This window comes from Bacillus sp. BB51/4 (assembly GCF_008368845.1).
Lineage (GTDB): Bacteria > Bacillota > Bacilli > Bacillales > Bacillaceae_G > Bacillus_A > Bacillus_A wiedmannii.
The window spans coordinates 1-57671 of the sequence record NZ_QOSC01000012.1 but is presented as its reverse complement, the minus strand read 5'-3'; the positions used below and the strand labels follow the sequence as shown (position 1 = coordinate 57671).

The 57671-nt window shown below is 34.0% G+C and carries 58 protein-coding genes, 5 pseudogenes and 3 other annotated features (1 of these 66 running past the window's edge); of the genes and pseudogenes, 16 read left to right on the top strand and 47 right to left on the bottom strand.

Annotation, left to right across the window (positions count from 1 at the left end):
* From DN392_RS14905 to coaW, 3 genes are all read left to right on the top strand, one after another.
* A protein-coding gene (locus DN392_RS14905) for an LL-diaminopimelate aminotransferase (RefSeq protein WP_142950450.1) crosses the window boundary here: on the top strand, positions 1-692 show its 3' portion. Its footprint begins 508 nt before the window's first position; only the last 692 of its 1200 coding nucleotides appear in the window; its start codon lies off the left edge, out of view; the stop codon is at positions 690-692.
* Positions 693-747: 55 nt separating this feature from the next.
* Positions 748-1146, top strand: a complete 399-nt coding sequence (locus DN392_RS14900; RefSeq protein WP_048566211.1) for a 3-hydroxyacyl-ACP dehydratase FabZ family protein — start codon at positions 748-750, stop codon at positions 1144-1146.
* Positions 1147-1238: 92 nt separating this feature from the next.
* Positions 1239-2060, top strand: a complete 822-nt coding sequence (gene coaW / locus DN392_RS14895) for a type II pantothenate kinase (RefSeq protein ID WP_048566210.1) — start codon at positions 1239-1241, stop codon at positions 2058-2060.
* Between the two features lie 24 nt (positions 2061-2084).
* Here coaW and DN392_RS14890 read toward each other — a convergent pair whose 3' ends face one another.
* The 8 genes and pseudogenes from DN392_RS14890 to DN392_RS14850 all read right to left on the bottom strand — a co-directional run bounded on the left by DN392_RS14890 (position 2085) and on the right by DN392_RS14850 (position 7948).
* Positions 2085-2585 carry a 2'-5' RNA ligase family protein gene (locus tag DN392_RS14890; protein ID WP_088321437.1) on the bottom strand — a complete coding sequence of 167 codons (501 nt, stop codon included), beginning with the start codon at positions 2583-2585 and terminating at the stop codon, positions 2085-2087.
* Positions 2586-2702: 117 nt separating this feature from the next.
* Positions 2703-3182, bottom strand: a pseudogene (locus DN392_RS14885) (CcdC family protein).
* 45 nt (positions 3183-3227) lie between these two features.
* On the bottom strand, positions 3228-3890 hold the full coding sequence (locus tag DN392_RS14880; protein WP_048566207.1) for a DUF4052 family protein: 663 nt from the start codon (positions 3888-3890) through the stop codon (positions 3228-3230).
* Positions 3887-4759, bottom strand: coding sequence for an ABC transporter ATP-binding protein (locus DN392_RS14875; RefSeq protein WP_048566206.1), 873 nt, complete (start codon positions 4757-4759; stop codon positions 3887-3889). Before DN392_RS14875 ends, DN392_RS14880 begins: the two co-directional genes overlap by 4 nt.
* Entirely contained in the window at positions 4746-5135 is a 390-nt protein-coding gene (locus DN392_RS14870) for a GntR family transcriptional regulator (protein WP_048566205.1), read from the bottom strand. The genes DN392_RS14875 and DN392_RS14870 overlap by 14 nt, the downstream gene beginning before the upstream one ends.
* A 123-nt stretch (positions 5136-5258) precedes the next feature.
* Complete coding sequence (locus DN392_RS14865; protein WP_088321439.1) at positions 5259-5744, bottom strand: DinB family protein; 486 nt, start codon at positions 5742-5744, stop codon at positions 5259-5261.
* A 14-nt stretch (positions 5745-5758) separates the two neighbouring features.
* Entirely contained in the window at positions 5759-6301 is a 543-nt protein-coding gene (locus tag DN392_RS14860; RefSeq protein WP_064057103.1) for a DUF4825 domain-containing protein, read from the bottom strand.
* A gap of 291 nt (positions 6302-6592) precedes the next feature.
* The gene (locus tag DN392_RS14850) at positions 6593-7948 is read right to left on the bottom strand and encodes an RNA-guided endonuclease TnpB family protein (RefSeq protein WP_088321440.1); all 1356 of its coding nucleotides are present in this window, start codon (positions 7946-7948) and stop codon (positions 6593-6595) included.
* Between the two features lie 847 nt (positions 7949-8795).
* On the opposite strand from DN392_RS14850, the gene DN392_RS14845 reads away from it, so the two are divergent.
* The 6 genes from DN392_RS14845 to DN392_RS14820 are packed head-to-tail and all read left to right on the top strand — an operon-like array spanning position 8796 to position 9784.
* Complete coding sequence (locus tag DN392_RS14845; protein WP_000156179.1) at positions 8796-8936, top strand: YrzI family small protein; 141 nt, start codon at positions 8796-8798, stop codon at positions 8934-8936.
* Between the two features lie 27 nt (positions 8937-8963).
* Positions 8964-9107: a YrzI family small protein gene (locus DN392_RS14840; RefSeq protein WP_087964454.1), complete on the top strand. Its 144-nt coding sequence runs from the start codon at positions 8964-8966 to the stop codon at positions 9105-9107.
* 28 nt (positions 9108-9135) lie between these two features.
* Positions 9136-9282 carry a YrzI family small protein gene (locus tag DN392_RS14835; RefSeq protein ID WP_088321441.1) on the top strand — a complete coding sequence of 49 codons (147 nt, stop codon included), beginning with the start codon at positions 9136-9138 and terminating at the stop codon, positions 9280-9282.
* 26 nt (positions 9283-9308) lie between these two features.
* Positions 9309-9452, top strand: coding sequence for a YrzI family small protein (locus tag DN392_RS14830; RefSeq protein ID WP_088321442.1), 144 nt, complete (start codon positions 9309-9311; stop codon positions 9450-9452).
* A gap of 25 nt (positions 9453-9477) precedes the next feature.
* Positions 9478-9618 carry a YrzI family small protein gene (locus tag DN392_RS14825; protein WP_075307518.1) on the top strand — a complete coding sequence of 47 codons (141 nt, stop codon included), beginning with the start codon at positions 9478-9480 and terminating at the stop codon, positions 9616-9618.
* Positions 9619-9643: 25 nt separating this feature from the next.
* Positions 9644-9784 carry a YrzI family small protein gene (locus tag DN392_RS14820; RefSeq protein WP_088321443.1) on the top strand — a complete coding sequence of 47 codons (141 nt, stop codon included), beginning with the start codon at positions 9644-9646 and terminating at the stop codon, positions 9782-9784.
* Positions 9785-10025: 241 nt separating this feature from the next.
* Here the strand turns inward: DN392_RS14820 and DN392_RS14815 are convergent, their stop codons facing one another.
* Positions 10026-11111, bottom strand: coding sequence for an AI-2E family transporter (locus DN392_RS14815; protein ID WP_000837880.1), 1086 nt, complete (start codon positions 11109-11111; stop codon positions 10026-10028).
* Positions 11112-11260: 149 nt separating this feature from the next.
* Between DN392_RS14815 and DN392_RS14810 the strand changes: the two genes are divergently transcribed.
* Positions 11261-12082, top strand: coding sequence for an HNH endonuclease (locus DN392_RS14810; RefSeq protein ID WP_000189705.1), 822 nt, complete (start codon positions 11261-11263; stop codon positions 12080-12082).
* 228 nt (positions 12083-12310) lie between these two features.
* Here the strand turns inward: DN392_RS14810 and DN392_RS30815 are convergent, their stop codons facing one another.
* From DN392_RS30815 to DN392_RS14705, 22 genes and pseudogenes are all read right to left on the bottom strand, one after another.
* Positions 12311-12403, bottom strand: a complete 93-nt coding sequence (locus DN392_RS30815; protein WP_001289320.1) for a putative holin-like toxin — start codon at positions 12401-12403, stop codon at positions 12311-12313.
* Positions 12404-12626: 223 nt separating this feature from the next.
* The gene (gene ssuD, locus DN392_RS14805; protein ID WP_064057101.1) at positions 12627-13739 is read right to left on the bottom strand and encodes an FMNH2-dependent alkanesulfonate monooxygenase; all 1113 of its coding nucleotides are present in this window, start codon (positions 13737-13739) and stop codon (positions 12627-12629) included.
* 163 nt (positions 13740-13902) lie between these two features.
* Positions 13903-14751 carry an ABC transporter permease gene (locus DN392_RS14800; protein WP_149238071.1) on the bottom strand — a complete coding sequence of 283 codons (849 nt, stop codon included), beginning with the start codon at positions 14749-14751 and terminating at the stop codon, positions 13903-13905.
* Between the two features lie 16 nt (positions 14752-14767).
* Positions 14768-15754, bottom strand: coding sequence for an aliphatic sulfonate ABC transporter substrate-binding protein (locus DN392_RS14795; RefSeq protein ID WP_064057100.1), 987 nt, complete (start codon positions 15752-15754; stop codon positions 14768-14770).
* A gap of 17 nt (positions 15755-15771) precedes the next feature.
* Positions 15772-16527, bottom strand: coding sequence for an ABC transporter ATP-binding protein (locus tag DN392_RS14790; RefSeq protein WP_149238070.1), 756 nt, complete (start codon positions 16525-16527; stop codon positions 15772-15774).
* A 181-nt stretch (positions 16528-16708) separates the two neighbouring features.
* The gene (locus DN392_RS14785; protein ID WP_088321446.1) at positions 16709-17221 is read right to left on the bottom strand and encodes a ribonuclease FAU-1 family protein; all 513 of its coding nucleotides are present in this window, start codon (positions 17219-17221) and stop codon (positions 16709-16711) included.
* Between the two features lie 166 nt (positions 17222-17387).
* Positions 17388-18443, bottom strand: a complete 1056-nt coding sequence (locus tag DN392_RS14780) for a hypothetical protein (RefSeq protein ID WP_088321447.1) — start codon at positions 18441-18443, stop codon at positions 17388-17390.
* Positions 18444-18455: 12 nt separating this feature from the next.
* Complete coding sequence (locus tag DN392_RS14775; RefSeq protein ID WP_048566191.1) at positions 18456-18929, bottom strand: tetratricopeptide repeat protein; 474 nt, start codon at positions 18927-18929, stop codon at positions 18456-18458.
* Between the two features lie 137 nt (positions 18930-19066).
* On the bottom strand, positions 19067-19756 hold the full coding sequence (locus tag DN392_RS14770) for a phosphopantothenoylcysteine decarboxylase domain-containing protein (protein ID WP_048566190.1): 690 nt from the start codon (positions 19754-19756) through the stop codon (positions 19067-19069).
* A gap of 12 nt (positions 19757-19768) precedes the next feature.
* Positions 19769-20569 (bottom strand): BA2930 family N-acetyltransferase, encoded by an 801-nt coding sequence (aacC, locus tag DN392_RS14765; RefSeq protein ID WP_131233603.1) that lies wholly within the window; start codon positions 20567-20569, stop codon positions 19769-19771.
* A 327-nt stretch (positions 20570-20896) separates the two neighbouring features.
* Positions 20897-22144 (bottom strand): glutathionylspermidine synthase family protein, encoded by a 1248-nt coding sequence (locus DN392_RS14760; protein WP_149238069.1) that lies wholly within the window; start codon positions 22142-22144, stop codon positions 20897-20899.
* A gap of 20 nt (positions 22145-22164) precedes the next feature.
* Positions 22165-22776 carry a hypothetical protein gene (locus DN392_RS14755; protein ID WP_088321449.1) on the bottom strand — a complete coding sequence of 204 codons (612 nt, stop codon included), beginning with the start codon at positions 22774-22776 and terminating at the stop codon, positions 22165-22167.
* 189 nt (positions 22777-22965) lie between these two features.
* A complete protein-coding gene (locus tag DN392_RS14750; RefSeq protein ID WP_088321450.1) occupies positions 22966-24156 on the bottom strand; it encodes a DUF418 domain-containing protein in 1191 nt (396 codons plus the stop codon).
* Positions 24157-24465: 309 nt separating this feature from the next.
* Positions 24466-24876, bottom strand: coding sequence for a GNAT family N-acetyltransferase (locus DN392_RS14745; protein ID WP_033658840.1), 411 nt, complete (start codon positions 24874-24876; stop codon positions 24466-24468).
* A gap of 56 nt (positions 24877-24932) precedes the next feature.
* Positions 24933-25871 (bottom strand): DMT family transporter, encoded by a 939-nt coding sequence (locus tag DN392_RS14740; RefSeq protein WP_000643668.1) that lies wholly within the window; start codon positions 25869-25871, stop codon positions 24933-24935.
* 69 nt (positions 25872-25940) lie between these two features.
* Positions 25941-26462 carry a DinB family protein gene (locus DN392_RS14735; protein ID WP_088321451.1) on the bottom strand — a complete coding sequence of 174 codons (522 nt, stop codon included), beginning with the start codon at positions 26460-26462 and terminating at the stop codon, positions 25941-25943.
* Between the two features lie 15 nt (positions 26463-26477).
* On the bottom strand, positions 26478-26978 hold the full coding sequence (locus DN392_RS14730) for a GNAT family N-acetyltransferase (protein WP_000620352.1): 501 nt from the start codon (positions 26976-26978) through the stop codon (positions 26478-26480).
* A 34-nt stretch (positions 26979-27012) separates the two neighbouring features.
* Positions 27013-27558 (bottom strand): GNAT family N-acetyltransferase, encoded by a 546-nt coding sequence (locus tag DN392_RS14725; protein ID WP_048566186.1) that lies wholly within the window; start codon positions 27556-27558, stop codon positions 27013-27015.
* Between the two features lie 15 nt (positions 27559-27573).
* Positions 27574-28282, bottom strand: a pseudogene (locus DN392_RS14720) (nucleotidyltransferase domain-containing protein).
* 16 nt (positions 28283-28298) lie between these two features.
* The gene (locus tag DN392_RS14715; RefSeq protein WP_000923422.1) at positions 28299-28982 is read right to left on the bottom strand and encodes a DNA alkylation repair protein; all 684 of its coding nucleotides are present in this window, start codon (positions 28980-28982) and stop codon (positions 28299-28301) included.
* 222 nt (positions 28983-29204) lie between these two features.
* Positions 29205-29407, bottom strand: a pseudogene (locus tag DN392_RS14710) (cysteine synthase); the annotation flags it as partial.
* A gap of 11 nt (positions 29408-29418) precedes the next feature.
* Positions 29419-29808: a VOC family protein gene (locus tag DN392_RS14705; RefSeq protein WP_000800681.1), complete on the bottom strand. Its 390-nt coding sequence runs from the start codon at positions 29806-29808 to the stop codon at positions 29419-29421.
* 580 nt (positions 29809-30388) lie between these two features.
* Between DN392_RS14705 and DN392_RS14700 the strand changes: the two genes are divergently transcribed.
* From DN392_RS14700 to DN392_RS14690, 3 genes and pseudogenes are all read left to right on the top strand, one after another.
* Positions 30389-31216 (top strand): peptidoglycan-N-acetylglucosamine deacetylase, encoded by an 828-nt coding sequence (locus tag DN392_RS14700; protein ID WP_088321452.1) that lies wholly within the window; start codon positions 30389-30391, stop codon positions 31214-31216.
* An 87-nt stretch (positions 31217-31303) separates the two neighbouring features.
* A pseudogene (locus tag DN392_RS14695) lies at positions 31304-31705 on the top strand (DUF3841 domain-containing protein); the annotation flags it as partial.
* A gap of 130 nt (positions 31706-31835) precedes the next feature.
* Positions 31836-32507: a TerC family protein gene (locus DN392_RS14690; RefSeq protein WP_000346969.1), complete on the top strand. Its 672-nt coding sequence runs from the start codon at positions 31836-31838 to the stop codon at positions 32505-32507.
* A 58-nt stretch (positions 32508-32565) separates the two neighbouring features.
* Here the strand turns inward: DN392_RS14690 and ltaS are convergent, their stop codons facing one another.
* Entirely contained in the window at positions 32566-34539 is a 1974-nt protein-coding gene (gene ltaS, locus DN392_RS14685) for a lipoteichoic acid synthase (RefSeq protein WP_000811614.1), read from the bottom strand.
* Positions 34540-35068: 529 nt separating this feature from the next.
* Positions 35069-36694: an ABC-F family ATP-binding cassette domain-containing protein gene (locus DN392_RS14680; protein ID WP_000633870.1), complete on the bottom strand. Its 1626-nt coding sequence runs from the start codon at positions 36692-36694 to the stop codon at positions 35069-35071.
* A 218-nt stretch (positions 36695-36912) separates the two neighbouring features.
* Here DN392_RS14680 and DN392_RS30630 point away from each other — a divergent pair, with 218 nt between their 5' ends.
* Complete coding sequence (locus tag DN392_RS30630) at positions 36913-37029, top strand: YgdI/YgdR family lipoprotein (RefSeq protein ID WP_223261020.1); 117 nt, start codon at positions 36913-36915, stop codon at positions 37027-37029.
* 21 nt (positions 37030-37050) lie between these two features.
* On the opposite strand, the gene DN392_RS14675 is transcribed toward DN392_RS30630, so the two are convergent.
* From DN392_RS14675 to DN392_RS14630, 10 genes are all read right to left on the bottom strand, one after another.
* The gene (locus DN392_RS14675) at positions 37051-37899 is read right to left on the bottom strand and encodes a P-loop NTPase family protein (protein ID WP_088321453.1); all 849 of its coding nucleotides are present in this window, start codon (positions 37897-37899) and stop codon (positions 37051-37053) included.
* A gap of 358 nt (positions 37900-38257) precedes the next feature.
* Positions 38258-41374 carry an MMPL family transporter gene (locus DN392_RS14670; RefSeq protein WP_142292464.1) on the bottom strand — a complete coding sequence of 1039 codons (3117 nt, stop codon included), beginning with the start codon at positions 41372-41374 and terminating at the stop codon, positions 38258-38260.
* Positions 41375-41619: 245 nt separating this feature from the next.
* Positions 41620-42186 (bottom strand): TetR/AcrR family transcriptional regulator, encoded by a 567-nt coding sequence (locus tag DN392_RS14665; RefSeq protein WP_001107302.1) that lies wholly within the window; start codon positions 42184-42186, stop codon positions 41620-41622.
* A 228-nt stretch (positions 42187-42414) separates the two neighbouring features.
* Entirely contained in the window at positions 42415-43575 is a 1161-nt protein-coding gene (locus DN392_RS14660; protein WP_001100977.1) for a GNAT family N-acetyltransferase, read from the bottom strand.
* A 135-nt stretch (positions 43576-43710) separates the two neighbouring features.
* Positions 43711-45000, bottom strand: coding sequence for a 3-phosphoshikimate 1-carboxyvinyltransferase (aroA, locus tag DN392_RS14655; RefSeq protein WP_000664597.1), 1290 nt, complete (start codon positions 44998-45000; stop codon positions 43711-43713).
* Positions 45001-45016: 16 nt separating this feature from the next.
* The gene (tyrA, locus tag DN392_RS14650) at positions 45017-46117 is read right to left on the bottom strand and encodes a prephenate dehydrogenase (RefSeq protein ID WP_001228146.1); all 1101 of its coding nucleotides are present in this window, start codon (positions 46115-46117) and stop codon (positions 45017-45019) included.
* Positions 46110-47210, bottom strand: a complete 1101-nt coding sequence (gene hisC, locus DN392_RS14645; RefSeq protein ID WP_061673331.1) for a histidinol-phosphate transaminase — start codon at positions 47208-47210, stop codon at positions 46110-46112. The genes tyrA and hisC overlap by 8 nt, the downstream gene beginning before the upstream one ends.
* Before the next feature lie 18 nt (positions 47211-47228).
* On the bottom strand, positions 47229-48401 hold the full coding sequence (gene aroC / locus DN392_RS14640) for a chorismate synthase (protein WP_061673330.1): 1173 nt from the start codon (positions 48399-48401) through the stop codon (positions 47229-47231).
* 53 nt (positions 48402-48454) lie between these two features.
* Positions 48455-48674, bottom strand: a binding site (T-box leader).
* A 9-nt stretch (positions 48675-48683) separates the two neighbouring features.
* A complete protein-coding gene (locus tag DN392_RS14635; protein ID WP_001273578.1) occupies positions 48684-49760 on the bottom strand; it encodes a bifunctional 3-deoxy-7-phosphoheptulonate synthase/chorismate mutase in 1077 nt (358 codons plus the stop codon).
* Between the two features lie 194 nt (positions 49761-49954).
* Positions 49955-50190 (bottom strand) — a binding site (T-box leader).
* 54 nt (positions 50191-50244) lie between these two features.
* Positions 50245-50481 (bottom strand) — a binding site (T-box leader).
* Positions 50482-50588: 107 nt separating this feature from the next.
* Positions 50589-54068, bottom strand: coding sequence for a DUF4020 domain-containing protein (locus DN392_RS14630; RefSeq protein ID WP_064449467.1), 3480 nt, complete (start codon positions 54066-54068; stop codon positions 50589-50591).
* Positions 54069-54248: 180 nt separating this feature from the next.
* Here DN392_RS14630 and DN392_RS14625 point away from each other — a divergent pair, with 180 nt between their 5' ends.
* Positions 54249-54686: a YndM family protein gene (locus tag DN392_RS14625; RefSeq protein WP_001013096.1), complete on the top strand. Its 438-nt coding sequence runs from the start codon at positions 54249-54251 to the stop codon at positions 54684-54686.
* A gap of 150 nt (positions 54687-54836) precedes the next feature.
* On the opposite strand, the gene DN392_RS14615 is transcribed toward DN392_RS14625, so the two are convergent.
* The 3 genes from DN392_RS14615 to DN392_RS14605 are packed head-to-tail and all read right to left on the bottom strand — an operon-like array spanning position 54837 to position 56267.
* Positions 54837-55367, bottom strand: coding sequence for a cysteine hydrolase family protein (locus tag DN392_RS14615; protein WP_064057085.1), 531 nt, complete (start codon positions 55365-55367; stop codon positions 54837-54839).
* Between the two features lie 42 nt (positions 55368-55409).
* Positions 55410-55949 (bottom strand): GNAT family N-acetyltransferase, encoded by a 540-nt coding sequence (locus DN392_RS14610; RefSeq protein ID WP_064057084.1) that lies wholly within the window; start codon positions 55947-55949, stop codon positions 55410-55412.
* A 12-nt stretch (positions 55950-55961) separates the two neighbouring features.
* A complete protein-coding gene (locus DN392_RS14605) occupies positions 55962-56267 on the bottom strand; it encodes a YfzA family protein (RefSeq protein WP_063675468.1) in 306 nt (101 codons plus the stop codon).
* A 99-nt stretch (positions 56268-56366) separates the two neighbouring features.
* Here DN392_RS14605 and DN392_RS14600 point away from each other — a divergent pair.
* Positions 56367-56891: pseudogene (locus tag DN392_RS14600) on the top strand (kinase).
* A 228-nt stretch (positions 56892-57119) separates the two neighbouring features.
* On the opposite strand, the gene DN392_RS14595 reads toward DN392_RS14600, so the two are convergent.
* Positions 57120-57671: 3D domain-containing protein (locus DN392_RS14595; RefSeq protein WP_255447973.1), on the bottom strand; the 552-nt coding region annotated here is incomplete at its 5' end.

Below are 57671 nucleotides of genomic sequence, written 5' to 3'. Positions count from 1 at the left end.
TGATTTTAAACTTCCCAGGAAATCCCGTTCCAGCAATGGCTCATGAAGATTTCTTTAAAGAGGTAATCGCATTCGCGAAAAAGCATAACATTATTGTTGTCCATGATTTTGCTTATGCTGAATTTTATTTTGATGGCAATAAACCAATTAGCTTCCTCTCTGTACCTGGTGCTAAAGAAGTTGGAGTAGAAATCAACTCTTTATCAAAAAGTTATAGTTTAGCAGGTAGCCGTATTGGTTATATGATTGGTAATAAAGAAATTGTTCGTGCGCTTACGCAATTTAAATCCAATACAGATTATGGTGTGTTTTTACCAATTCAAAAAGCGGCATCAGCGGCACTAAGAAATGGCGCTGCGTTTTGTGAGAAAAATCGCGATATTTATCAAGAACGTAGAGATACTTTAGTTGATGGATTCCGAACATTTGGTTGGAATGTTGATAAACCAGCTGGTAGTATGTTCGTCTGGGCCGAAATTCCGAAAGGCTGGACTTCTATAGATTTCGCTTATGCATTAATGGATCGTGCAAATGTCGTTGTTACACCAGGTCACGCATTTGGACCTCATGGTGAAGGATTTGTACGTATTGCACTTGTTCAAGATAAAGAAGTGTTACAACAAGTTGTTGAAAACATTCGAAATAGCGGTATTTTTTCTCTTGAAAAAATAAATGAATTAGTCAAAAATTAATGGTAACTCCCCTGCTTAACTGTAGCAGGGGTATTATTTATTGGAGGTACTTTCATTGCATATTAAAGACACTCTTCCTCATCGTTATCCTTTTTTAATGATTGATAAAGTAACAAATGTAAAACATGGTGAATCCGTTACGGGATATAAACTCATTTCAAATAATGAGTGGTTTATAAATGATAATCAAAAACATATGCCTCATATGTTAATTGTAGAAGCACTTGCTCAGCTTAGTGCATTTGTAAATACAAATGACTCTGAAGGTCTAGGCTTCCTCTCTTCGTTGGATGGGGTTGAATTCCACGGAAACGCATATCCCGGTGATAAACTTGATTTACATTATAAGCTTGCTCGCAATCGTCGAGGTTTTATTCTCGGTAAAGGTACTGCAACTATTAACGATCAGCCGATTGTAACTATAGAAAAGCTATTAATATATCAAGCAGAATAGAGACGATGTAATTCGTCAGGATATCTCTCTCCTACAAATTCGTCTCACCAACATGAACAGAGTAAACAAATTACTTGGTTAGGAGCAGGAAAATGGAAAGTACTATCGGTATCGATGCTGGAGGAACATTAACGAAAATTGCTTATTTGAACGAACAAAAGCAATTAGCTTTTGAAAAATTTTATTCAAATGAACAAGATAAAATAATAGATTGGCTTAAGAAAAACACTTGTATAAAACAAATATGTATAACAGGTGGTAAAGCAAAACGATTACAACAACTACTTTCAGACTCATATAAAATAGTAGAACTAAACGAATTTGAAGCTACTCTTGTAGGTGTCCGATACATATTAAAAGAAGAGCAATATGATATAAACAACTTTATTTTAACAAATATAGGTACAGGTACTTCCATTCATTACGTTTATAATGACAAATATATTCGAGCTGGTGGAACGGGTGTTGGCGGTGGTACTATTATGGGGCTTTCAAAATTGTTAACAAATATAGATCATTTTGAAGATGTGATTCCTTTAACAAAATTAGGTTCTAGAAAAGAACTAGATATTACGGTCGGTGATATTTATGGTGGCATTCTCTCTCCTATTGATAATAGCTTAACTGCAAGCAATTTTGGTAAAGCTGCTATTTCAGAATCAAAATATAATAGCTCAGACATACTTGCTACTGTACAAGGACTTGTCGGTGAAGTCGTTACTGCATTAAGCCTTCAATTCGCCGAAACAAAAAACATTGACCATATTATTTATATTGGTTCGACTCTATGTAATAACGTACACCTCCAAAATATTATTAGTAGCTACACAGTATATCAAAATAAAACACCAATCTTTTTACAAGATGGTGGTAATAGCGGTGCGATTGGTGCTTTACTTCATATTACGGATTAAAAAAGCTGACTTTTGTCAGCTTTTTTACAACGGTACTTCAAATTCAATAATTGATTCCCCGCCCTCTCCAATTCGCTCTACACTAATTTTATCAATTACACATTGTAACTTTTCAGGTAAACTATGAATATCCTTGGCTACTTCAGCAGCTAACTCAGCACTTTCTTTTCTCCCGACTGTTACATGCGGTATGTATGGAATATCTTCTTTTAAAAATTTTATTAAAGGTCCTGTATAAAGCATATCATGTAGTTCTTCTATTTGTTTTTTCCCCTCTTCAACTCGTAAAAACAAATATTCCCCTTCATCTGTAATTTGATTCGCAAATTTAATTTCTATCTCTTGTATCCCTTTTGATAATTTTAAAATATGTAACTTCAGCTCATCATTTGAAATCGAGCTTTCAAATGGGAATATAACTGTAATATGCGGTGGGATTAAACCGAATAAAGGATCATGTTTTTTCCTAATGTCCTCTATTTCATTAATAGACATTTCGTTTAGAAAAAGTAAAATTGTACGCATTTTTATACCCCCTACTTTCTCTTTTTATATTCATCATATTGTATGGTAGCTTGCACTTCAACAAATGATTTCAATTACATATAAAAAGAAAAAACTTCTCAAAAGAAAAGTTTTTTCTTATATAACATGATTATTATTTTCCCGCCAAACTTCCCTAAATTTTATATAACAAGCAATTCTCCACGGAATGATATACGATACTGCAACAACATAAAATAATAAACCAATCATTTGTTTATCTAAATCTACAATATATTGCCTTGAACCATACCTTAAAATAACCAGTAGAATGAAAGTAATTAAAAAAGCTACACTTTTTTTCGTATAAATATTCCCATCATCTCTTCTTTCATAATTTGTTAAAACTATAAGTGGTGCGGCGAGAAGAATTCCAATCGATACTGCTATAACTACTTGTAATATAGCTGGATGTACGGGATCAAAAAACCATAAAACACCCGGTGTTAAAAATAATAATGGCCACAAAATACGTATCCCTGTTCCCTTTATAGGTTTATACATAGATCAATAACGACGCCAGAATATTAGTAGTGCAATGCATAAGAAAACTGTAATGAGTGAAGATGTGTCTCCCATTTTCTATCCTTCTCTCTATAGTAATCTAATACTATTTTAAATCGTTTATTCGAATGATACTTTTCGAATAAATATACTACTAGTTATGATATAAAGCACAGTTAATCCAATTGAAATAACAGTAAAATATGGAATATCTACTGAGGATACATCACTCGTAAATAATAAACTGGTTACTCCCGCCTCTCCATAAAGCACACTATTTGTTGATAAGAACAGTGTTCCACCAATCATAAGACCAATCCACTTAAATCGTTGCTTAAAAACTACTACCACTTGAAAGAAACATGCTGTTGTAACATAAAATAAAAATTGCAAAATAAATTGTTGTATCGATTGCTCCCCAAAATTAACATTTACTACGTTATATTTTAAATCTTGCAGAAGCATAACTTGAAGAAATGAAAATAATGCAGATTGAAGTACAATGTAACAAATTGCTCCGATAAAATATTGTATTCTCGTAACACCGAATGAAATAGCTAAACGAAATAGCTCATCTTGTATGATGAAAACACTCCCTACTATAAATAACATAATTGCTATTGAAGGGTTATTTATAATTTCAGGTAAATAACCAATGTTTGCTCCATATAAATGAGCAGCATTTAAAGCCCCTTTTATTAATAAAGCTACCATCCAGAATATTAAAATTGCTTTATAATGAAAATTTATATGTAACTTCAACTGCTTCATTAACATTGTCATTTCACTTCACCACCAGTTATGTGAATAAATAGTTTTTGTAATGTAATTCTATCAATTACTAAACCTTCTTTTTCAAGAGAGGAATAATCTTCATTAGAAAGCTCTTCCCATATAACAGTAATGCCTTTATTTCCATAGACTTCTCGATTTATTACTTTCTTATTGATTGCAAACTTATCTACTTTATCTTTTTTTCCTGAAATAATATGAGCTTGTTGTAATAAATCTGCCACTGATGATTGAACAACTAGTTTTCCTTCTTTTATAATGATTACTTCTTCAATCACATGGGTTACTTCTTCTACTAAATGTGTTGATAATATAATTGTTCGTGGATATTCACCGTAATCCTCTAGTAGTAAACTATAAAATAATTCTCGATGTGCTGCGTCTAAACCAGTAGTCGGTTCATCAAAAATGGTAATTGGTGCCCTACTTGCTAACCCTTGAATAATTCCAACGACTGTTTGCATGCCGTGTGATAGTTTATGGTATTTTACTGTCATATTAAGTTGGAATTTATCGGCAAGTTCTTCTGCGTACTTTCCATCCCAGTTTTTATAAAACATGCTGCACATCTTAAAGATTTCTTTTACTTTATAACTTAAATGTGCTTCTTCTTTCACTCTAACAAAACAAATATTTTGCATCGCTTTACTATTTTCAAAAACATGTTCCCCAAATATTGATATACTACCACTACTTGAAATAATTTGGCCTGCAAGTAAATTTAATAATGTCGTTTTTCCCGCTCCGTTTCTACCGAGCAAACCATATATTTTATGTTCTTCTAATGCAATCGTTATTTCATTTACCGCTACTGTCTTTTTATATTTTTTCGTTACATCTTTCGTTTCAAGAGCAATCATGCCTATTTCCCTCCTTCGTAATTTTTTGAATCATATCCATCAATTCGTCTTTAGATATTTCTAACACCTTTGCTTCTTCCCATACTTTAGGTAAATATTCGGTCATAAAAGTATTTTGTCTTTTTTTAAGTACGACTTCTTTTGCTCCCTTTGCAACAAACATCCCGATCCCTCTCTTTTTATATAAAATCCCTTCATCCACTAATACATTTACCCCTTTAGCTGCAGTAGCTGGATTTATTTGTAACATCTTCGCAAATTGATTTGTTGATGGTACTTGTTCTTCTTCAAGTAATATGTCTTTTAAAATATCAGATTCAATCGTTTCTGCAATTTGCAAGTATATTAATTTATTTTGCTCCAGAGTAGGTTTCACAATTTCACCACCTTAGGTTCATAGGTTAATTACTTATGTAATTAACCATACCACACGAAAATATTTATTTCCATATATTTCTTTCACAAAAAAAGAGTCATCCATTTAAGAATGACTCTCTTTCTAAAATTTTAAAGTTTCAACTCTAATTCTCAAATTTTTTTCATTTATACCATTTTGACAAAAATTAAATTGTTGTCCCTTTATAAATTTTGTACGATCTACTACTTTCCCTAAATGATAACTTGTATGCTCTACTAAATGTAATAAACTATGAAGGTCCATATACTTTTTTTCCCATGCTTGTATATATGCTTTTCCCCATTCATCAAATACTTCTTCAACGTACTGTAGCAAAACTTCAGAACTTTGTTGTTTTACTGGAAAATACTCCTCGATTCCCTTTTCAAAAACTATATTTGGATCTTTATAACGACTAGTATTTCTCTGTATATGTTCACAAATATGTAGTACGATTCCACCAATTGAGTTAACAGAAGCTCCTTCTTTCCACAATTCATCTTCACTAACGAACCTAATTGCTTGTACTAACTTATGTAAATAATGATCCTTCATTCTATGATAAGTAATTTTGTATACTAACTCCACCTTTTCTCCTCCCATCATTTCAACTGCTGCACTGGATATTTAGTAAATAAAGATTTTCGAAACTCTTTATCATGTATAAGCATTATAATTTTTTCGTTATTATCATTAAGGAACTTTACTACTTTCTTTTTATTCCACATATCATTTTCTTTTGGAAAATCATCAAATTTTTCATACAGTATTGATAGTATTTCTTCTCTTTTTATCATAAATTTTTTATTTTCTACTTGAAAATCGTAACCTATTGCATTTGGTACTAAAACTGCTAGATACGTAATGTTAAAGAGAAAATTCTTCTCCATCGTATCCTTATTATCAAACCAATACGTCGCTACCATTTCTTCTGTAAGGGTTCCATTCCCTTTTGCACCATAGATCACCTTTATGCTTTCATTCTCTAAATTTATACTTTGAAATGTTTCGCCACCGGGTAAATGACTAACAACTGCAACCACATCTGAGTTATTACCAACGTATGTCCCAGCATATTTCTTAAAGTCACCAGGTTTCACATCAGATATTTCTTTTATTCTTTCTCCGCTAGAACAAGCAGTAATAAGTCAACTACCCCCACTGAGATGAAACGCTTCAGTCGCGGCTTGAGTTCGAACGCTAGGTCTTTTCGTCTATCGCTAGACAGTTGACGCTCTAGCATTCATGCCACCTTACGGTAACACCCCAAGTATGTTTTTGGTTGGTACTGGCAACGAACGATTTTGTTTTCCCACTTGCACCACCCTTTCGAAAAAGAGCAGTTCTTCCTTGTGGAAGAAGCCACCACTCAGATGAGCCTGGCGTGTGCTACAAGCCCCGACAAGTCGAGTACACATGGATGGTTGACGCACCCACTAAGCTATGCGCGAAGCAACAGCCTTACGTTTTTGCACTTCTAATAGAATCGGTGTTTTCACTTTGAGGTTGTCATCCAATTGTACAACTTTTGATTTTTGCAATGTATTCAATGCACCATTAATATCTGCATGGATACATGTTCCTGCTTTACTTTGGTACAGACCACGAGTCATTCGTTTGCCACTAAAGCGATAACGGGTCCTATCATCCTTAGACCAAACTGGAACCGGATCTTTATCCAGAAAACTAGCTTTTGAAGTATAGCTTTCTTCTTGTTTAAAAAATCGTATACCTTCTTTTATACATTTATTCTCAATTGCTACAATCAGTTTATGAAACGGGATTTGAACAAACTTTTGATTATTCTTTTTCCCCATATCAGATTTTTGTTTCCAACCAACGTTATAGCCTACGACAATCGTATCTATGCCAAATGCTTTCACTTTTTTGAACAGCAGACCTACCGTTTGTGAAATGTAACCATTTATTTGTCGTTCTCGTTTATGCCAAAGTGCAGCCATTTTATTCGTTACAACTCGTTTTGAAATTCCGTTTTCAATATTCTTCTGCTGGAGATTACATATCATTTTGTTGAAATATTGGTTTATGGATTTTAATTTTTTCCCATCAATTAAGAATGTATCACCTGTATTGGTTACGCAACTTACTAATCTATCTACACCTAAATCGCAACTCAAAGCGTTACTCGTAGTCGTGGGTTGTTTCTTCATTTGTGAAACGTGCATTTCATATGTGTAATGCACCTCAAAGAACCGACCTTTTTGCTTCGGTACAATCTCAATGTAGGCGATTTTTTTATTTCTTAAGTTTTTTGGCATACGTATTTTAATGGAACCAAATTTTTTTCTGAATGCAACATTCATCGGAATGATCCAATACCCGTTATCATCCACTTTTGGCACTTGATAGATTTCAACGATACGTTTGTCAGTCGAACGAGAATAATTTGGAAACTTAGGACGACCTGTGAACTTCTCGGGATTGTTCTTCCACTTTTCCAATGCCTTAAAAAAGCTCTTCACTTCTGCATATAAGGCTCTACGAATAGCCTGCACAGAGTTTGATTGCACGCCCCAGTAGTTCATATCAGCTTGCATGGCGTTATCCACTTCTTTTACAGTAGCTATTTTATTATGATTCAAATAACTTTGTTTAATCGTGTACAACCCAACATTTCGCAATGCTTTTGAACTATGTGACATGCGTTGCAGTAAACGAAATTCTTTAGCCTTGAGACAAGCTCGTCCAATATTTTGTTTCTGCGTGAATCGTTGCATCGTTTCTCTTTTCTTTTGTTTACGTAATACTTTCACTGCTTTCTTTCTAGCCATTGTTTTCACCACCTTTCTTAGAGAGCTCATTAATTTTTTTCCTAAAATCGTGTTTTATCTTAGGAAATCTCGTTTCATAAAACAAGTACTAACACTTTTGTAACTATTAATTACTTTTGGCAAATCCATATTGGGAACGAAACAAAATGTAAACATAGTCTTCATCGCAATTCCTATTGGCTCAAATACAAAATGATTATGATTATCCAATTTCGGTGTCTTACGATCTATTCCCTCCTTACCTAAGAGCAGATTGTATCGTAAGACAAAAAGAAACTTCTGACGGCAATTCATCTCCACCTGAATTGTTGGGTTTCACCCGTAACACAAATCCGATGGAGTCTTCTTGCTGAAAAGGATAAAAAAATTGTTAGCATAACAACTACATTACGATGCATATATTTCATTTAGCATCCCCCACTTTTATTGATATTTCGTTCATTACAATACATCTTCTCAAAACCCTTTAAAATATACGCATTTTAATCAAAATTAAAAAATTTCAATTTTTCTGTTTACAATTATCCATTAATTGTATATAATTACTAACGTAAGAAAAATATTCTAAAAGGAGGTCGAAGGAAATGATGAAATTACAATTACATGCTTTAACTTTAGCGTTAACTGCACCTGTGTTTTCTGGACAATTAAATATGAATTCGACCAACCTAATGGAGAATTGAAAATCGTACATTATTTCGATTAATTCATAAATTCGCCACAGGAGGTCGTATACTTTCCTGTGGCTTTTTCACGCCCTGCCATAGGAGAACTATATCTTCCTGTGGCTTTTTTGTGCGATTTTTTAGCCTCCTACATCATTTTTTTAAGAAAGGAGCAACATTCGATGACTATTAGCGTATTGTTTTTAAGTATTACGATTCAAAGAAATAAAATTTCTAAAGATGAAATGTTTCATAATGAGCAAATTGAAAAAGCTATGAATGATGTTAAGGAGCGCCAAGCACTTTATTGTGATCACATGTAATTCCTTTTCGAAAGGAGGAATTCATTTATGACTTTTCATATTTTCTTTTTTACGACTGTACTTCAGAAAAATACTTTAACTGAAGCTGAGATCAATCGTAAACAACAATTAAAACAACTGACTGATAAAATGACTGACATTAAAAGTTCATATTATACGCATATGTATTAAAAATATATTTTTAAGGAGCAATTCCCTAATGAAATTTAAAGCATTCTTTTTAACCATTACGATTCAAAAACGTAAACTTTCACAGAAAGAAATTTCACGTGAGCAACACATTCAATCTATTATGGACGAAGTGAAAGATCGTCAAGCCTCTTATTACAACAGCCGTCTGTTTTAAATAACTTTTAAAGGAGCAATTCCCTAATGAAATTTAAAGCATTCTTTTTAACTATCACCATTCAAAAACGTAAGCTTTCACAGAGAGATATTTTACGTGAGCAACACATTCAATCTATTATGGACGAAGTGAAAGATCGTCAAGCTTCTTATTACAGCCGTCTTTTCTAAATAACTTTTAAAGGGGTAAAAACAAATGAAATTTAAAGTATTCTTTTTAACCATTACGATTCAAAAAACTAAGTTCTCCGACAGTGAAATATTGCATGATTATCAAATTAATAAAGCTATGGAAGATGTAAAAGAACGCCAAAGTCACTACTGTAGCCATCTATAATTCCTTTCGAAAGGAGGAATGTATTATGAAGTTTCACCTTTTCTTTTTAACAATTACAATTCAGAAAAAAAACTATTCTGAAGCTGAATTAAAACAAGAACAACAATATAAACAGGTTATAGACGAAATTCGAGATCGTAGAAGCAAATACTACTCTCACCTATAATCCTTTAAAAATATAAAACTTGAAAGGGGTCGATTATGATGTTGCTAGCACGCTGTAAGGAAATGATTTGGATAGTTCAGAGGGATTCCACATAGTTTTATTGAGGCTATATCATACAAGTTTACCGTTATATTTGATATGTAATAAATATATAATAAAAGTTTATGCATACACTTTTTTTCATTGATTAACAAACAAAAGATACACCACTTAAAAAGCGGTGTATCTTTCCCAACTTATACTATTTTCGATTACTTCGTTTCGTCTTAAACAATCTCACTAAGTTCGATACAACTGTTTTTGTTACTGCATAAACTGGTACTGCCAAAATCATTCCGATAATTCCCGCAAAGTTACCTACCCCTAAAATTAAAATAATAATTGTTAACGGATGGATATTTAATTTTGAACTCATAATACGCGGTGAAATGATGTTACTTTCAAACTGTTGTACAATTGTTACGATAATAATTACGTACAACGCTTGCATCGGAGATACGAACAGACCTACAATAACAGCTGGTGCTGCACCGATAAATGGACCTAGGTTAGGAATGATATTTGTAAATGCTGCTATAATTCCTAAAACGAAAGCGTACGGTAAATCGATAATTAAATAACCGATAAAAGTAAAAGCACCTACAAATATACAAACGAGCGCTTGCCCTTGAATATATGCAGATAATGTTTCGTTCGTTTCCTTAATGATACGAAGTCCTTCTTCACGGTAAGACTCAGGTAATAGACTAACTGCTTTCCCTGGAAACGCATGTCCATCTTTAAACATATAAAATAAAATAAACGGTACTGTGAAGATAACTAATGCAACGTTTGTGATAATACCAAATAAAGCCGTTGCACTCGACGTAATCGTGTTTGGTATATCCTTTAAATATTCAATCGCGTTTTTCTCAATTGTTTCAATGGAAACGTAGTTTTGTGTAGATAACCATTCAAATAATCTGTGATGGGATAAATCTTGTATGTATAGTTTTCCCTCTTTAATATAACCGGGCATATTTTTTACTAAATCCATTAACTGTTGCGAGATCGTTGGAACAACTACCCCAACTCCAACTGCAGTTAATGTTATAATAAAAAGATATAACAGTAAAATCGCTAAATTTCTAGGTACTTTTTTATTCTCCAAAAAGACTAACAATGGGTTAAATATGAAGTATAAAAATAACGCGATTAAGATTGGGAAAAACAATGTTGATATGAAGATACCAATCGGTTGAAATAGAAACGATATTTTTGTGCAAATAAATATGATCGCTACAACCATTAGCACTTCTAATGTCCAAAAGTGCACTTTCGATTTCAAAAAAACGTCCTCCTTTAAACTAGCACTTCTCTTCATTGTACCAAAATAAGCAAGAATTTCACATAATATTTTCCTTTACAATATTCCAAAATACCAATAAATACACTACAATGAGATTACATACAAATTTGCAGGTAAAGGTGATAAAAATGACACAATGCATCATATGCAGAAAAGATACGAAAGAACTTAGTGAACAATATGTCATCCCCGAAATATTATGTGGATATTATTTCACAAACTCAATTTGTGATACTTGCCATGAACAAATGACAACAAATATTGATCGTCCCTTAATTCGGCATAAATTAAGTCAATTTAAGATTGAGCAAATGAAAAAACAAATTGATTCCCCGCTCTATACGAATGAACATGGTGAGGAACTTGCGGCTGCTGAGACAGATGTTGTTGAAGTAAGTGATGAAATACTTTATTCCAATGCATTAATTATGAAACTATGTAAAAAGCACGATATTTCGCTACATAATGAAATTTGGAAAGAAGAACGTGTAACGAAAGTAGCTAGCTCTATTCAACGTGAATTACTTTTAGATAACCGTAAATACAAAATGAGTGTATTAAAAACAGCTTATACTTTCGCTGTCCAAGCTGTTGATGGCTATTTTGAAGATCCAGATGCGATTGTTATTTCTAACATTCTATCAAATGCCGATTTTATGGAATTAAAAGAAAAAAGTATAGTTCGCGATTTAAGTAAAAGTTCTTTATGGAATACATTAAATACAAATAGCGAGAACCATTACTTTATTTTATTAAGTGATAAAGATGGCCTGTTCTGTTTCATTCGTCTATTTGATATATTTGACGTTGTCGTTCATTTATCAGAAAAGAGGTATGAACTTTCATCTCCAATTGTCGGCGTAAATGATGTAAATAGGCAGGAATTTTATGTCCAAACTTTAAAACAGTATATGGATGGGCTATTTAAAGAAAAAAAACCTACTATTTAATCGAAATCAGAACATACGGTCTCCTTTCTTGATGAAAAGACACTGTGTTATAATAAGTATGAAAAGAACAATACAATCACATAAACCAATTATTAATTGTAAATAAATAAAAAAGACCAGTGTGCGGCTACACACTAGTCCACGTAACTTAGCAGATTGGATTGTTCATTTATCCTATTTGTTTCTTACAAACAAAACAACCCACATTCTATTGGCATAGGTGGGTTGTTATTTTTTGAGCTTGTCTATTAAAACGACGACGAACGTTAACAATGCAACGAGAAACAGTCCACCCTGCAGTAGCAACGCTATTTCACTCACGTATTATCACCCCCCTCCTATTTGGAGAAGTGATAATTGAACAACCAACCGTACCTTAAGTTACTATTTAATTTTACCATATTTTCTAATAGTTTACGACGAAAACCCGCAAGTGAAATACTTGCGAGTTTTTTTATCCCGTATTAACAGGCAGTAAACAAAATGAAACAAAACATAGGTGGAACTGCCTGTTAATGGCCGATTGGTTCAACTTTATTTCTCACTATTTTTTTAATGCATATGCATCAGCTATCATTTCACCAACAATTTTATTTTCTTGTTTCTTCTCGTCTTTCAATAAAGGAAATAACAGTTCTGCCACTTCATATGCCTCTTCTAAATGGGGGTATCCCGATAATACAAACGTATCAATTCCTAACGCTTCATATTCTTTTATTCTTTCTGCTACTGTATGCGGATCTCCAACAAGCGCAGTACCAGCACCACCTCTTACAAGCCCAATTCCAGCCCATAAGTTAGGACTTATCTCTAACGACTCTCTCGTTCCTTTATTTAAATGTGTCATTCGTTTTTGTCCAACTGAATCATATCTTGCAAATGTTTTTTGAGCGATCTCAATTGTTTCATTATCTACATATTGAATTAACCTTTCAGCCTCTTCCCATGCTTCTTCTTCTGTCTCTCTTACAATTACGTGTAGTCTAATACCAAATCGTACGTTACGCCCCTTCTCTTCCGCAAGTTTTTTTACTTCATCTATTTTCTCTTTCACTTGCTCTGGTGGCTCTCCCCAAGTTAAATATACATCACTATGTTCAGCTGCAACTTCTTTACCTGCAGCGGACGATCCGCCAAAATAAATTGGTGGATACGGTGTTTGAACCGGAGGAAATACAACTTTACTCTCCGTAACTTTAATATGTTTTCCTTCTAAAGAGATTGTTTCACCTTGTAATACTGACTTCCAAACCTTTAAAAATTCATCTGCAACTTCATATCTTTCATCATGTTCAAGATACAATCCATCACCTTGCAATTCAACAGGATCTCCTCCAGCAACTACATTAATAAGTAATCTCCCATCTGAAATTCTATCAAATGTAGATGCCATTCTCGCTGCAACTGTCGGTGACATTAACCCTGGTCTAACTGCTACTAAAAATTTTAATTTCTCTGTCTCAGCCGCAAGAGCTGATGCTAACACCCATGGATCTTCACAACCTTGACCAGTTGGAAGTAATACACCAGTATATCCTAAATAATCAGCTGCCTGTGCAACTTGCTTATAATAACCATATTCAGCTGCTCTTCCTCTTTTTGTCGTTCCTAAATATCGACCATCTCCATAAGCCGGAATAAACCATAATAATTCCATATCTTTACACACCCCTTATTTATTTTGAAACGTATACTAACATACTCTATATAAATTACCCCTAATAATTTACCCCGCTATTTGCGGGCAGTAAGATCCCGATTGGTGAGGGCTGATAATCAGTGGGGGATGTCCCCTACTGATTAAAGTTTCACTTTATATGTTAATTCCCTGTCTCTCCTTTAAAATTATCTCGCCATCTTAAAAACTTCACTTCTAGTAAACGTACGAGTGAATCAGAAAACTTTCCAACGAATGCAAAAATAATAATGCCGACAAATACGATATCTGTATTTGAAAATTGCCTTGCATCCATAATCATATAGCCGATACCTTCTGTAGACCCCATAAGTTCTGCTACTACTAAACTCACCCATGCAACTCCTAATGATAATCTTGCTCCGAGTAATAGGTTCGGCAATGCTGCTGGTAAAATTAATTTTGTAATTAATTTTCTTTTACTAAACTCTAACACTCTGGCAACATCGAATAACTTTGAATCTACACCTCGTATCCCTAAAAACGCGTTTACGTATAGAGGAAAAAATGCACCGTCCGCAATTAATAATACTTTCGATGTTTCTCCAAAACCGAACCATAATACGAAAAGTGGCGCAACAGCTAAATGAGGTACAGTTCTTAACATTTGTACAGATGGATCTAAATATTGCTCACTTCTCGTTGAAAATCCAACAATCGTTCCTAAAATAATTCCTAAACTCCCGCCGATAAAGAAACCAGCCGCAGCCCTAAATACACTGATACTTAAATGACCGAATAACTCTCCTCTTTTAATAAGTTCTTGAAAAGCTAGTAATATATCTAATGGCGTTGGTAAAACTGTTTTAGAAACTAAATCGAATACGCCGGCTAACTGCCAAATAATTAATACGATAATCGGTATAGTAATTGCTCTTACTAGCACTTTTGCATTCGTCTTTCGCACTTTCTTTACATTGTTTTTGCCAATCGTTATACTCGCCCTTTTCATAACAGCTTTCGTATTCTCCAATTTACAAAACCTCTTTTCATTTCGCCTTTAATGCTTTTTCTACGAAAGAATTATCTACAACTTTATCTGTTTTGATTTCTTTCTTTATAGAGCCGAGCTTATATTGAAAATCCGCTGTCTTTTGCTGTTCGGCTATTATTTCTTTCGTTACTGGAACTAAAATTGGTTTGTCGTGATCAAACACTTCTTTTACAATTTTTTCATCTATCTTCTTTGCAGAAGTATATATTTTTATCGCTTCATCTAAGTTTGACTCTTGCCATACACGTGCTTTTTCATAAACTTTAAGGAATTTCTCAACTAATTCTGGATGTTCCTTCGCAAATTTTGTTCTCGCAATTAAAAACTCTGGTGAAGAAACATTTAATAGTTCACCATCTGCAATAACCTTTGCCTCTTTATTTAACGTATGTAGTGAAATGAATGGATCCCAAATGGCCCATGCATCTACTGATCCGGATTCAAATGCCGGCTGCGCTTCATCTGGTTGCAGTTGAATGACATTTACATCTTTCGCATTTATACCTTCTTTTTCTAATGCTCGATATAATAAATTAAATGCGCTACTTCCTTTTGCTACTGCAATTTTCTTACCCTTTAAATCTTTTACACTCGTAATTTTACTATCTTTTTGTACAAGAATTCCTGTTCCTTTTCTTGCATAACTTGTATTAGCAATTTCGGTAAATTCAATACCAGCTGCTTGAGCTGAAATAACTGGGGAGTTCCCAACTTCACCAAAATCTAATCGATTTGATGCAATTGCTTCAAAATAAGGAGGACCGCTTTGGAACTCTGTCCACTTCACTTTAACACCTTCTTTTTTAAACTCTTCTTCAAACCATCCTTTTTTCTGTGCGAGTAATAGTGGACTTAATCCTTGCTGTATACCAATTTGTACCGTTACATCTTCCTTCTTACTACTTGCTGTGCTTTTTTCACATCCGAATAAAAATAAAGAAATAGATAAAGCAAAAGAAAGAACTTTGATTTTTTTATACATATGTACTCACTCTTTCCCTATATACTTGTTTGAATTAGTCCCCCGTGTTCAAACTGCTGTAATACTTTCTTTCGCATTTTTTGGAATGACTCCGAAGTTTTACTACGTGGATAAGGTAAATTATTTTCAATCACTTTATGTATTTTTCCAGGCTTTGCACTCATGATGACAATTCGGTTCGAAAGATATATTGCTTCGTCTATATCATGTGTAACGAATATCATTGTTGTCTTTTTTTGTTCCCAAATGTTGAGCAGTACTTCTTGCAAATGACTTCGGGTAAATGCATCCAGTGCTCCAAATGGTTCATCAAGCAATAATACATTTGGATCCCTTAGCAAAGCTCTCGCAATCGCAACACGTTGTGACATCCCGCCTGAAATTTCTTTTGGATATGATTTTTCAAAACCGTCTAATCGAACAATTTCAACCCATTCCTTTACCTTATCCTTTACATACTTATCTTTTAGCGACAAATCTGCAGCAATATTTTCTTCCACTGTTAGCCATGGAAACAATCGATGCTCTTGGAATATAAATCCTTGCTTCTTACTCGGTTTTGTTATATACTCCCCATCAATAATGATTTCTCCTTCAAAATCGCTGTCTAAACCTGCAATAATTTTTAATAATGTACTTTTTCCGCAACCACTTGAACCAATTACTGTAACAAAATCCCCTTTCTCTAATTGAAAATTAATATTCTCTAATACTTGCACAGTACCAGTTTGCTTCGAAAAATATTTTGATACCCCATCAATTGAAACAGTCACTTCTTCGCCTCCTTGAAATGATTCATCTAAATGAACAGATTCAGTATTTGTGCAATAAAAAAACCAAAGGCACTTTATCAATAGATAAAATGCCTTTGGTTTCTCCAATCAGCAATACGTAATGGAATTAAGTACATATTATACAAATTTTTCCGATAAGTCAACTGGGTTTTAATGAACGTTATTTACTTTTAAAAATAGTAACAGTTTCTGAAATGATTTTTGGAAGCGACTCTTGAATTGTATTTTTGACTGTATGAAGAGCTTTTTCTACATACCCGTCTTCAAAGTGTTCTAACGGCTCAGTTAATTCATCCTCATCCAATATATAAAATTCTCCACTTGGAAGTACCATAATATCAAGGATTAAATCTTCAAAGGATACCACTTGGTCCGTTATATATGTATTCTTAACAATATTAAAATAAGAACCTATATAACACCCCTCCTGATCTCTCCAAACGTATAAATTATATGGCCGATTTCCCCAGTAATATGCAACTGTATAACTTCCTTTCGGGATCGTTAACTTCGTATCGTTCGCTGCCATTGTAAAAGAATAATGTACTTCATGATATAAAATAATTTTGTCCTGCTGCGCTTCTATTAGTAAACAAGCATGATCTATGGTTGTACCATCATATCGGATTTTTCTTTCAATAATTTCAATGTCTGACGTACATAAGCAACTCATTTTTTTATTTCCCCTTTTATTTTAGTTCTTTCATTATATCCCTTTATATTTCCACTAAGAAAGCGTTCAGTCAATTTGTTTCTTGTTTTTAAAGATAAAATCCATATAATCTCATTTTCTACTACACAAAAAAGTCCCTTCTAAATTAGAAGGAACTCCAATAGCATTATTCATGTTTCAACTTCTCCGTAACCATATCATAAAATTTCCGTTCCTCATCAACATTTAAGTGAACACGACTTACTGTTTTAGAAGATCCATATAACAATTGTGCTTTCACTGGCTCTTTTAGCGTTATTTCAAATGTTGGGGGTTCCTTTATAAATTCCATCACAGTTGCGTCAAGAACCTCTTTCTCTTCTTCTTTCTTTAAAGGTTTGCCTTTATAAAACACAATTTTATCAATTTGTGTAAATGGTATAACAATTTTCTTTCCTAATCCGATTTGAATGATTATTTGTTCTTCTGTAATGATAATCAGATTTTTACGCATTGCTTGTATTTCAGCTAAAAAATATAACATTGCATATACGTTTAATATAAGTAAAATCCATGCTATTACTGGATTCCATTGATGAAGCAAATAATGAAAACCAATACTTTCTATTAAGGTTCCATGGATAATCATAATATATACACCTATTGCACCAGTCTTTTTGTGATATGAGTATACAGATTCACCTTCCTGTACTGTTGCACGCCACGATAAAAATGCATAATAGATTAACTTACACTCTGTTACAATGATATCTACTAATTTATTTCTTTTCATAGTAGCATCAAACGCTGCATCAATCGCATAAGAAAATGAAGAATATTCTCTTCTATATTCTTTATATCGTTTGATTGTTTCAGGAAGCACTTTAACGATTTTATAGAGAAGGAATAATTCTAGACCTACAAAGGCAATTTCTCCCGCAACTATAATATAAGAAACGTTTGAAAAAGCTTGTAAATAGTCACTTGGAATAATAAATCTCGCAAATATATATCCAGCTATTACGACAGGAAATATATACGTTAGCGAGTATCTTTTTCGAATAATAAAGAAATATGTAATAACCGGAATTACAAACATACAATCTAATAAAGAACCAAGCACTACTTCTTTCGGAGCGGCTGGTACAATCGGAAGGGCATACAATAAATAGTTTGATAACACGCTGAAAGATACGAGTCCAACCCAAATACCTTTTCGCCTTCGCGATAGTGAGTCATTCATACGTTCACTCCTCTATTTAAAAACCTCGTTTAAATGATCTTTATAAAATGTAATGGCACGTTCAAATTCTTTAACTTCTTCTACTTTTATAACCGTTTCAAGTAATAATTTCATCGCGGATTCATGATCGTTAACGTTATATTTTGCTAATGACAAAAATACTTTTATCACGGCATTATCCGGAAACTGCTGCAAACCTGTTTCTAAAACAGTAATTGCTTTGTCATACTCACCTATACAACGATATGTACTGCCAAGACCGATATATGCACCGCAAAGTGACTCCCCATCAAGACCATTTGCAATTGCCTGTTCATAATACGGCACAGCGTCTGTTTCAAGTCCCATTACATCATGTATCCAGGCACATTGAAAAAGCACTTCTGCATCCCGCGTAAAATTGGTTAACCCCATTAGTATCTCTCTAGATTGCGCATATTTCTTTTCATTTCTTAGTTTAATCGCTTGCTTTAATAAATGTTCCATAGAATCCACTCCTCACCAATTATTTTATGTATCCATCTTGAATGGTTAACGTTTGTGTAAAAGTAAAATTCCCATAAATTAAAGTTTCACTTACCTATATATACTATGCGGATTCACTCTTATCCAAATACTTAAAATTATAAAGCAGTAATGTGATTACATAGTACTTCTAACCTTTTGACAATTTCTTTCGCCGTTTCATCTTTCCCATTACATAACTTCCCTTTACCGTCCTGTCCAATTACGTAGTGCACCGCTCCACGTGAATATAAAGAATGTGGTGAATTTGCAATCATTACATTTGCCTTAGATTCTTTCATTCTATTTTTCGCTCTTTCAAACAATTCTTCTTCATTTACATCACTTTCAAGTTTAAAGCCAACGAGTACGGTTTCTGGATCCCACTCTTTTATTTGCTTTAATACTTTTGGAGCCTTTTGAAAATGAATAATTGGCGCTATATCACTTGAAATTTTCCCATTCATATTAAGAACATTACCATCTTGATCACAAATTTTGTCTACAACCCAATCTGATCCAGCCGCTGCCATAATGACCGCATCGACTTTTTCATGTGTAATTATACTTTTCATTTTATCTTGTAAATCAACAATTCCTTCAAATGGGTGTAATTCTAATTGATTGTTTACATCGTTCGGTTTCTCAGCGAAATAACCGTGTAAATATATAACATGTGCTCCTTTACTTATAAACTCTTCAGCGATTATTCTACCAATTGTCCCTTTTGCCATATTCGTATGACCACGCACTTGGTCCCATTTTTCTAAACAACCACCACTCGTAATTAATACCTTTTTCCCCTTCATTGTAACCATCCCTTACTGATTTTTCTTACGAAACCATTCTGTTCCAAAGTCAACTATATCTCGTTGCTTCATAAGACGGCACGTTGCATTTCCTATTTTTCCATTTGTTACAGTTCCTTTTCGCTCAAACTCTACACCGATTTCTACAAACTTATCAGAATCGTAATCCATATCAACAAACTCTTTCCATACTCTTGCACCATTCTCTATAATTGGTGCCCCTACTTTTATTAACTCACATGCACCAGTACGTACTTCAGATAAATGTACAGACGTATTGGAATCATATCCAACACCAATTAATAATATGTATCCATCTAAATCGTATATTTTTCTTAATGGAGATTCCTCTCCTAAACTCATTGATAGCGACTGATTCATCGTTATTTCTTCCGCATGTTTTCCCCATGCAGCAAAACTTCCTAATGGATGGTTGCTACGTACTACATTCGGATATGTACGAAAACATTCAACTACTTTTCCCATTGCCCTTGTTGGTGTTATATGTGGCTCAAACGCCGGGACGTTATCTCGAATAATTTGCCACCATTCTTCAGGTACAGGTGGTCTTGACCAATGTTTCGGATCAGATAAATCCGAAGATTGAGTTGGCATAATAATTGTTCCCTCTTCCGTAATAACTTTCATTAACGCCTCTACTACCGCAACGGCTCCGCCAGATACCCAGCCAATAGAACTGAGCGAAGAATGCACAATAACCGTCATTCCTTTTTCTAACCCTAATTCTCTTAAATCATTTGTAATTGTTTTGATTGTATTTGGCAATTGTGTACTTGCCACTATGTCATTCATTTTCACGATTGTTCCCCCATTTTTTAAAACTAATACATACATATATTATCATATTTTTCTTAATTTTTAACTTAATCATTTCTGTCACTACAAAAAAAAGGTTATATATTCACATGCATAATAATCAAATGACAATATATCGATCTCAAATAACAATAGCAGATAAATAAAAAAAACTTTATTCCCTTTTCTACTATTTGAACTAATTTGCTTAATTGCATACGTTTTTTTCAGTATGAAGAAAAATAAAAGTGATACGTCAAAACAATACAAACACTATATATAAACGAAAGAGCCCATCACAACTGATAAGCTCTTCCGTTTCATTTACCCTTCAATTGTAACCCCTGTAAACATCGATAAGTTTCCCGTTATTTTCTCGCCTACACGTAAAAATAACCCTGCGGCTCTCCCGCTAATACAGTGTGAACCAATTAATAGTTTACCAGTATACGGACCATCCCATGTGTCAATTGTATAGTCAGGCATTTCTATGTATTGCTGATATATTTTCCGTTGTTCAAAGTAATACTCCGTTTTATCTTCAGCTAATAGTTCATCATGTTCGTATATAGATACCCCTCCGCCTTCACGGCCGTATAAAGGTTTAGAAACATATGATTCATTTCTTTCTATAAACGGTTTATTTGTAAAATATGTTGGTAAGAAGTAGTTCTGAATGATTTCTCGCTCTTCTTTCTCAAAGAAAACTCCCTCTTCGAACAGTTGCCAAATTAATGCGAGTACACTTTTATTTTGCATAAGAAAAGCAGCAGGTGGATTAATAATTTTCACTCTTCCTTGCGCTATATGATCTAAAAGCTGAAGTCCAATTCTTTTCCCATTTTTATCGGTATCTGAAACTAAATATTCAATTGGATATAGTCTATATAAATAATGGATTCGTTCACCATTTGGTGTATATATACCATCATCTGCAACGACGATATCTTGTATTCCTATATAGTCCGTTGATTGATCTAAGCAATAGCTTCTTAAAAATTGAACTGTTTGATGATCTTCATCGTGCCAATCATAACTAGTAAAATATATCGTCTCTTCAGGACCTATATTATAGTCATGTTTAATTTGTTCCCACGCCTGCACAATATGCTCTTCTATATGATTTGGGTGATTCACATCGTGATAACGGCATAATACTTCATTTGCGACAGACGGCTCTAAATAACCTGTAGGTGTGTCACAATTTACTTCTATTAACTTTATATCTTCACCATTTACGATAAAGTCAAACCTTGTAAAATATGAAAACAAACCAGTATGTTCCATTCTCGCAATTTCCCACGTTTCAGCTGGAAATCCTAGTTTTTGAAAATCTTCTGTCGTATTGACAATATATTGATACGTTTTATATAACACGTACATAACTTTCTCTGTCGCTTTTGAAATAGCAGTATAAGTTTTTACTGGCATACGATACATACCTGTTGCCATATATTGATTCCATTCTTCATTTTCTAATAGACTCGGCCATGTAAAACCATTCCGACCAGCCTCTTTCGCAAGTGAAAACCATACTTTCATATACTCTTTCTGCTCTTGTTCTGTATACATGATCCTATTATCCTTTCGTGTTATGATCCGGCTGGCGCTTTTGCGTTTCCAATTCCACTTGAACCAGAATTCACTTTCGGCGTTTGAGTAGTAGATGATTTCGGCGTATTTGTATCTGGTGTCACTTTATTTGAGGAATTGGGCTGTTGTTTGTTTAAATCTACTTTATTGGAAGAATTATTGTTGTTACTGTTAGTTCCACCGTAGTATCCTCCACCACCGCTGCCACCAGTTCTACTTTGGTCTTTTTCACGATATGGAATAATATTATTTGCATACGGTTTCTTCATTACATTGGGTTTTGCTGTATAATTCATATTTGAAGTTCTGCTTGCTAATAAATATCCTGCTACGAATGGCAGTATCGGTAAATGTGAGTTTTCATTATACGATGAAAACGATGGATTAATTTCCTTGCATAACTCATCATTTTCTACATTTTCATTGGTAGGAGTTTTATCATCACAATTTAAAGTTTCTTGTTCATTTCCTTGTTTTCCACCATCCGTTTTAACAGCAGTACTTTCTTGTTGAGCAGTATCTTCTTCATAATCGCCACATCCAGTTAATAAAAAAGATGATACCCCTATTGAAGTAGCAATTTTTATAAATTTACTTTTATCCATTCTCATGTGTTATACACCTAATTTCTTTTATCTATATTTTTCCAGATACCTTTATTATATAATGTAAATCTTACTTTTTTCAAACTATACCTTAGATGCACATTTGCATATTTTATACTTTTTATTCCATGAATAAAAACAAACTATCATTAGATTATAATTTTATTTATAGACTATAATAAATTGAAAGACGACCTAACATCCGGGTCGTCTTTCAATTGTTTTATTTTTATATATTAAACGTCTCAATAAAATCTCTAATGGTCCATTCAGATTGTTTTTCTCCATTATTGTAGCTAATATGACAGACAATATCCAAATACTTATAGCTATCAATGCAGCAAGAGCGTTACTTACATACCCACCTAAATCAAATGCTACAGGTGATAAAAGTATAACAAGCAGTGCCTCATTCAAAACAAAAAATGTTAATGAGCGCTTTCCCAAAGCAATTAATGAAAGGCTAAAGTACCCTAGATTTTTCAATCTACTCCCTATTATACCAAAACCCGTTGCATATGCTAACCCTCCAACAATTCCAGTTAAAATATGGATTCCATTTATCATTCCAGCTGTAAATACACTTGGATACCATATAGTCCCTATAAAAGATAGAGGCAAAGCACCTATTAAGGAAATTGCTAATCCTATAATTGTTATAAAATATAATTTTTTCAAATGTTGCTCTGGTTTTATTAATAACTGATATCTAGCAATCCACAAACCAAGAATTACAGAAGGAATAATCGGGAACATAAAATGGATGAGAACGGGTATAAGAGGAAAGAAAAGTAATCGTAACATTGTAGTACTAATATACGTGTCTTTTGCTGAAACATCTGGTGAAAAACCGTAATCGCCTATTGCTTGCATATTAAATCCCCATATTATTGGAATAAAAATGATATACAATATAGTGATAATCGTAAATGTTCGAATTAATGTTTTCATTTTACACTTTAATAGCGGGCTAACAAGAAGCCCCGCTACACCATAGGCCATAAGAATATCTTGCCCTCCAATTAAGACTGCTAACACAATCCCAAACAGTATTAAATACGAAGAGCGTCTTCTTACTATTTTTACAGCATGATTTTCATTTTTCCCTTTTGATATTTGCCCTTCGAGTGCTAGAACCAAACCGTAGCCTAATAATACGGCAAACATCGCTCTTGCACGGTTATCAATTATGAATATACCAAAAAGGTTTACAATTTGATCAAAGAAACTTCCGCTTTCCACCCTATGCATAATTCCAGGATCTGCAGCATACAAGTAAAGCGGTGCATGGGCAAGTACGATTAATAGTAACATAGTACCCCTTGCTAAATCTAATGAGACTGCACGCTTCTTCTCAATTGCTCCATTATTTATTGATTTACTCATATTTTACTTCCTTCCTTAGCATCAACTAACCATTCCGACCTTTCTTGCGCTTTTGTAAAAAACTAACAAATAGTTGCTATTAAAATTAGAACAAATAAAGTGAAACTTTAAGCAATGGCAGTTTTGTTCATCACCCATTAATTATTATTCCGTACCAATTGGGCTTTTATGGGCTGCAGGGCTTCCACCTAGCTTCCTTACTCCAGCCGAATTTTGAGATGGGAGTCTTACTGCCCCCAAATAGCCGGATAAATGAAAAACAAACTAGTTCTTCAAATCCTATTCCGGATATTATATTCTAAGATGATTTTAATATGTTTTATTTTTAAAATACAAATGAAATCTTTCAATCCCCGGATATCTTTCTCCTAAACTTTTAACCTGAAAACCAATTTTTTTATAAAAGTCTACTGCCTCATTGTCTGTCTCTGCTTCTATATAAGTTAATTGAAGCATTTTTACTACTTCTTTTATCATTTGCAACGCAATTCCTTTATTACGATATTGTGGAGCGACTGCTATGTGACATATTCTCGCTTTATTTGCTCCGATTATTTCAATACCTATACAAGCCTCTTCTTCATATCTGTACAAAGTCCCTTTATTACTTTCATAATATAAAACTGCTTTCTTTAAGCTAGTTTCACTTGGCCCAACTGCATACTGTAACACATTTAAAATTGGATCTTTCTCAATTTGTTCCACGCGTTGCAAGTTCATTTCTACATCCCTTTCCATGAAAAAAGACTAGCTCTTTCTATAAAGAGCTAGTCTCATTACGCCGTTATTTTTTCTTCTTTTTTCACAACGACTGCTACATAACTATGTAGTATCATTCCGACAATAACAAGACTCATTCCGATCCAAGATAAAGATGACGGAATTGGCGCAGATAGCAAGATGAGCTCTCCTACTAGCGCAAATAAAACTTCACCGGACTGTGTTGCTTCCACTGTTGCTAGTTTTTGTGGATCATCTTTTACAAGATCTGTCGCAAAGAAGAATAGTACTGTCGCGATTAAACCAGAACTAACTGCTACAATAAAACATTGGAAAACTTGGCTACTTGATGGTAATCCGCCTGTTGATACTTCATAACCAGATAGTAAAAACCAAAATGGTAAACTTGCTAATGTCATACCGAGAACTCGCTGGAATACATCTAATTCACCTTTACAAACTTGCATCATTTTTCGATTTCCAAGAGGATACGCAAACGCCGCAATAAGTACAGGAGCTACACATAAAACGGTTTCTCGAATTCCTAATGAAGAAGCATGTTCTACTTGCATGAGTACAACACCGCATAAAATAACCCCAGACATAACTAATTCCTTCATTGGAAGTTTTTTATGTAATGGATCTACTGCAAAAAATGGTGTTAACAAAATTCCTGCGACAATCGTAATTTGCCAAGTTGATGCAACAAGCCAACCAGGTCCAAAAGCTCCGGCAAAACTAAGTGGTGCATAGAAGAGACCAAATCCAACGATACTCCACACTAACCATTCTTTTGGATTATTTTTCATATATTGAAAGAGTTGCTTTAAGTTCCCTCTATACATGACAATAAGTAAAAGCATTGGAACCATAAAGTAGTACCTTAATGAAGCACTCCAAATCCAGCTTCCACCTTCTAAGTCCATCGCCCGGTTTAAAACAAAGGTAAAGGCAAAGAAAAATGATGCCAATATCCCTACTGCAATAGCTTTCATTATAAAACTCCTTGTTTAGTTTCTTCTTATACTATACAACAAATTAAATATAATTAAAATTCGAAATCTTTATCTCGCATCTATTCTAGCTCTATATAGTTTTCTTAACTGACTAATATGAGCTTGATGGTACCGATTATGATCGGCTATATGCGATATTCCCCACCTTATAGTCGCAGTTTCTCCCTTCTCATAAAAAACTTCCCTTGTTAAATCATTTTCTGTTAGTTTCATACACTCCTCATAAAACATATGTTGCACTGCTTCATAATCTTGCATTAATTCTTGTAATTTATACTTTCTTAAACTAGGCAATCCTCCCATTTCATTCAACATTGGTCCATATTTATTTTCAAGTGTCGGTGGAACCTCCTCTCCTTTTAAACGGTACACCCAGTATAAATCAACAACCGCTAAATGCTGAAGTAGCTGCCCTATACTATTTTCATTATTTTCTAATCCTTTATAAGACAATTCTTTCTCAGCAGTACCTTCTACTAACTTTTGCAATCGTTTAAATGTATCAGTAACCGTCGCATATAGAATCGCTACTTGCGGGTTCATATTTTTTTCTAAATGGAGATCTTTCATACTAAACTCCCTCTATTAAAAGAACACGACCATATGTTCATCATCACTATACACACCATTCATCTTTATAGCTCTCTTTTCAATCCCATACGTTTTAAAGCCCATTGATTCATACAATTTTTTTGCTGGTTCGTTTGTAGATACAACACCTAAGTTCAATTGTTCTAAGTTCATTTCTCTTGCTCTTTCAATTGCCTTACGTATTAACTCACGTGCAAGGCCACTTCTTCGATTGCTTGCATCTACATACATCGCAACGATATGACCTTTATGTTTATACGCCTCTTTCTCTTCTGTTAGTAAAGTAACCACTCCAACTAATTGATTCTTTTCATTAAAAGCACCGAATGTACAGCTAGTAGTAGCTGTTAAATTATTTTCCACTCGCTTAATAGGATTTTCTTGACGAATCGCCTCTTCATAAGTTGTTACAAATGCCTCTGGATTTACTTGTAATGCCTGTAAACGTAACTCCCAATATTGTTTTGCATCTTCTTTCGTAAGTAATCGAATCATATTTCTCCAGCCCCTTTAAGTTAACATAATATTTTTATAAACTACTATTTATAGATTCGTATTCTTCTCTTAACATACTATAACGATAACGATGAATGAACTTTCCTTGACGTAATCGATCATTTCTCATTAATCCTTCACAAATAAAACCAGCCTTTTCATAACTCTTTCTAGCTTGAAAATTATCTTCATCTACACGTAGCCAAACTTTTTCTAATTCAAATTCAAAGAATGCTAGATGTAACATACTATATAAAGCTGCTAATCCATATCCTTTACCCCAATACTCTTTATTACCAATCGCGATTCCCAGTTCTGCATTTTTATTTGTTTTATCAAAGTTTTTAAGATCTACCCACCCAATATGTATGCTGTTTTCTGTAGTGATAGCTCTTTGTTCATAACCATTTTTTCGATTTATACATGCTTCAATCCACTTTTTCGTATCTTCACGAGTGAACGGTGGATATTGATCCGGTACAACTAAATGATTTGTCACTTCTCTATCTAATGACCATTGATATCGATCTTCTACATCATCTAGTGTCAATTCTCTTAATTGAACATATGGTACATTCATTGCGTTATCCCCTTTTTATTTTCCTATAGAAAACCCTTCAAACATTCTTCCTCCGTACTGTTCTAGCGTTTTTTCTACAAAAGTAATTAATTTTCTTTTCTCTCCCGTTGTATAAAAATGATCGAACGCTGCTACAAATTGATCTGCGTACTGTTCATCATATTTTCTAAGTACCCTTATAAACCATTTTGAATTTCCAAGCCATTTACCATTTACCATTTACTCTTAATATATATTCATGTAATAAATCAGCTAATAAATTCGCGATAAACAATTCTTCTTCTCTTTTTGATGCACCAATAAAATCGTCCAAAGTATCCGTAATAAAATATCGTTTCTGCTTCATCATTTCTTCAGTCCATTTAGCTGGCCCTTTATTTAGTAAATCATTTGCTTCTCTTTTTAATCTCTCAACAATTTCATTTTCTCCTTTTAATACAATACCCTCTGAAACTAATTGTGGTAACGAAGGTCTCCCTCGGTCACAATCCATTTTAAAAAAGGTTTTACACGTTTCAAAATTATGTGCAAACACTTCAACAGGCCATCCATTACTATAGAAAGATTCTCTATAACAAGACGTTAAATTTTGATCAACTATAACAATGTCCAGATCAGATGTTTTTGTCGCTTCTCCTCTTACAACGCTTCCTCCCAGTAAAGCTACATCACAATTCGGAAATTGTGATGTAATTATGCTTTGTGCTGCTTCCATTGGTTTCATAACCGTTCCCCTTTTCTTATTTCACTTTCTTTTTTTCAGCTCTTTCTCTTGCCTTTTGTATATACGGTTCTGCGTCTGGTGTTTTGCATGACGTTGCCCCATGATCAACTTGTACTTTCCCAATTTCACGTGCAATTTCAATCGCTTTTCTCTCTAAGTCTTCATTACGAATTCCTATCGCGATTAAAGCACTATTCATCGCTTCTTTTTTTCTATTTTTTTCATTATGTATATTTGCTTTAATCTCTTCTAGATACGGAGTGAAGAATTCATCATGTAACGTTTTATTTTTAATCGCTATATTTGCTAATAGAGACCATCCTGCTCTTCCAATCCATTCATCATCAGACTTTGTCCATTCTTCCATTCTTTCTATCGCGATTGGCGACGTACAAATAGCCGTCATCAAAACGTCCATTAAACAATAATAATCAACTTCCTGTACCCATTTGTTTAGCTGTTCTGTCGTAACTTTCTTTGGTTCTAAAATCATTGTTGCTAAAGTCATTGCATCCATATTTTTTGTTTTCCATAACGAAATTGCTAAATCATGATCTTTTTTTATCTTCTTTTTTAACAATTTTAAATTGGCAAAACTAACTCCGAATAGTGGCTCTTTCGCTCCGTGATTTTTAAAGATCTTACGATTTTGTTCTGTTCCATATTCCTCTAGTTGTTGCATTACTTCTTCAAGTAACATATACCCACCTCTTTATCTTTTATGTTGACTTCATATATGTATGTACGATATATTCTACATTACTTTTTAGTTTTCCTATATGTATTTTTTAAATACGGTATGTGAAATTTTATAGTTGCTATATATAACTAAAACAACCACGAAAAACCTGTACATTTTACATATACAGGTTTTCATTTCATCAATTTCCCAAAGTGTAAAAAATAGAATATGAAAGAACTTTTATTTGTTTGATTCTCTCTTTATTTTTTGTAAGCTCTTTACATCTGACCACTCTTCTATAGACACTGCGTCCGGAAAAACTATAACTACATTAAAATTCGCACCTTTTCTTTTTCGATTTGTTTAGTAGCTAATAAATTCGCTGCCGCAGACGTTCCTATTTTCATACCAGTTTCATTATAAAAACGTGCCATTTCATACAAAAAGAGCTTCTTTATTCAAATGCATTCATAAGCACAATTCTCCAACCATCTGGATCCTCTATTGTGGTCCCTTTCTCTATCCAATACGGATTTTCTGGTTCTACCTCATGATAGCCCATATTACTTAATCGATTCACTATTTTTTCAATTTCATCTTTATTAGGCATATAAAAAACTAGTAAATTATCTTTTGTAGGTGCCGGACATGGACTTCCATTAACATGCGTTGTAAACTCCAAATGATACTCGGCATCCGGTAATCCAAACATAACCCCATCATATCCTTCATGATTATAAAATTCTCCTATACGCTTTAACCCTAACCCCATCTCATAAAAACTTATAACTTCTTCATATTTATCTGTTGGTCTTGCCATTCTAAATTGAACCCAATTCTTCATGCAAATCTCCTCCTTTTCATTTTCCAAAGCTTTATAGTAATCATTATAGGTTACATATATTTCCTTTCACATCCCTCATTAGTGTGAGAACTGCCAAAGTTGAAAGACCTATTAGTTTATAAATAGTAGGACTTTAGTATTAAATTCATATAAAAGCAGTTATATAAATGTTGAGATGTAATAAATATTTCTTCCGATAATATCAAATGTTCCCCAGACCAAAATTTAATTATTTCTATACCAATATTTTAATAGAAAATAAAAATATTCGAATCAATAATTGGAATGAAAATGAAGTGATACAAAAGTATGATTAGTCCCCTTTCATTTTGATACCGATTCCCCTAAAAACCACCTACATCATTATTAGAAGAACCCAATTTGATTCTTGAAAATTTGGTTCTTGAAAATTTTCATAATAAACATTAAAATCACCCTGTTTTTTCAAGACTGCAATTGATACAAAATCTTGCATATTTTTGAACAAACTTTTTTGCACTTGTAAAAAAGTTTTTTTGCAATTACCTCCCTATAATTGCTAATATAGTAGAGTAGAACTTTTATAGAGAGAAGGAAAATTATGCACAATGGAATTCGAATGACAACTTTAGTAAAAAGGGCTATGTTGATTTGCGCGGGGGTATTATTTACATACGAAGCGGCTTTAGGATCAACACATATTGCTCTAGCAAGTACAGAGGATGAAGCAAAATCTGTTCAACTTGTAAGTGAAATTCAATCATCGCTTGCACCGAAAGAAGCTCCAAAACAATATAATGGGCAAGTTAGAAAAGTCGCTTATTTAACATTTGATGATGGTCCTGGAAAATACACAGCTGAGCTTTTAGATATGTTAAAGAGAGAAAATGCAAAAGCAACATTTTTCCTAATTGGTTCAAACGTAAAAGCATTCCCTGATCTTGTAAAACGTGAAGATGCTGAAGGCCACTATGTTGGGATGCACAGTATGACTCATAACTACAAGAAACTTTACACAGAAGGTCATTACGTAGATGAAATGAAGGAAGACCAAGGCTTAATCGCTGGAGTTCTAGGTAAATCGCCAGTATTAACTCGTCCCTCTTACGGCTCAATGCCAGGATTAAATGAAGCTCTTCGTAACAAAGTTGTAGAAAATGGCTTAAAAGTTTGGGATTGGACAATTGATTCTTTAGACTGGAAATATAACAAAATGCCTGTTGACGCTGCATCAGCTAAAATTGTCGAAAACGTTCTAAACGTTGCTAACAAACCGACAGAAGTTATTCTTATGCACGACATTCATCCTCAATCCGTTAAAGCAGTACCTGGAATTATAAAAGGACTGAAAGAAAAAGGATATGAATTAGAAGCCTATAATGAGAACGAACACTTCCCATTAAACTTCTGGCATGATAATCGTATGTAATGAAAAAGACTTGATTTCCTCTAGTAGGTTATTGAGTCTTTTTTTATCGTTTTTGAGTATTACTTCTCGTATATTCAATTCAAATTTTTAGCACTTGATGTGCCGAATGAATGGGTACTATGGAGTGATCTTAGTTACTGGTGTTGTGCCATGACTGCTAGCTCTATGTATTTTCATCAAACAAATAAACGAACATTAGAAGACTGGTTTACTTTTATGGATGAAGAGTACAGATTAATATTCGACTTCGACTATTTATTATCTCATCCTGATTGGTATAAAGGTAAAGAGGCCTCATTAGAAAAACAAGGTGTTATCGGCAAAATCCCCCTTTCCTTTGTAAAAAAAGTCAGACGTTTTCGTGCTAAGGAAGATAAATCTATTAATGAAATCAGAAGTGATAACTGGGATAATAGAAAAGAAAATCGTATCAAAAAGATGAATCGAAAATTAAGAAAAAGAAACGACAAGCAAAAAAAATTGCAATAGCGACTTATACGGAATTAAAACATATATATCAAAATACAGTAAGAAATTATGGATTGAGTATACAAATTCAATCCTATTTTTTATATTATCAACACTTTAGCACATATTACTCTTAAGGAGTGATGTGTATATGGATTTTCTTTCAACCGAATATTTGTCTGCCTTACTTGCCATCATTGTAATTGATTTAGTGTTAGCCGGTGATAATGCCATTGTAATTGGGTTAGCAGCAAGGCGATTACCGAAAGATCAGCAAAAGAAAGTTATTATTTGGGGAACTATCGGGGCAATCGCGATTAGAGCCCTCGCTACTTTAGTTGTCGTTTGGTTATTAAAAATACCAGGGCTACTTCTAATTGGTGGTGTACTCCTTATATGGATCGCTTACAAATTAATTGCTGAAGGTAAAGATCATGATATTAAGGCAGAAGAAGGATTTTGGTCTGCTATTAAAACCATTATTATAGCTGATGCATTAATGGGAATTGATAATGTCCTCGCTGTTGCAGGAGCTGCGCATGGCAATTTTTCTTTAGTCATCATTGGACTATTAGTATCTATTCCAGTAGTAGTATGGGGCAGTACATTAATTTTAAAATGGGTGGACCGGTTCCCTGTCATCATTACGATTGGAGCAGCTGTTTTAGCTTATACTGCCGCGAAAATGATTGTAGATGAGAAATGGTTCGCTGGATTTTTCGAAAGTAATCCTTTCATAAAATGGGTATTTATCATTATTATCATTGTCGGTGTAGTATTCTTTGGAAAGATGAAACAAAAAACGAAAGATAATTCTATATAATGACAACGTTATATGTACAAACAAAAGCGCTACTCATATGAGTAGCGCTTTTTAATATTTATTTCGTTTCTCCGTCTTCAGTCGTCTTTACCTTCGTTTTATTTTTGTCACGATGGTTATAGTTGTACTTCGAACGATCGACCGGTGTAAATCCTTCCGGTGTATAGAATCGTAATAAGTCACCGTTTACGACTTGGTCAGAGTATTTCAGTGATTTTTGAACCATTTGTTCATTTTGTTTTATTTCGTCTGTTAATTCTACAGATTCACCAGTAGCTGTATCATAGTATTTTCCATTCAGTGCAGTAACTGTTGGACTTACGAAGTTACCGTTACGGAATGGAACAACTTGTTTATGCTCTGGTGATAATAAATCTGATCCGAACTGGACATAATTTTTCGTATCTGTACCTAGTAAGTGTAATAGTGTCGGCAGAACATCAATTTCTCCGCCGTATTGATGTTGTACGCCGCCCTTCATTCCTGGAACACGAATGATTAATGGCACACGTTGCAGTTGTGCATTTTCAAATGAGTTCATTTCTTTACCCATTACTTGAGACATTGCTGCGCCATGGTTATCTGAAATACCGTAATGATCACCGTACATAACGATAATTGAGTTATCGTATAAACCAGATTGTTTCAAGTAATCCAAAAATCCTTTTACAGACTCATCTAAATAACGTGCTGTTTGGAAGTACGTATCTACTGATGAATCACCTGTAGTCGCTGGTTCAATTGTTGCTTCCGCTTTATCAATTGGATAAGGGAAATGGTTCGATAACGTAATGAACTTCGTATAGAACGGTTGTTTCAATGTTTGTAATAACGGAATTGATTCGTTAAAGAACGGTTTATCTTTTAATCCATAGTTTACTACATCTTTTTCATTCATATCATAGTATGACGCATCAAAAAATTTATTGAAACCAAATGATTTATAAATATCATCACGGTTCCAGAACGTTTTGTAATTACCATGGAATACAGCTGATGTGTATCCTTGTTGACCTAAAATAGCTGGTGCTGATTGATACGTGTTATGAGCTTTATTTGTAAAAACAGATCCTTGTGGTAACCCATACATTGAGTTTTCTAGCATGAACTCAGCATCAGATGTTTTACCTTGTCCTGTTTGATGGAAGAAGTTATCAAAGTATAGCGTATTCGCATCTTTTGTAAATGAATTTAAGAACGGTGTAACTTCTTGCCCGTTTAATTTATAATCAATTAAAAAGTTTTGGAATGATTCTAAATGAATATAAATTACGTTCATTCCTTTTCCTTTACCGAAGTACTCAGGATTAGGACTTGCATATGTTGATGCAAGATAATTTCTAACCTCTGTCATATTATCTCCATCAGCTAACGCTCGTTCTGTTGATGCTTTCGCACTTTGAATGCCATCATAAATCGTATAGTTGTATGCCCCTAAATATTTCACAATGTAATTGCGATCAAATGTTCTTGTTAATAATTCAGGACGATCGGATTCTGCAAGACCTAAATTAATGCTGAATAATAAAATACCTGCTACAAATACTAGTGATACTTTATGTTTCGCAACACGAATTGGTTTTGGATTTGCAAATTTTGTTGCAACTAAAACGATTAAAATGATTGTATCTAAGAAATATAGTGGATCATATGCGTGTAGCAATGCAAAAATACTACCACCTAAATCTCCAAAGTTATTCGTTTGTGTTAATGTCGGGAACGTAATAAAGTCACTGAAAAAGCGATAATATACTACGTTTGCGTATAGCAGTATAGACATTAACAAATTAATAACAATTAACCAAATGTAAGCACGTTTCCCCTTTGCGAATAATGCGAGCCCTAAAAATAAAACTGCTGAGCTTAACGGGTTGAAAAACAGTAAAAACTTTTGGATTGTGTTGGATATCCCTAAATTAAATTCTGTCACATATGCTGCGTATGTTTTTAACCAGAATAAAATAATGGCAAACACGAAAAATCCAAAGTGATTGCTTAACACTCGCTTACTCTTTAATAGTAATTGTTTCATCTCTCCACCTCTTTTGATCATCCAAGGCTTATTTTTTTATAAGTCTGTCTCTATTCAATTTTTTATCTTCAAATAGATTTTGTTTGTTTAACTAAATGAAGAATATTAGTAATTATAATTTGAAGCTAGTATTTATTCAACTATTTCTTTCTAGACATTTTGACCTTGGTTTCTATTTAATAAAATAAATTTGTAACATTTTCTGTTTTCTCCCAAGTCTCATCCACTAATTATGACTCCACATACTATAAACCTTTCTTTACTGCTTCGCAAATAAATATGTCTCCAGTTCTGGAACATTAATGTAATATAACGAAATTCACAATAGATAGTATTTGTTTTTTTCGGTGTATACTAAATTCCTTCATATATTTCAAGTTTATTCTTGATACAGTCCTTTCTCTATATATAACATCAAAAGGTCTTTTCTTCTCTAAAGTTATTTCTGTATAATTATTCACAATTCATAAAATAAAAGATTATAAAAAAACCTCGCTCTCATAAAGAGAGCGAGGTTTTTCATCATTTATTATTGACCTTTGTACATTGCTTCTACTTGTTTTTGAAGTTCTTCATTTTCTAAGAACTCATCGTAAGTAGCCTCTTTATCGATTACACCGTTTGGCGTTACTTCGATAATGCGGTTTGCAATTGTTTGTACGAACTGATGGTCATGAGATGTGAATAACATTGTACCTTTAAATGCGATTAAACCGTTGTTTAATGCAGTGATAGACTCAAGGTCTAAGTGGTTCGTTGGATCGTCAAGTGTGATTACGTTCGCACCACTTAACATCATTTTAGATAGCATACAACGAACTTTTTCGCCTCCAGATAATACAGAAACTTTCTTCTTAACTTCTTCACCTGAGAATAACATACGGCCTAAGAAACCACGTAAGAAGCTTTCTGACTCATCTTGTGGAGAGAATTGGCGTAACCAATCAACTAAGTTGGAGTCACTGTTCTCAAAGTATTTAGAGTTATCTCTTGGGAAGTAAGATTGAGATGTTGTAACGCCCCATTTGAATGAACCGCTATCTGGCTCCATTTCACCCATAAGGATTTTAAATAATGTTGTCATCGCAATATCGTTACGACCGATAAATGCAACTTTATCACCTTTATTTAAAGTGAAGTACACATTATCTAACACTTTTTCACCATCAATTGTTTTAGAAAGACCTTCAACAGTTAATAAGTCATTTCCTATTTCACGCTCAGGTGTAAAGCCAACAAATGGGTAACGACGTGATGATGGTCTAATATCATCTAATGTAATTTTATCTAATAATTTTTTACGAGAAGTTGCTTGTTTCGCTTTAGATGCGTTTGAGCTAAAGCGTGCAATGAAGTTTTGTAACTCTTTTACTTTCTCTTCTTTTTTCTTATTAGCATCTTGTGTTAATTTTAAAGCTAATTGGCTTGACTCATACCAGAAGTCATAGTTACCAACATAAAGTTGAATTTTACCGAAATCAAGATCAGCCATGTGCGTACAAACTTTATTTAAGAAGTGACGGTCATGGGATACAACGATTACTGTATTTTCAAAGTTCATTAAGAAGTTTTCTAACCATTGAATCGCTTTTAAGTCCAAGTGGTTGGTAGGCTCATCTAGTAATAGAATGTCAGGTTTACCGAATAATGCTTGAGCAAGTAATACTTTTACTTTCTCTGCCCCAGTTAATTCTGACAATTTCTTATCATGAACATCTTCACCAATACCTAAACCTTTAAGAAGGATTGCAGCTTCTGATTCTGCTTCCCAACCGTTAAGCTCCGCGAACTCACCTTCAAGTTCAGCAGCACGCATACCATCTTCATCACTAAAGTCTTCTTTCATGTAAATGGCATTTTTCTCTTGCATTACTTTATAAAGTTGCGTGTGACCCATAATTACTGTTTCTAATACTGGGAACTCTTCATATTCGAAGTGGTTCTGTTTTAATACTGCTAGACGCTCACCTGGCGTAATATGTATATCACCTGTTGATTGTTCGATTTCTCCAGATAAAATCTTTAGAAATGTTGATTTACCCGCACCGTTTGCTCCGATTAAACCGTAGCAGTTACCTGGCGTGAATTTTATGTTAACATCTTCAAACAATTTGCGATCCGCGAAACGCAAACTAACGTTACTTACTGTAATCATTTGTGTCCTCCTACTAATACCGCTTATTTCAGCATTTTCTCACCGATTGTCTTAAAAAATCGCATATTACGACTCAACTATTGTAGACTATAGCTATTATATAGTAGAAAAGGGATGAATAGCAACGGTTGATTGCTATTCCTTTCTTTTCAAAATTGAATAAAACATTTGTTTTTAATTATATTAAAGTTACATGCACACTTTAAGGATGATTTATTTTGAAGAAAATATTTATAATTGTAGCATTATGTTTATCAATTGCTTCCTTAACTGCATGTAGTAGTAATAACAATGCAAAAACACCTATTGAATCAAAACAAGAGAAAAAAGAATAAAGCACCAGTTTGTGTAAAAAACTATTTCACCATTTGTATTGTTAACTTATCTTTTAACATTGACCTATATGAGTCAATTTCATATTTTGTATTATTGATTTTTTCTTTTTTCATTTTTAACATATCGAATATTTCTAACTCTAAATTCCTTCTAGCTTCAAGAACTTTTATTACTCCTTCTACACCTGAATGGTTATGTTCTTTCCCATAGCCTTGGTTAGTGTAATAGTCGACAATTCCTGTGGACCATTCTGGAGTTCTTTCTTTTAATGCCTTCCTAAATGAAAATTCAAGATTATCTTGTTCTACATACAATAACATTGGATTTAAATTCTCTATGATTTTTGCAACTTTCATTACATAATTTATTATTTTTTCTTTTTGTTCACCATATTTAATCATCCCAATCGTTAATGGATTTTGTATGAAACAACATTCAAAGATATAAACCTTATTGTCTTCTAGAGCAATTTCAGCAAAGTCATTCCATTTGTCAGCAATTAATTCAACATTTTTATCGAATGGTAATTCATATATATCGTTTTTGAAAATATCGTGAAATAATTCGTCCGAAAATTGGTCACCAAACTCATTTTTTATCTTTCTGTATGGTAATAAATAATTGCTTCCTTTTTTTAGAACTCTTTTAAGAAGCACTTCTTTAAAATCTCCACTGTTATATAATAATCTATCGAATTCAAATTTATTAAAACAAGATACACCATCATAGTCGGCTGGGTGGTTCAAGTTCCCCTCTAAAAATAGTTCAACTTCACTTTTATTTTGGCTTAGAATTTCATTTATTAGCTTTGCAGTGGTTGATTTTCCAAATCCAGGTAATCCTTCTACTATTATTAGTTTTGTATTCATAGTTATAAATCCCTTCCTTCAAAGTATTTAACCAAGATTAAAAAAATCACTTACTCCACTGCAATCACCCCTTCAAAATATGATATTCACCATTTCTTTTGAAAAATCATTCTTAAAGCAACCTGACCATTAGTTTAAGAACATTTTTTCACAATGTCTATAATTATTTTAACATAAATTTTCCATTTACCTTTTAAAAAAATATAGTCCACTCTTATTTGAGTGAACTATCTAAAGTAAATTATATCTTTTAAATCAAACACTTTGTCAGTAATCCCCAATCGTTGTGCTGGTATGTTTACTGTTTACTTTTTCCCTTCCTTCGTGGTAAATGGCATACTTTTAAAAGGGGATTCTTTTATTTTCTTTTGCTTAATTTCTTTGTATAATCCTTCATTTTACTCGTTAACCCTATTAAAGCAGGTAATAATATTGGCATCACAATTATCGCTAATAGTAACAGTGCAACACCAACAACAGATGCTACTTGTATAAGTGTCAATACACCTGAAGGGATTAATGCAGCAAATGTACCAACTAGAATCAGTGCCGCTGATAATACGACTCCCCCTATGTGACGAGATGCATTTACAATTTTCGTCGCTGGGTCCCCTTCTAACTCATTGTATCTCATCATTACAAAAATACTATAATCCACTCCTAAAGCGACAATCATTATGAAACTAAAGAATGGAACATTCCAGCTTAATGAATCTACATGTAAAACATGCGTACTAATTTGTTCACTTATACCTAGTGATGCAAAGTACGCTAATATTAGCGATCCAATAATAAAGATTGTGTTTAATAATGAACGTGTAATCATGATTAATACGATCGCAATGCCAATTAACATAATTGTAGCTGTACGTAAGAAATCTTGGCCTGTTACTTCTTTTAAATCAACGTTTCTAGCTGTTGTGCCACCGATTGCTTTTTTCGCCGATTTTAATTCTGTACCATTTAACGTACCGTCTATCGTTTTATTAATTTCTTCAATGATTGGCATCGCTTCTTTTGAATATGGATTTACGTCTAAAATGATTGTCATTTTAGCAGTCTTTCTATCATGTGACATGTACGTATTCAATGATTTTTGGAAATCTTCTCCCTCTAACACTTCTTTTGGAATATAAAACTTCTCAGAGCTTTTGGATTCATTTAGCTCGCCTAAATATTTCTGTGCGTCATTTAGGCCGTTACTTACTTTTCCAAGCCCTTCTGTACTTTTAGATAAGCCTGATTGTAATTGCCCCATCTTTTCTTGCAAGTCTTTCAGCCCAGTTAATAGCTGGCCTTGCCCATCATTTATTTTTGTTAATCCGGTTTGTAACTCTGATGACTTGTTCGCAATTTGTTTTGAACCTGAAGCACCTTCATTTAATCCATTTTTAAGATCAGCTGCCCCTTTTTGTAATTTAATAACTCCATTGCTCATTTCTTTTAAGCCGTTATCCACTTTCGATAACGATTGATTCGCTTCTTTAAATGACCCCATCGCCGCTTTATGCTGCGTTGCTAATTCATTTAATTCTTTTGATAGTATACTTAATTGCTTTTGAGCCTCTTTAGCAATTCCTATCGTTTGCAGTATGTTCGGATCATTTGCTAATTCTGGTTTCGTTTGAATGAAATTGGTCATTAACATTTCGATTTGTTCGTATCCTTTTTTCGCACCATCAATCGCTTGAGAAATGCTTCCGAAGTATTGATTGTAAGCACTTAAACCTTTTTCTAACTGTGCATAGCCAGCATGAAGCTGTGACGTTGCATTAGATAGGACATTTATATTTTCATTTACTGAAGTTAACCCACTCTCAATTTGCTGTGCTCCTTGTGCCCCATCGTTTATTCCATTCGATAATTGATTCAACGCTGTTCCTAAAGCCGATACACCATTTTCCGCCTCGTTCGTTCCATCAATTAACTTTTGAACATTTGCGAGGCCGTCTGACTCATTACCACCCATTTTATTTTTAGCATCCGTTAAACCATCATTGATTTCTTTTATGCCACCATTGGCATCTCCTAAACCTGTATTCAATTCTCCCGCTTGTTTATTTATATATAGTTCTTTTATCCTTTCACCGGTTGGACGCGTCGGTGAATATACTTCTGAAACACCTTTCACTTTCAAAATCTTATTAGTTAGTTCGTCTAAAGTTTGTAGAGACGTTCCTTCATCTAATTTTTTGTTTGATTGAATCACTAACGTACTTGGTGAAGAAAAACCAGGCGGAAAATGATCTTCTATTACGTTAATCCCCATCTTTGATTCGTACTTATTGTCTACTTCAAATAAGTCATTGTAATTTAGTGTGTTAGAGTATTTCATTACGAAAGGAATCGATATCACAAATACGATGATTAAAGCTGCGAACGGTCTTACTACTGAGTTTTTCGCAAGAAATCCCCATAAACGACTATCCTCATGACCTTTAAATGTTTTAACTGGATAAAACATTCCTTTTCCTAAAAGCACCATAAAAAATGGATTTAACGTAGTTAATACGAGTAATAATACTGCTACACCAATTGCTACGGCTGAAGTAGATTGATATAATTTAAAACTCGCTAAAGCAAGAGATGCAAAACCAATTAGTACTGCTATCCCGCTATATAAAACGGTTTTCCCTGCTGATTTAAACGTTTCTTTCGTAGCCAAAAATGCATTTTCTTGTTTACTTAATTCTTCTTTAAATCTTGTATATAATAAAATGTTATAGTCTGTTCCAACCCCAAACAGGACAACGACTACAAACACTTGTGTAAAGTTAGAAAACGGAAAATTAAATTGATCTACTAAATGGGCAATAATCCCCATTGAAACTAAATATGATACACCAACAGTAAGAAGGGAAACAATCGGAACAATTGGTGAACGAAATACAATGATTAATACAACTAGAATGAAAATGATAGAAATAACTTCTGTCTTCTTCACTCCCTCTTGAGAGGAAGTAAGAAAATCACCCGCTATTAAATCACTTCCTGTTAAGTACGTTTTTACCCCTTTCGTTTGCACTTTTTTATGAAGCCCATTTGCAACTTTTGATATTTCACCATTTTTTTTATTTACAGAGATTTGCGTTAAAATGGTCGTATTGTCTTTAGATATCAACTGTTTTTCCAAATCTTTATTATCTAAATGTGAAACAACTTCCTTAATTCCTAATTGCTCTTTTTCATTTTGTAAAGCATTGATTGTTTTTATTATTTCCTCTTTTTGTTCAGTTGTTAAAGCTGTTTTACTTCCACTATTAAAAACAGCTATAATTTCATACTTTTCAGTCCCGTCTTTATCCATCTCTTTTATCATCTTGTCAGCAATACTACTTTGTTCTGTATTAGGAATCGTAATGTGCCCTTTTTCTTTCACTAATTTATCCATATTAGGCATCGTTACGATCATTGTAATAGTAATAACTATCCATAATAGAAAAGATAAACTTCTCCAATTTTTCAGCTTACTCATTTTAATCATCTCCCATTTTGAAAATTAAAAGGGAATGAATATTCATTCCTATCCTTTTAAAAATACTTTTTTTCGGAATGAACGTTCATTCCTATCATCCTATTACATTATTTTGTAAATTCTATTAAACTACCTTTACCGGAATGAATGTTCATTCCTATCGTTACACAAATATCCTCTCCTACTCTCATGTTTTAAATATATCCAGGAATGAATATTCATTCCTATACTTATTAGCTATAGAATCAAATGATTCTAATAGCGTTCCAAGAACTTTCTTCCAATTCTTTTACTAATTCTTTTGAGTATTCTAATTGTCCTGTTGCAATTACCTTCGTTAGTTTTTCTAGCGGTTGATATACAATAATAATTAAAGCAACTGGAGGCAATGGACGAAGAAAACCTTTTGCGATTCCATCTTCAATAATATTCATAAAGAAGCCTATAAAATCGTCAAATATTTGCTTACTTTGTTCGTCAAGAAAATAACTATCGCAGTGAGAATTTGTAAACAAAAAAGCGTCCACATTGTTTCTCGCAAATTCAAATAAACGGTTGTACGTATGACTAAACTGTTCACGAATATTTGCTTCAACAGGAAAATCCGTTTTTATCATTTCAGAAAGCTCTAACATACTTTTTGAAAATAATGAGTTAACAAGCGCCTCTTTATTTTCAAAGTAGCGATAAATAGTACCCGCACCGACCTTTGCTTTTTCAGCGATCATTGGAATTGTCGTACCATCGTAACCACGCTCTGCGAAAAGTTGCATCGCAGCATCAAAAATATCCTCTTGTTTGTTTTTAGCCATTTTTTCCACCTCTATTTTCAGGAATGAAAATTCATTCCGTTTTTAATTATAAATTACATGGATTAAAAGTCAAGTGCGTGACCAGTATCGTTTCGTTTTTAATCCCTTGTTTGTGAAAAAATTATATGAGCGATTTTCAAGATATATCGACTTACCGACAAAAACTGACAATATAATTTGAGCCGTCCCAAAATTTTATTTGGGACAGCTCAATTTCCTATTTATAACTTAAAAGAAATCATAAATAAATGCTTTACGTACTGGAACTATATTCTCAAACGCTCGTATTTCCTCTTCACTTCCGCTAATTAATTCTAGTTCATTAAGTTCTAACGGACGTTTGTATCCAAACATTATTGTAGATAATGCATTTATATCTAGCCTAATTCCTTTATCCTTTATTTCTTCTTCTATAATTGTTATTTCATGATTTGCAAGCCTCACTGTAACGTTATTCCACGGTGCAAATGAATCTATAATATGTAAAATCACTTCTTGCTGTGCATTGTTCCAATTCAACTCATATTGTTTTAAGAACTGCTCCACATCTACAATTCTGCCCATAAAATATGGCTTTATTTCTGCTTTCACGCGTGGCTCTTTTAGTGTATATAATAACGGTTCATTTTCACTTACTGTCATTTCAAATTCTTTAATCATAGAATCATGCTGACAAATAAAGTTCCACAGACCATTTCGCGCTTCATTATACAGTGGAACAAATTCTTCTACTGTCATTTTATAGTTTTCTATTTTATATAGCATGTAGCCAGCTGCCGTTTTATTTTTATCGTAATAAATCGCTAATGTTAAATCATCATAAACAGCTTGTAACCACCATTTTTCATCGCGAACTAGCATACCGGAAAAACGTTCTGCAAATGTTTCATAAATCTTTTCGACCTCTTCTGGGTGATTTTCTTTATTGAAACGTTTTACAGTACCATTTACTTGTTTTTTCATAACTAAATCACTCTTTGTCATATGACATACAAAGAGATTCGCACAAAGTTCCCAGCCGTATTTACGGTAAAATGAAACAGCAAATGGATGTAGCATTGATACTGTATATCCGTCATTTTTCATCGTTTGAAGTGAGTGTTGAAGCAATTCTTTTACATACCCGCTTCTTCTATACTCTGGATACGTCGCTACCCCTGCAACGCCTCCCATTTTTAATTTTTCTTTGCCTATGTATATATGAAACGGAATAAGATGCAGTTTTGCTGCTACATCTTTCCCTTCCATAATACCGTATATTTCATGACTTTCTTTCATCTTTGTAAGTTGTTGTTGCAATCGTTCCTCATCAACTTTATATTGAAAAGCGTATTCCGATAAGCGTAATGCTTCTCTAAATCTATCTTCTTTTAATCGTATAACGTTCATATATTTCTCCTCCATTCCTTGTTTGAATTGTACCATAATTCTCAATATTCCAGCGCGGTGAATGCAATTATATGGACTTAACGACACGAATCCAATATAAAAAGCAGATACATCCCGTATCTGCTTTTTATTACTTTATTTTGCTAACTTTTGAAGTTCTTCGAAGAATGTAGGATATGATACGCCTACTGCTTCTGCGTCTTCAATTGTTGTTTTTCCTTCTGCTAGACAGCCGGCAATTGCAAGCATCATTCCGATGCGGTGATCACCATAACTATTTACTGTATTGCCTTTTAGTGCTGATTTCCCGTAAATAATCATCCCGTCATCAGTTGCTTCTATGCGCGCTCCTAGTTTCGTTAACTCCGCAACGACTGTATCAATACGGTTCGTTTCTTTTACTTTTAATTCGTGCGCATCTTTAATTACTGTAATTCCTTCTGCTTGCGTTGCCGCTAAGGCGATAACAGGAATTTCATCGATTAATCTTGGGATAATATCTCCGCCAATTTCGATTCCTTTTAATGAAGATGTTTCAATTGTAATATTTGCAGCTGGTTCTGATGCTCCTTCGTTAATTGGCTCTACAGTAAAAGTAGCACCCATTTTCTCTAAAACATCAATAATACCTGTACGAGTTGGATTCATTCCTACATTTTGTAATACTAGTTTACTATTTGGAATAATTGCACCTGCTACTAAGAAAAATGCTGCTGATGATACGTCACCTGGTACTTGAACGTCTGTCGCTGTTAACTTCTGTCCACCTGCAAGTTTCACTGTTTTTCCCTCGCGAGTTACGTTAACACCAAATGCTTCAAGCATTCTTTCCGTATGATCACGTGAAATATGTGGTTCTGTAACAGCTGTTACACCTTCTGCACGAAGACCTGCAAGTAAAATAGCTGACTTTACTTGCGCACTCGCTACAGGTGAAGTGTATTCAATTGCTTTTAAATCTCCACCACGTATTGTTAACGGTGTAAACGTCCCTTCTTCGCGGCCATCAATGTTTGCACCCATTTGTTTTAATGGATTTGTAACACGTTTCATCGGTCTTTTTGCGATAGATGCATCACCTTGTACGCAAGAGAAAAATGGTGTATTTGCCAAAATTCCTGACATTAAACGTATTGTTGTACCAGAATTACCAACATCTAATACAGCTTTCGGTTCTTGTAAGCCTTCTAATCCTTTACCAACTACAGTGACTTCATCACCATTTTGCACGATTTCTACTCCCATTTCTTTAAAGCAAGAAATTGTACTTAAACAGTCTGCACCGGGCAAGAAACCTTTAATTGTTGTTTTTCCTTCTGCAATCGCGCCGAACATGACAGCGCGGTGTGAAATGGATTTATCTCCTGGAATTGTAATAATACCATTTAATCCGTTATTAACAGGTTCTATTGTTCTTTCCTTCATGTTTTCACCTTCTCATTTAAATTGTTTCATAAGTTTGGTATTTTTCTTCTCTAAGCGCTAGCTTTGCTTTCATACGATCTTCTTCTCTTTGGAAGCTAATACGTAATACCCCAAGCAACCCTTCACGTGCTTCTAATATTTGCAAGTTCGTAATACTAATTTCTTCGCGTGCCAAAATACTCGTAATATGAGCCAATGCCCCTACTTTATCTAAAACATCGACGTATAAGTCGTGATAGGCAGGAATTGCCCCTCTCTTTCGTACTGGTAAAGAGTCACGGTATTCTTTCGCGTCTGCAAAATAGTTTTGAATCTCGCCTGCATCTCCGGTAGAAACTGTATCATATAAATCTTCCATTTCAGAGATCCACTCTTTTAATAATACCATTAAATGCTCGCGATTTTGCTTAACAATATCACTCCACATTTTTGGGCTACTAGATGCGATACGTGTAATGTCTTTAAACCCTCCGGCAGCTAGTTGATGAATGAGCGGATTATCTCCTGCATGTTTCTCCACTTGCTTTACTAATCCAGCTGCGATAAGATGCGGAAAATGACTAACGATCCCTGTTACATAATCATGTTCCTCTGTATTTAGAACGAGAAAATGAGATCCTGTTCCTTGTAACCAACGCTTCAGTTCTTCCACATGTTCATTTGGCACATGATTCATCGGCGTTAAAATATAAAATGCATTTTCAAATAAATGTGCTTTTGCACTTTCAACTCCCGTTTTATGAGAACCTGCCATCGGATGTCCACCAATAAAAGAGACTTCCTTTGAAAATAAAGCTTCCGCTTCATTCATGATCGTCCCTTTTGTACTACCAACATCTGTTACAATAACATCTTCTCGTAAATGAAATGACGCTAATTTGTGTAATAACTTCTTCGTTTCTTCAACTGGAGAAGCAAACACAATTAAATGCGCCTCTTCACATGCATGCTGTAAATCTACTGCTACTTCATCTACTACATGTAATTCTTTTGCACGCTCTACTTGTTCTTGAAATATATCATAACCTGTTATCGTTACATCGTGCTCTTTCTTAATTGCTAATGCGAGAGAGCCTCCGATTAAACCAGTTCCAATTAAAACTACCTTTTTACGCATTTTCCTCATCTCGAGACTTTCTTTTTTTATTTTCAAAGTGTTGTTTTAACACTGAAATCACTCCTTCATTTTGCTCCCTTGTTCCGACTGTAATACGGACACCATTTGGGAACGGACGAATAATAAATCCTGCGTGTGCACAAGCTTCATAAATCTCCCCAGCATTCTCAACTGGCAAGAAGATGAAATTTGTTTGCGATGGATAAAACGGAATTTCATTTTCTTTACAAAAGCTTTCGTATTGTTGTAATCCCTCTGTATTCACACGAACTATTTCCTCAATAAACTCGTCATCACCAAAAGCAATCGTCGCTGCTTTTTGCGCTAATGAAGATACGTTAAATGGCAAACGTACGACATTTAATTTCTCGATTAGCTCTTCCTGTCCAATTGCATATCCAACGCGGAAAGAAGCTAATCCGTACGCTTTAGAAAATGTTCTAAGTACAAGAATGTTTTTATGTTTTTCTAAAAGCGGTAATGTCTCTGGGAAATCCTTTGCTGTTACGTATTCATAGTACGCTTCATCAATGACAATTAACGTATTTTCACTAATACCTTCAATAAATTGAGTCAATTTTCGATCATTCACATATGTGCCTGTCGGGTTGTTCGGATTACAAATCCATACGATTTTCGTATTATTATTTATTGCTGACGAAATTTCGTCTAAATCGTATACACCGTTATTTAAAGGGATTTCTTTCACTTCACAACCTTCAATAATTGCATGATGACGGTACTGCGGGAATGTTGCACCAGCCGTTACGATGTTATCTCCTGCTTTAAGTACTGCACGGCTTATTATTTGAATGACTTCATCTAAACCACTACCGCAAAGTATTTGTTCCATTTGAACATGTAACTTATTTGCAATTGTTTGACGGAGTGCTGTAGCACCTCCGTCAGGATATAAAGCATGTTCCAACCACGATTTTTGCAACTCATCTAAAACACGTGGTGAGCAGCCGAATGGATTTTCATTTGATGCTAATTTGACAAATGAATGATCTCCGTACACTTCTTTCATTTGTTCAGGTGATTTACCTGGTTTATATGGTTGTAATGATGATAGTTGATCTTTTACTTGCATGTTAAAACCACCTTTTTATTAAAATTCTTTTGCGTATTTATTATGTTGCGTAATGTTTTGCTGAATTAAATCCATACGATCTTTTCCGAATTGTTCGACTAGTGCATGTGCAAGTTCCCATGCTATAACAGATTCAGCTACTACACCTGCTGCTGGTACTGCACAACTATCAGATCTTTCAATACTCGCTTGGAATGCTTCTTTCGTATCAATATCAACGCTTGCTAACGGTTTGTATAATGTAGGTATTGGCTTCATAACACCTCTTACGACAATTGGCATTCCTGTTGTCATACCGCCTTCTAAACCGCCGGCATTATTCGTTTTTCTCGTGTATCCATTTTCTTCATCCCATAATATCTCATCGTGTACTTTACTTCCTGGCTGTCTTGCTGCTTCAAAACCAACGCCAATTTCAGCACCTTTAAATGCATTAATACTCATAATTGCACCAGCAAGTTTTGCATCTAATTTACGATCGTAATGAACGTAACTACCAACGCCAATTGGCATACCTTCTGCAATGACTTCAACAATACCGCCGATTGAATCCCCACTACTTTTAGCGTTATCTATCGCATCCATCATCTCTTGTTCTACTTCTTTATCTAAACATCGAACTGGTGAATTTTCAGTAATCGTTTGAATTTCTTCTATTGGTAAGTTTGAAATTCGTTTCGCTTGTACCCCACCAATTTCAAGAACATGCCCTGCAATTTCTACGCCTAATTCTTTCAAAATTTGTTTCGCAACTGCACCAGCAGCTACGCGAACTGTCGTTTCTCTTGCAGATGAGCGCTCTAATACGTTTCTTATATCACGATGTCCATATTTAATTGCACCGTTTAAATCTGCATGTCCTGGACGTGGTTTTGTAATTGTACGTTTCATATCTTTACTTTCTTTTTCCGAAATTGGCTCTGCACCCATTACTTTCGTCCAATGTTTGAAATCATCATTTTTAACGATTAACGTTATTGGTGAGCCAAGTGTCATCCCATGACGAACACCACTTACAATTTCAACTGTATCAGTTTCTATTTGCATGCGTCTTCCGCGTCCGTGCCCTTTTTGTCTTCTTAATAATTCTTTATTAATATGTTCCGATGTTAATGTTAAACCTGCTGGTACACCTTCTAAAATAACTGTTAACTGCGGTCCATGTGATTCTCCAGCTGTAATGTATCTCATTTCTCTTGCCCCTTTACTATTTTTTTGTACAAAAAAGTCCCTACTGAGCGCTCAGTAGGGACGATGTTTATCGCGGTACCACCCTAGTTGTAGACAACTATCGTCTACCTCTCTTCTTCTGTAACGATCGTTTGACCGTCTTTCCCTCCAAAAGTTGGCGGAAAAGATGCTCCAAGGCTGTAATTCATGCTTATCTTTGTACTGATTCACACCGACCATCAGCTCTCTTTAACAGTGAGATAAGCACTACTGTCTCCTCTTCAGCGCATATATGATATGGAATTAAGATAATTTATTTTTGAAACCTTTTAACTCATCCATGAATCTATGGAATTCTGGAATATCCATTTGTTGTGCAGAATCTGATAATGCAACCGCTGGGTCTGGGTGTACTTCAGCCATTACTGCATCTGCGCCAATTGCAAGCGCTGCTTTCGCTGTTGGTAATAATAAATCTCTGCGTCCAGTTGAATGCGTTACGTCAACGATTACTGGTAAATGTGTTTCTTTCTTTAAAATCGGTACTGCTGAAATGTCTAATGTGTTACGTGTCGCTCTTTCGTATGTGCGGATACCACGCTCACATAGAATAATTTGGTCGTTACCTTGTGCAATGATGTACTCAGCTGCGTTAATGAACTCATCAATTGTTGCTGCTAATCCACGTTTTAATAATACTGGCTTGTTAACTTTACCTACAGCTCGTAATAAATCGAAGTTTTGCATGTTACGTGCACCAACTTGAATGACATCAACGTAGTCTAGCGCCATTTCAACATCGTTCGGATTTAAGATTTCACTAATGATCGCTAAGTCGAACTCATCTGCTACTTGGCGTAAAATTTGTAATCCTTCTACTCCTAAACCTTGGAAATCGTATGGAGATGTTCTTGGTTTGAAAGCACCACCGCGCATTAATTTTAGACCTTGGTCTTTCATCGCTTGCCCTACTTGGCGAACTTGCTCTAAGCTTTCTACCGCACAAGGTCCCATGATGAACGTTTGTGTTCCGTTTCCAATCAATTCACCTTTTACATTAACGATTGTATTTTCTTGTTTCTTTTTACGTGATACTAGTAATGCTTTACGGTTATCATCTTCTTGTAATTCTAAGCTAGCTTTGAAGATTGTTTTGAAAATGTGTTGAACTGTTGACGTTTCGAATGGTCCTTCGTTATGCTCTGCGATCATATCAAGTACTTCACGCTCACGTACTGGATCAAAACGTTTCGTACCTTGTACTTGCTTTTGCTCCCCAATTTTTTGAACGATTTCACCACGTTTGTTTAAAAGGTGTAATAGTTGTAAGTTAATTTCATCTACCTGTTTACGTAATTGATCTAATTCATGATTTGCCATTTGGAAATCCTCCTCTAATGTTTTAAAAGTATAGTAAGAGAATGAAAAATTCTCTATTTTCTGAACTGATAAATTATACAAAATTTAAGTGGAATCGATACCTCTTCTTATTTTAAACAAATACTTACTATAAGGACACTATCAACTCAATCAAAACCCACTTTTTTGTACAAAAAATCCCTACTGATCCAATCAGTAGGGACGATATTTATCGCGGTACCACCCTAGTTGTAGACTTATTTCGTCTACCTCTCTTCATTGTTAACGATCATCTGACCGTCTTTCCCTTCATAAAGACAATACTATCTTTACTACGAAAAAGATGCTCTAGGACTGTAATTCGCTCTTGTTTTTGTACTGGTTCGCACCAACCACCAGCTCTCTGTTACAGGGAAACAACAACTACTGCTTTTCCTTTCAACGCATATATATTTAATTTTCAAGTTAGACCACTAAAATACAAAAAGTCCCTACTGAATAAATCAGTAGGGACGATATTTATCGCGGTACCACCCTAGTTGTAGACTAACTTTCCGTCTACCTCTCTTCGCTGTTAACGATCAATTGACCGCTTTTTCTTCATAAAGACAATACTATCTTTACTACGAAAAAGATGCTCCAAGACTGTAATTCATGATTATCCCTGTACTGGTTCACACCAACCACCAGCTCTCTGTTACAGTAAGACTAACCACTACTGTGATCTCTTCATTGCACTTTGTTTATTCAAATGTTTTTGAAATTGAATAAGTATGATTCGTATTATAGAACGCTTTTCAAAACACTGTCAACAACTTTTTATATTTTTTTTAAAATTCCACTTCCGTCCTACATTTCTTCTTGTAAATTCTCCATAACAATTCCGATGCGAATTATCTCATTATCTATTGCATTTAATACATATTTTTCTACTCCATACTGGATTAATATTTCTTTTATTTGAATGATTTCATTTTCAAGTAAATCGGCTTCTTGAAGCGTTTGTAGTAAAGTGAAAAATACATTTGCATACAATTCTTTATACATTTTTATACTCTCTGTCTTTTCAAGCATTTCATTAAACAACTGTTTTAACTCCGTTTGATTCCCTTTTCCAACCAAACCTGAAAATGTTTTTATTATAGATAATCCTCTTTCTACTATTTCATCCATAAATAAAATAATACGCAAAAGCATTACATATTCTCTAGCTGTGATTTCACCCATTTTCGGTCGCTCTCGCAAAAATACACTGAGCCAAGATGCCCAAAATTTTTGTTGTTCTTTTGCACTTAACGTTTTGACGTAATAGCATAAAAACTGCATAAATTTAATTTTATTTTCTTCATTTTCTCGTATAAGTAACGGGTATAACCAATCTGTTTTTTGCTCCCAATACAGTACACATTTAATAAATACAAAACTGAGCCATTTCAAGAAAGCTTCCCTCGTATGCGGATGTAATACTTCCAAATGTTCTACTGCATACTTAATAAATCGTTTCATTTCTGTAAATAAAGGTAAATTGATTTGCGTGTAACATAAGCCTGCCCATGCATATTTCGTAATCTCATTTTCTTTCTTTAAATCTAAGCATGGCAACAAATATTTTCGGCACCATTGCTTCTCAATATGATAAAGAAATGTAACATCTGCTACTAAACGAGCTAACATAAAATTTGTCCGTTCTTTACTAACTCTTACTTGTTCTTCAAATAAAAATAAATATTCATATACATTACGATCGTATAAATGATCATATGATAACAGTTTTAATAATACAGCTGTCATTTTCCCAACAGGATGCTGGATCGATTCATTGTAAAAGTCTTGTTTTCCAAGCTTAAAATCTGTATCACTTTTCATTACTTGAGGGAATACCGAAAAAGCAAAACGTTTCACACTGCGTATACTATTTTCCTCTAACTCTTCTAATCGATTACTAATTTCATATAGAAAGCTACTAATTAACCAATGAAAAGAAGTATTTCTAACAAATTTCTGTAATAGCGGAATTACTTTTTGGATTTGTTCATTTGTCAATCCTCGATTATTTCGCCACTCTCTAATACAAACAAACCATACTTCATTACTTATTTCGTGCGTACCAACTAATTGATAGGCAAATGAAATACTCCATTCTATATTCAACTTACATGCTTTCGATAACATCTCTAAAAAATGGCGTTGTTCAAAAACACCATCTTGAGAAAATTGACGAACTTGCTTCATAATTTCATCGTCTTTCAACTGCAATAATCCATCAGCAGTTACATTGCAAGTAATACTTTGATCTGCCGTCTCTTTCTTTTGTACACTATATCGATCAGAATGAAAGTGAGGATGTTTTTGCTTCATTAACTCATAACCTTTTGCTGTAGATGGACTATTCGAATCACAAGTGAATAATAAATCTAAAACTAAACAAGCATCAAATGCTCTCGCCTCTGCAAGGTCCTTCAATACAATTTGAATAACCTCTTCCTTTGTTTTTTCTAAAGAGTGTGCGAAATGATTTTTTATAAGTTGAAAAACTTCGTGTTTATACGTGACATCTAAAAGAAGTCCTTCCTGTAACAACCATTTCATTTTGGCATCGGCGCTAACGAATATATTTTTATTCATCGCATCAATTGCAATTCGGTTCTGAAGCATGCTGTTTGCTTCTATCATTTCTGTAATATAATAATTTGCTTTTTTTTCATTATTTTCACACAAATAGGCTAAACACTCTTTTACAGTTTGAATTAAAAATGCAAGATCATTTTGCTGAAACTCTTTTTCAACATTTTCCTTATCCTTTTTTTTCAGTGCCGTTTGTCGTAGTGATAACATTCGCATCTTCTCTATTCCCATCATCATAATTGGTACGGCGTAATAGGAAATATGAGGTTTCATCTTCTCATTCCAAATTTGCTCCACATAAGAAAATGTAGACACTGGTAAACGACTCGATTCCTCAAGTTCTATTGATTCTTGCGTATCATTTCCCCATTTTCTTTCCCGCTTCAATTTCAGTTTTCCGTCCAAAATAAACGTTAGTAATAATAAAGCAATTTCTTTATGCTCAGGAAAAGAACATTTTTGCAGTAAGCAAGAAATTTTTTCAATAGATTTACTATCTTTTTCAGCTGTTTCTAATAAAAGAAGTGTCCATCTTGCAAACAACAACGGGTCCATTTTAATTTTCGTTTCGTTTAAGTAGCTACAAATTGTTCTCCATAATAACGGAGATATTTTAGAATGATTTTTAAAAATTAATTGAAATAATTCTTTTTGATGACTAAAAAGAAATTGTTCCACCAACCATTCTGCAAGTAATTCATCTACCTCATTATCGTTTGATGTAACTAAAAATAAATTTTGTAATTTCCCTTCTGCTTCAAGCCATTCCACCCATTCATAATCATGAGCGAATTCAACAAAGTAGCGGACTGTTTCAATTTTTTTTATGGATTGTTTTATGTACGATAATTGTTCCTGCTCTACTGACGGTGGAACTGTTACTATGTCACGAATCCGCATTCGTTTTGTAATATAATTATCTCCCATTAATTCTGCCCATCGCTTCACTGCTTTAACAAGAGATTGATGATTATTACCTTTATTCGGGTATACAATCGGCCGTATTCCTAAATGCTCCCAATGGTACGTATTTTCCCCTTGTGCAACAAATGCATAACGCCTTGTACTTGGCGGTAAACCAGTAGCCAAATATTTCATTACTGGGTCATTATGGCTATATCCAACGAATAAAACAGTATAATTCGAGAATAAATCAACTAAAAACCTTCTTGCCCAGCCTTCGGTCAAGTAAGCCCTTCCAAAATCACCATCTGTTAAAATTAAAGCTTCTTTCTCTTGTTCTATATTGCCATGTATGTAAGCGAGTCCTTTAAACGCTCTACCTGTAGGTAACGCAGGTGCGTAATATACGTTTAATTCTCTATTCATTTCTTTCATCGCAGTTGTAAAATGCCGATCAAAATTTGTCGTGACAATGCGGACTTCCGTATCTAAAGGAAACAACCTCGGAATCGCATAATGAAGCGGATTCGGCTTTGATTTTTCAATATGAACTAAATCTCTTGCAACTTGATGTATATCTTTTGTTTTCGCAATTTTACCAAGATAATAATCATGAGGTTCTGTTATTTCACGCGTTTCTACATATAACGTTTTCGCAATCTCATCAACTAGATCATCAAAATTCGGTAAGTTTGATTTCCCTTTCATAGAAACTCCCGCTCCAACAAATAGTACTAACTTTCCTTGTTCAAGATGATCAATTAACTCCTCTGGAATTTCTACTTCTGAAGTAATCCACATCATGGATTCCCCCTTGCCTAAAAATGTCATATACTCTCATTTTACTATAACATTTTTTCTTTTTTTTTTTAATATTTAGACAAAAAATGAACATGAAAAAGTTTTATGTAAATATATTCGTTACAATGTATGAACTCCTAAATTTATTGTAAAACTATGTATAAATCGGAGGTGTAAATATTGAATGGTTTTACTGTAGTACTTATCAAATTTATATCGTGCATTATCGCATTTAGTATTGGACTCGCTTTATTTTTCCCTGCAACGTTCGTCCAAATTATTTCATTTAGTCTCTTTGTTACAATCGTTTCCTATATGTTCGTCGATAAAATCATATTAAACCGAATAGGCAATACCGGTGCCATTATGTCGGATTTCTTACTAACGTATTTAAGCGTATGGATTTTCGGTAATATTTTATTAGACAATTACATGCAAATTGCATGGGGGAGTTTCCTTTCCGCTACTGTCTTTACATTATCTGAAGTAATCGTTCATCGCTTTTCTAACTCACACACAAGGCACAACAACGATAACATTCATATTAATCGCCGCTTTGCATATGGTACGGAATTTGCTGAAGAACAGAATGTATTGGATAAAGATAAGAAGAAATAACATTTTGATGCAGGAGCGCCCTTTTTAATTATGTGGTGCTCCTTTTTTGTATTTTTTCATTATGGTACGTGAAATTATATAAACGACTATTTCAAAATATCGACTTACCGACAATATTTAACGCTATTTTTCTAATAAAAAAACTGCCTCTTATTTAGAGGCAGCCACTTTCAAGTCTTTTAATGCAATAACATCCGCAAACGCTCCCAATACTGTGTTATGATGTTTCACAATATCTTCAGCACGTAACACTTCTGTATTAAATGTACTATGCGCATCACTCACTAACGTTACTTTATATCCTTCACTACATGCTCTGCGCGTTGTCGTATCTACACAATACTCTGTTTGCATTCCCGAAAGAATAACGTGTTCAATTCCTTTCTCTTGTAACACTTCGCTTAAGTTTGTCTTATGGAATGAATCTGGCGTCGTCTTTTCAACAATATTATCCCCTTCTTGCGGAGTGATGGTCGCATGGATTCGCCATCCATCCGTACCTTTTTCTAACGGATGGTCTTTAGGACCATTATGTTGGACATAAATAACTGGAATATCATTTGAACGACATTCCCCAATAAGCTCTTGCAATGTTTGTAAAAACTTTTCCCCATTATGTACTGGCATTCCAGCTGTATACATACCGGCTTGCACATCAATTACGATTAATGCTTTTTTCATTTCGCACAGCTCCCTTCGTTTATATAAGCCATTGCATATTCATTATAATTGTTTGTATTCCATCATCCAACAATCTTCTAGTTTCCCCTCATGCAGCTCATGTTCCTTTAAAATCTTTACTTTTTTAAATCCGCATTTTTCATAACACTTTATCGCTCGTTCATTATTTACTTTCGGATCCATTGTGATTGCTTCTGCTCCCATTTCACCCATAATGTATGTAATTGCTGCCTGAACGAGTTTTTGCCCAATTCCTTTTCCCCAATAGGCTGGTTCACCGATAAATTGGTCCATTCCCCATACATCTTGTGATTCTTTATAGCCATATAACACTTTCCACTCTGAATCAACTGGGTACATTTGTATGTAACCAATCGGAACGGTATCAAATTCTATTAAACATCTTTTTTCATTACTGTTTGGATTATGTATAAAATGATCAAGCACCTTTTCTACAGATTGCGGATTATCTCGTCCTTCGTAATACCGCAGGACTGCTGGGTCCGTTAACCATTTAGAAATGATAGATGCATCATCTTCCATTACGTATCTAATCAATAAACCTTCTTTTTGAAAAAGCATATTATACCTCTATTATTCCTTTATATTTTTTCTTGATGTTATATCTTTCATTGCACCTACTAATGCATATGGTAGTAATGTAATCGCAAAAAATGCTGTAAATACGTTAAATTGCGGGATTGTATAGAGTGTGAACCATTCAGTGAAAAATTGAGAATTTAATATTCTATTAAAAAACTCTCCGCCTGGCCTAAAGTTTGGTGCCCACGCAGTTATTTCACACAAAATAAACAGTAACTGAACAATAAAAAATGCCCCTAGATAACGAAACCAAGTCCGTTTCCATATAGGTTGTGCATTTTTTAATATATCCCCCATCTAATCCCCTCCTTAAATATCCATCATATTAATTATACACTTTCCTCACTTTATTTGTTAAAATTTTCTATATAATTAATACCGTTGGGGGAATACATTATGTCTAAACCTATACTTACATCCACTTTAATCATTCTTAGAGGAAACTCCGCAAGTGGTAAAACAACGATTGCAAAGCAACTACAAAAACATTTCGGACAAGGTACACTTTTAGTATCACAGGATGTTGTGCGTAGAGATATGCTTAGAGTACACGACACAATGGGTAATTTATCACATGATTTACTATTTGAAATTACAAAGTACGGAAAAGGAAAATGTGAATTTGTTATTTTAGAAGGTATATTGAACAGTCGTAGGTATGGTGAGATGTTAAAAGAATTAATGCGTTATTTTGATGAAAATGCATTTACATATTAATTTGATTTATTACTCGAGGAAACTATTAGACGACATAACACAAGGGGCAAACGACATGAATTTGGTGAAGATTCCCTACAAAAATGGTATAATCCGCACGATACAATTGAGGTTGCCAGAGAAACTATTTTTACAGATAACTTTACGCAAAAAGATATATTTGATGCAATTCTTAATGATGTTGCGATCAAAAAACAAGCCTAACATAATATGTTAGGCTTGTTATGTACTTTGTGTTTCCGTTTTTATAATTGAACAATCTTTACATAAATAATAGTATATATTCATTTCCCCGAACTGGAAATCAACTACTGGAATAAGTTCACGTTCCTCTATATCTTGTGTAATTGTAGCAACATACATACTTCCACTAAAAAAATAAAAGCCAGCCTCAATAAAGAGAACTGACTTCTATTTGGATCATTATAGTTACTATAAAATTTTTACTTTAACAGTTTTTCTTCCCCAATTCATAGCTTTACTTTTTGACCCCATTAATACATCAATACGATTACCTTTAATTGCGCTTCCAGTATCACCAGCGATAGCTTCTCCATAACCTTCTACCCATACTTTAGATCCTAATGGGATTACTTTCGGGTCAACTGCGATAATTCTCATATTCGGATTTACCGTTAAATCATGCCCCATAGCAGTTAAAACGCGTCCACCATATGTACCATTTTCACTTGGATCAGCAGTATACGCTGTCGCTACTACCGTTAATTCACGTTTAGCAGACTGTATGTTGTTTTTTGATACTTCTTTCGCTCTCTCTTCTTCTTTAGCCTTTGCTATTTCTCTTGCTCTCTCTTCTTCTTTAGCTTTTGCTTTTGCTATTTCTCTTGCTCTCTCTTCTTCTTTAGCTTTTGCTATTTCTCTTGCTCTCTCTTCTTCTTTAGCTTTTGCTATTTCTTGCGCTTTTTCTTCTTCTTTAGCTTTTACTTCTTCTTTAACTTTTGCCTCTTCTTTAGGTTTTACTAT

Excerpts from the sequence above, each read along its gene's own strand:
- ssuD (WP_064057101.1), bottom strand. The coding sequence starts at position 13,739 with ATGGAATTATTATGGTTTATTCCGGCTTATGGAGATGGTCGATATTTA.
- DN392_RS14750 (WP_088321450.1), bottom strand. The coding sequence starts at position 24,156 with ATGAGTAAATCAATAAATAATGGAGCAATTGAGAAGAAGCGTGCAGTC.
- DN392_RS14680 (WP_000633870.1), bottom strand. The coding sequence starts at position 36,694 with ATGATTACAGTAAGTAACGTTAGTTTGCGTTTCGCGGATCGCAAATTG.
- DN392_RS14745 (WP_033658840.1), bottom strand. The coding sequence starts at position 24,876 with ATGAACTTGCAACGCGTGGAACAAATTGAGAAAGATCCAATTTTAAAT.
- DN392_RS14780 (WP_088321447.1), bottom strand. The coding sequence starts at position 18,443 with ATGAATGACTCACTATCGCGAAGGCGAAAAGGTATTTGGGTTGGACTC.
- DN392_RS14615 (WP_064057085.1), bottom strand. The coding sequence starts at position 55,367 with ATGAAAAAAGCATTAATCGTAATTGATGTGCAAGCCGGTATGTATACA.
- DN392_RS14845 (WP_000156179.1), top strand. The coding sequence starts at position 8,796 with ATGACTATTAGCGTATTGTTTTTAAGTATTACGATTCAAAGAAATAAA.
- DN392_RS14880 (WP_048566207.1), bottom strand. The coding sequence starts at position 3,890 with ATGACAATGTTAATGAAGCAGTTGAAGTTACATATAAATTTTCATTAT.
- DN392_RS14755 (WP_088321449.1), bottom strand. The coding sequence starts at position 22,776 with ATGAGAATGGATAAAAGTAAATTTATAAAAATTGCTACTTCAATAGGG.
- DN392_RS14740 (WP_000643668.1), bottom strand. The coding sequence starts at position 25,871 with ATGAAAGCTATTGCAGTAGGGATATTGGCATCATTTTTCTTTGCCTTT.
- DN392_RS14665 (WP_001107302.1), bottom strand. The coding sequence starts at position 42,186 with ATGGCTAAAAACAAACAAGAGGATATTTTTGATGCTGCGATGCAACTT.
- DN392_RS14810 (WP_000189705.1), top strand. The coding sequence starts at position 11,261 with ATGACACAATGCATCATATGCAGAAAAGATACGAAAGAACTTAGTGAA.
- DN392_RS14820 (WP_088321443.1), top strand. The coding sequence starts at position 9,644 with ATGAAGTTTCACCTTTTCTTTTTAACAATTACAATTCAGAAAAAAAAC.
- DN392_RS14785 (WP_088321446.1), bottom strand. The coding sequence starts at position 17,221 with ATGAGTTGCTTATGTACGTCAGACATTGAAATTATTGAAAGAAAAATC.
- DN392_RS14705 (WP_000800681.1), bottom strand. The coding sequence starts at position 29,808 with ATGAAGAATTGGGTTCAATTTAGAATGGCAAGACCAACAGATAAATAT.
- coaW (WP_048566210.1), top strand. The coding sequence starts at position 1,239 with ATGGAAAGTACTATCGGTATCGATGCTGGAGGAACATTAACGAAAATT.
- aroC (WP_061673330.1), bottom strand. The coding sequence starts at position 48,401 with ATGAGATACATTACAGCTGGAGAATCACATGGACCGCAGTTAACAGTT.
- tyrA (WP_001228146.1), bottom strand. The coding sequence starts at position 46,117 with ATGCGTAAAAAGGTAGTTTTAATTGGAACTGGTTTAATCGGAGGCTCT.
- DN392_RS14735 (WP_088321451.1), bottom strand. The coding sequence starts at position 26,462 with ATGAAAGATCTCCATTTAGAAAAAAATATGAACCCGCAAGTAGCGATT.
- DN392_RS14690 (WP_000346969.1), top strand. The coding sequence starts at position 31,836 with ATGGATTTTCTTTCAACCGAATATTTGTCTGCCTTACTTGCCATCATT.
- DN392_RS14635 (WP_001273578.1), bottom strand. The coding sequence starts at position 49,760 with ATGGCAAATCATGAATTAGATCAATTACGTAAACAGGTAGATGAAATT.
- DN392_RS14660 (WP_001100977.1), bottom strand. The coding sequence starts at position 43,575 with ATGAACGTTATACGATTAAAAGAAGATAGATTTAGAGAAGCATTACGC.
- aroA (WP_000664597.1), bottom strand. The coding sequence starts at position 45,000 with ATGAAGGAAAGAACAATAGAACCTGTTAATAACGGATTAAATGGTATT.
- DN392_RS14670 (WP_142292464.1), bottom strand. The coding sequence starts at position 41,374 with ATGAGTAAGCTGAAAAATTGGAGAAGTTTATCTTTTCTATTATGGATA.
- DN392_RS14875 (WP_048566206.1), bottom strand. The coding sequence starts at position 4,759 with ATGATTGCTCTTGAAACGAAAGATGTAACGAAAAAATATAAAAAGACA.
- hisC (WP_061673331.1), bottom strand. The coding sequence starts at position 47,210 with ATGCAAGTAAAAGATCAACTATCATCATTACAACCATATAAACCAGGT.
- DN392_RS14725 (WP_048566186.1), bottom strand. The coding sequence starts at position 27,558 with ATGAATGTACCATATGTTCAATTAAGAGAATTGACACTAGATGATGTA.
- DN392_RS14605 (WP_063675468.1), bottom strand. The coding sequence starts at position 56,267 with ATGGGGGATATATTAAAAAATGCACAACCTATATGGAAACGGACTTGG.
- DN392_RS14630 (WP_064449467.1), bottom strand. The coding sequence starts at position 54,068 with ATGTGGATTACTTCAGAAGTAGAAATTCCAGAGGAGTTAATTGATCAT.
- DN392_RS14825 (WP_075307518.1), top strand. The coding sequence starts at position 9,478 with ATGAAATTTAAAGTATTCTTTTTAACCATTACGATTCAAAAAACTAAG.
- DN392_RS14850 (WP_088321440.1), bottom strand. The coding sequence starts at position 7,948 with ATGGCTAGAAAGAAAGCAGTGAAAGTATTACGTAAACAAAAGAAAAGA.
- DN392_RS14775 (WP_048566191.1), bottom strand. The coding sequence starts at position 18,929 with ATGGAACATTTATTAAAGCAAGCGATTAAACTAAGAAATGAAAAGAAA.
- DN392_RS14840 (WP_087964454.1), top strand. The coding sequence starts at position 8,964 with ATGACTTTTCATATTTTCTTTTTTACGACTGTACTTCAGAAAAATACT.
- DN392_RS14715 (WP_000923422.1), bottom strand. The coding sequence starts at position 28,982 with ATGTTACTTGAAGAAGTAATGCAACAACTAGAGGAATATGGAACAGAA.
- DN392_RS14700 (WP_088321452.1), top strand. The coding sequence starts at position 30,389 with ATGCACAATGGAATTCGAATGACAACTTTAGTAAAAAGGGCTATGTTG.
- ltaS (WP_000811614.1), bottom strand. The coding sequence starts at position 34,539 with ATGAAACAATTACTATTAAAGAGTAAGCGAGTGTTAAGCAATCACTTT.
- DN392_RS14675 (WP_088321453.1), bottom strand. The coding sequence starts at position 37,899 with ATGAATACAAAACTAATAATAGTAGAAGGATTACCTGGATTTGGAAAA.
- DN392_RS14835 (WP_088321441.1), top strand. The coding sequence starts at position 9,136 with ATGAAATTTAAAGCATTCTTTTTAACCATTACGATTCAAAAACGTAAA.
- DN392_RS14610 (WP_064057084.1), bottom strand. The coding sequence starts at position 55,949 with ATGCTTTTTCAAAAAGAAGGTTTATTGATTAGATACGTAATGGAAGAT.
- DN392_RS14770 (WP_048566190.1), bottom strand. The coding sequence starts at position 19,756 with ATGAAGGGGAAAAAGGTATTAATTACGAGTGGTGGTTGTTTAGAAAAA.
- DN392_RS14795 (WP_064057100.1), bottom strand. The coding sequence starts at position 15,754 with ATGTATAAAAAAATCAAAGTTCTTTCTTTTGCTTTATCTATTTCTTTA.
- aacC (WP_131233603.1), bottom strand. The coding sequence starts at position 20,569 with ATGAATGACATAGTGGCAAGTACACAATTGCCAAATACAATCAAAACA.
- DN392_RS14760 (WP_149238069.1), bottom strand. The coding sequence starts at position 22,144 with ATGTATACAGAACAAGAGCAGAAAGAGTATATGAAAGTATGGTTTTCA.
- DN392_RS14890 (WP_088321437.1), bottom strand. The coding sequence starts at position 2,585 with ATGCGTACAATTTTACTTTTTCTAAACGAAATGTCTATTAATGAAATA.
- DN392_RS14730 (WP_000620352.1), bottom strand. The coding sequence starts at position 26,978 with ATGATTCGATTACTTACGAAAGAAGATGCAAAACAATATTGGGAGTTA.
- DN392_RS14830 (WP_088321442.1), top strand. The coding sequence starts at position 9,309 with ATGAAATTTAAAGCATTCTTTTTAACTATCACCATTCAAAAACGTAAG.